Here is a 46,924-nt window from a genome sequence, read left to right on the forward strand (position 1 = left end):
TGGCACGGCTGGGACGGAAGTCGCTGTCGTTCTCAAAATCGGTGGAGCTGCATGACAAAGTCATCGGGCATTATCTGAACATAAAACACTATCAATAAGTTGGAGTCATTACCAGGGCTAAGTTATCCTTACTATGCCAGTCGGGTTGAATTCCCGAAAAATCACAGCGCCTGGTTCACCCGGCAGGATGCGTTAACGTTAAGTCCCGATTATTACGACTTCCTGCTACGTGTTGCTTACCTAGCAAAAACGTACAGTAAAGATTCCCATGACGGCTATCGTAACTTTGGCACTAGTCAGTTAATATGACGGCAGCTGAGAGGCCTTTAGAGCTTATGATGCAGACTTGCCGATAAAAGCGCAGGTTTGCATCTATTTCTTGATTCTATTTCCACCATCACCTGACAAGCTGGCGATAATCACATTCCATCTCATCGATGAAATCATCACCGATTGTCGGAAAGCCATAGCTCAAATGCTCTTTCCCTTTAATTTCAAATAAATTATAGAGATAGCTATCCTTTTGGTTAGCGACGTGAACAGGCATAAAGGGCCTGTTTCTTACGATATTTTCGTTTAGTTTACTGGCGTTGATGATGTTGTATTGATCTCCGGTGATATCAATAACGTAATTTTCCACTTCCAGCCAGAAGTGAGTTATTGCGCCATTTTTACCGGTGACTCCAGTGACCCCTTTCAATTCCAGTTCGGGCCATAATTGCAGAAAGTGGAAGGAAAGTAACATTGAGCAAAGCTTGCAACTCATTACCGGGAAGCCGTGAGGTACAAGGTAGGTTGTTGACGGATCACATGTTTCGAGTATCTTTCGAAACCTATTCGCCTCTTCACGTGCAGTCTCAATGGTAAACAATATTATCCCCTGATTTAGCATACGAGTGTTTGTAAGCATACGTACCAATGGCAGGCTCCTTAGGATTTATTCAGCGTAGTATGAGTCAATGCTGTCCGGTCGAATCATACGTGAAGCCTAGGGAGTTAGACTTTATATAACTGGATTGCGCCATTACCGCACACTCCTGTTTTTCGCTTGTGTGGATTAAGAATTGGTCTTATCCAGTTAGCTTTAATGTTGTTAATTCAACGTCAGTGAGTCTGCCACTATCTGCCTTTTTCACAAAGTAAGCCCACCACTGCATCATCGGACGACGTTGCTCAAGGTAATCACTGCGGTTGTAAGCGCGACGAACCTCATTTTTGTCCACATGAGCCAGTGCTGCTTCAATGACATCAGGCGGAAATCCTTTCTCATTGAGTGCTGTACTGGCGATAGAACGTAAGCCGTGTGAAACGAGTACGCCTCCTAAGCCAGCACGCTTCAGTGCGGCATTAACTGTTTGGCTGTTCATTGGCTGGGTTGGTTTGATGCGACTGGGAAAGATAAATTCACGGCCACCACTGAGTGACTTCATCATTTCCAGAATAGAGAGAGCCTCATTGGATAGTGGAACCGTATGGTCCCGGTTCATCTTCATTCGAGCTGCAGGAATTTTCCATTCGCTAGCATTGAAATCGATCTCATCCCATCGAGCCTCAGCAGCTTCGGCAGGGCGGGTAATGGTGAGAAGCTGCCACATGAACAAGCACCGCGTTGACACACTGATACTTGCTGTACGCATTGTTTGCATTAACTGTGGAAGCTGATCCGGACGGATACTCGGCATGTTTTTCTTTTGCGGTTTCTCGAACGCTTTTCCGATATTTACACTGGGAACTGCATCAATCAGGCCTGTGTTCTGCGCATAAATCATGACTTCGTTAATACGCTGACAAAGGCGTCGGACTGTCTCTAATGCACCTCTGGCCTGGACCGGCTGCACTGCTTTAACCAGAGTATGGGCCTTAATCTCAGTGACACTGATATCACCGATTGCTGGAAAAATATCTCTCTCAAGTGAGCGCCAGATATCGTCGGCATAGCCTTCTGTTACGCTGGCTTTCTTCACATTCCACCAACGCTGGGCAACTAGCAAGAAAGTGTTGGTTTTAGCCTCTTGAGAATTTCTTACCTGTTCTTTCTGATGTTCCTGAGGATCAATGTCTTTCGCCAACAAAACTCGAGATTCAGCTCTGAGTTTACGCGCATCAGAAAGGGATATGGCAGGGTATGCACCGAAGCTCTGTTTGGTTCGCTGCTTGGTCAGAGGCCGATAGTAACGGAACTGCCAGAGCTTACTACCACTGGACTTGATTAATAGAGTAAGCCCGTCACCATCATACAGCTGGTAATCGGTAGCTTTAGGTTTGGCGGCTTTGATTTCCGTATCGGTTAACGGCTTGGTTTTTCTTGCCATGGGGGAGTCTCCATGCGTTTAGGCCCAACGAAAACAATAGAGCTTTTCGTTGGGCCTATCAATGGGCCTAAAAGGTTCGGATTTAATTAGTTCTCTTCGGACTTCGCGGGACAAATTGAAGGCACAAAAAAGCCCGCAGGGCTTGTGCCGTGCGGGCTCTTAGGACTTCATCGGATGACTCTGGTAATCACCGATGGAGAATTTTGGTGGAGCTGGCGGGAGTTGAACCCGCGTCCGAAATTCCTACATCCTCGGCACTACATGCTTAGTCAGTCTTTACATTCGCCTGGCACCTGCGGACAGACACGCCACTACCAGACTAGCCTGATTAGTTTTAACGCTTCAACCCCAGGCAGGGCTTCCACGCGATCTCTTTTGGGTTTGACCTCTCTTTGATCCCCGTCTTAAGAGCGGAAGCTAGGGAGAGAGGGCTCAGAGCAGGTTATTAAGCTGCTAAAGCGTAGTTTTCGTCGTTTGCGACTATTTTTTGCGGCTTTTTACGAGGCCAACCGCCCCTCGGCATGCACCTTGGGTTTCGCAAATCCCGTCGAATCCAGAATCAGCCCCAATAGTGTGGCAGAAAGTATAACAGATTTGTTATGCGGCATACCAGCCCAGATTGTGGTGGGGTGTTGATATGGAAGATGCGGCTAAAATATGAACAGGCACCGTGCAGAGTCTACGGTCTCTGTTTTTGCGTTTATGGTTATAGAAACGTATCGATCAAAGAATATTAAAATAAAAACATGATATATCATATATATTCAAAATATTCTTTTTAACGTGTTGATTATTTAAATTTTAATTAATTCTCTTCTATCACTGATTTAGTCAGGCTTAACTTATTTTTTGATAATTGAGAGATATATTGTACATCGTGAAAAATAACAATGTTTTGTTACCTTTGCATTTGCCTATACATAGAACCTTGTATATATGTGTTTATATTGCTGTTTTTTAATTTCAATGCTATTTGATTGTTTTTCCTTTAAAAACAATTGGATGAGCTTTAAGTAAGAGTGTGTAGCAGAAGTCATAAATTTCACAAATTTAATACTGTGCGTTAGCTCTCGTATAGACGAGGGTTGATGACCATATTCGAAATTTTTTCGAGGTGAATCTATGCCCCCGTCAAATAGCCTGCCAGGCGCCGTCGATGTATTAAACCGGAAAACCGGTAATCTCGTGATGGAATATACAAAAGAAAGCGATCGGGTTGTCAACCTGACGCAGTCGAGTGTCGTTCGCGTTCATGCTTCTCCTGACGTTGTGGGTTCTTATGAACGCCAGGGAAATGACTTGATTATCCATATGAAGGATGGCACGACGGTGCGCTACCAAAACTTCTTCCTGTTGGATGAAGAGGGGTTGCATAGCGAGCTTATCTTTGAAGATCAGTTGGGCGTTCATCATGCGGTATTCCCTGCGGCGGCGGAGGCGGGGCCTATTGCTGCCGAAGCGATCGTGCCTGTATTCAGCGATGTAGCGCTGGGTTCGCTGATTGGCGCGGGCGGCCTATCTGCGCTTGCCGTGCTGGGTGGGATTGCTGCCTTTGGCGGCGTAATTGGTGTGGCGGCAGCGGCGAGCAATAGCGGCGGCAGTAGTGACAATAAGCAGACAACAACGCCAACACCTACGATCACCATTGCACCCGTTGCGACCGATAATATTATTAATAAACAGGAAATTGGCTCGGCACAAACCGTTAGCGGTAGCGTTCAGTCTCAGTTTGCGGGCAGCACGCTGACGATTAGCCTGAACGGTCAGACCTGGAGCACGACGATTAATGCTGACGGTAGCTGGAGCTCTCAGTTGCCGCCTTCACTTCTGCAAACGCTGGCTGATGGTATCTATTCCCTCAAAGTCACCCTCACCACCTCTGGCGGTGCGACTTATTCTAAAGAGAGTGTGATCACGGTGGATACCGTACCTCCTCAGCTAACGGTGACGCCGTTTACAACTGGGGGAACGGTGACGCAGGCGCAGCATAGTGCCGATAAGATTGTGAGCGGCACTATTGATGTGAAAGATGCGGGATCAACAATCGTTGTCACGCTGAATGGCAAACAATACACCACGGTGCCTGACGCGAACGGGCAATGGAAGTTAACTATCCCTCAGGCGGACATGGCGCAATTGAGTGATGGTCGGGACTACACGATTACCTACAGCGCGACGGACCCTGCCGGTAACGTGACCACCAGCAGCGAAACCGTTCATACGCATTTTGTTATCTCAAGCATTACCATTGATCCCTTTACGAGCGATAACAGTATCAACAGTGCGGAAATACTGCTTAACCAGACGGTGAGCGGCCATTCCATAAATCTCCCCACTGGGACGATTTTGACCATCACCATTCTAGGGATTAATAAAGCCTATTACGCCCAGGTGTTAAGTGATGGCTCATGGAAAACGACCATCCCAGCGGGAGATTTAGGATCGTTGGCCGATGGGACTTCAACGATTACTGTATCGGGGAGCGGTACCAGTGCGACTGAAAATTTTGCCGTTGATACGTCTCACTCCGCCATCGCCATCGCCATCCTCTCGGTCGATGATTACCTGAATGCCAACGAAGCGTCGCAGCCGCTGGAAATACGCGGCGTGGTAACGGGATATGCGCCAGGCGTTACGGTTAGCGTAACGATAGATGGAAAACACTACCCTGTGAGCAATATTGACGCCGCCGGGAACTGGAGTGTGGCGATCCCGTCGGATGATCTCATCGCCTTGTCGGATGGACCTAAAACGATTACGGCGGAGGCCATTCTCAATACTGATACTGCAACGGATGAGCACACGCTGAACGTACAGATCCACAACCTGCCTAATCTGGAATTTGACCCGGTGTTTGGTGACGGTTATCTGAATGCGAGCGAGCAGAAATCTGATCAGACTCTGAGTGGTAGCACTCACGTAACGGGGGCGGGTCAATCGGTTACCGTTCAACTCGGCGGTAAAACCTATAATGCAACGGTCGATACCAACGGTACGTGGAAGGTCACGGTTCCTGCGGGTGATTTGCAAAAAATAGCCGATGGCGTGCTGACTGTAACGGCAAATGCTAGTGATGCCTCAGGCAATACCAGCAAAGCGTCGGCAACGGCCGTTGTGGATACCGTTCCGCCACCTCTGACCATCCTGCCGCTAACGGGAGACGGCAAGCTTAATGGCAGCGAGTTGTTGAGCGACCAGACGTTAAGGGGAATGAGTTCGGTGAGCGAAAGCGGGAAAACCGTGGTGGTGTCGCTCAATGGAAAGACCTACCCTGGCGTTCTCGTTGGAGAAGATGGTTCCTGGCAGATTTCATTGCCAACATCGGACCTCAGTAAACTGGTAGCCGGCAATAGCACTCTGATCGCTACGTTAACCGATGCGGCAGGAAATACCACCACGGTAACGCAAACGGTCAGCGTGAAAACGGCGGTGTTGAAGATCTCGGTGCAGGCTTTCACCGACGGCAACGTGCTTGATGCGGCGGAGGTCAAATCCGATCAAATCCTGCGCGGAGGGTCGAACGCAGAGGCCAATAGTTCGGTGACGGTGGTATTGAATGGCAAAAGCTACCAAACCGTCACCAACGCATCCGGTGATTGGCAGGTTACAATTCCGGCCGCTGAGTTGCAAAAATTAGAGGATGGTTCACAAAACCTAACGGTCAGCATAACGGATGGCTACGGGCAAAACACAACGCTTAACTCCAATTTTAGCGTCGATACCAACAGCGATGCGCTGTCCATTAACATTGTCGCTGGCGATGATTACCTGAATATCGCGGAAGCCAGTGGCGGCCTGATCATCCGGGGAACCAGCGCCGGTTTGCCGCAGGGAACCGTTGTTACCGTGATGTTCAACGGTGTGGCGTATACCGCCACCGTCTTAGCGGATGGCTCCTGGCAGACAAACCCTTTATCGTTAACCGGCCTGGCGGATGGGCCGATTACGCTCACGGCGAGCGCCACAAGCAACGGGGTCACCGTGATTGATAGCCATAGCTTTACGGTGGCTATCCATACAAAATTTGCATTTTCCGTCGATCCGCTTTTTGGTGGCGATAATATTGTTAACCTCAGTGAATCGTCTAAAGACCAAACAATTGCCGGGAAAACGGGAATTTCCGGAAGTGGTCAAAAAATAGTTGCGATGCTGAATGGCCAGCAATACGTTGGCGTTGTACAGGCTGACGGTTCATGGTCAATCACGCTGCCGAAGGGGGCGATGGGGAGCCTGGCCGATGGTGCCAATTCGATAACCTTTAACTACTCCGACGTGGCGGGTAACCCCGGTTCCACCTCTGCCTCCTTCACCGTAGATAAAACACCGCCGGTATTAACGGTCGCACCGGTTAACGCGAACGATCTGTTGGGCAGTATTAATATTGCTCAGGGCGTTACCCTGACGGCCAGCGCGTCAGCCGATGCACAATCGGTCGTGGTGACGATTAATAATAAATCCTATCCGATGACGCTTCTCAACGGCAGTTGGTCAGTTGCGCTCGACACCGTTGCGCTGTCCGTCTTACCCAACGGCGTCACGACCATTACGGTAACCGCGACGGATGCCGCAGGTAATAGCACAACGGTGAACCATAACGTCACCGTCGACACCATTGCGCCGAACGTGGTGATTGATCCCGTGACCAAAGACAATATCGTTGATATTGCGGAGCTAAATGCGGGTATTACGCTAACAGGGAAAGTGGTACCGATGGAGGCTGGTGCTAAAGTCACGGTGATTTTTAATGGTAGCGCATTGTCTGATGTCATCGTGGGTTCAGACGGCAGTTGGTCGGTATTTGTCCCTTCCTCAACGCTCTCCGGGATGTCCAAAGGAACCTATAGCGTGACGGCTACCGTCACAGATACGGCTGGCAACACCTCGCCATCGGTCAGCGAAGATTTCCGCGTTGATACCGATATCAGTGCGCTTACCGTGGGCCCCGTCGAGGGAACGGATAAAATCAACGCGGCGGGCATCGATGATGGGTTGACCATCAGCGGTACCTCTGCGCGGATCCCTGAAAATAGCGTTGTGACGATCACCATTAACGGCGTGCAGTATGCCGCCACCGTTTCCGCAAGCGGAACCTGGACTACGACGGTGCCGAAGCAGAATGCCGCTGCGATTGCAGATGGAACCGCGACGATCACCGTTTCAGCGCTGGATGTGGATGGCAAAGTCGTCTCCAGCGAGCATCAGTTTACGATTATTACCCAGACGCTGCCGCAGCCCGCGATTCATTTGCCATTTGGCGATGGCGTAATTAATGCCGCCGAAGCGCTGGTTGGCGGAAGCCTGAGCGGCACTACCGGCATCAAGGGGGCAGGGCAGCTTGTTACTATCACCCTGGATAATGGTACTCCGCTGAACGCCGTCGTTGATGCAAACGGCAACTGGACGCTGGCGCTGACGCCGGGGCAGTTGGCGGTATTAGGCAATGGCGATCATACGGTGAACGTTAGCGTTATTGATGCCGTCGGTAATCAGAATTCGACAACGGCTCCGTTGGTGGTGGATAAGATTGCGCCAACGTTTAGCGTTGACTCGGTCACCGTCGATAACATTGTCAACAGCATTGAAGCCGCGGGCCCGCTGACGATTAGCGGAACGGGGACGTATGACTCTAAGCACGTGCTGACGCTCGTCGTACTGGTAAACGGGCAAAGTTATGATGCAATACTCCAGTCGAATGGCACCTGGGGTATTATGCTGCCTGCTGGCGCGCTCTCTGGCGTGTCAGATGGCCCGGTCACGGTGAAGGTGACGGCCACAGACTATGCGGGTAACAGCACGACGACATCGACAAGCTTCACGCTGGATGCGTCACCGCTCAATGCGCCGAAGATTCAGATAGACAAAATCTCGACCGATGATTACGTCAATAAAGTTGAAGCCGGTAGCGATCTCATCATCAGCGGTACCACGCTGAACGTTGAGGTTGGCCGGGATGTGAAGGTTATTTTTGGCGGTCAGACCTACACCACGAAGGTGCAGGCTGGCGGCACGTGGTCACTCACCGTTCCTCAAACTGATGTTGCCAATATCCTTGACGGCGCGCAGGTGATTAGCGTGACGGTCAGCGATCTTGCCGGGAATATTGCATCAGGCGAACATTCTGTCACCTTTATCGCCCAGCCAGCTTCACAGCCGACGCTCGCTATCACCGTGATCGCGCAGGATGATGTGATTAACGCCCTTGAACATCAGACTTCGCTACTGATTAACGGTACATCGACAGGGTTGGCTACCGGGACGGTGGTGTCGGTAGTACTGAATACGAAGTCCTACACCGCGACCGTAGACAAAAACGGTAACTGGAGTTTCACCGTACCGAAGGGCGATGTCCAGGCACTGACGGATACCTCTTACACCATCAAGGCGGACGCCGCTGATGCAGCGCAAAACCCTGCCAGCACCACGCATAACATCACTGTAGATACGGCTGCGCCAACGCTTGTGGTGGACGTGGTGAATTCGGTCTTCAGCGACGGCTATCTCAATATTGCTGAAGCGGCGGTCGATCGCATCGTTAGTGGTAAGGGGAGCGTGGGTGAAACCGTGTCGCTCAACATCAATAACAGAACTATCTCGGCGGTCGTCGACGGTCAGGGCAATTGGCAGATGACGCTGCTGGCAGCCGACCTGCAATCGCTCCCGCCGTCGGCATCGCTTGTTTTTACCAGCACCGATGCGGCAGGAAATACCGCGAAAAATACCGTGAATGTGAGCGTCAACACGACCAGTGGGCCAAGCATCACGCTGGGGTCAATGTTTGTCGATAATATCGTCAGCATCGCTGAGGCGAAGGCAGGTGCTACGCTGAGCGGAACGGTCACCGGTTTGGTAAATGGCACTTCGGTTACGGTAACGATTGGCAATGATAAGTTTTACGGTACCGTTTCAGGCAATACCTGGACTGTGGCCGTCACGCCAGGGGCGTTGAAAACCAGCGGTCAGTTGGACGTTACGGTTACCGCGAATGATGCCTGGGGAAATCCGGCCACGGCGCACGGAAATCTGGATGTGATGCTGGGTGTGGCTCAGGCAACGCTACCGGCCAATGTGTTTGGTACCGACAATATTTTAAGCCAGGCAGAAGCTAATGCCGGGATTACACTGACTGGTAGTACCGGGCAATCGGGAGTGGGGCAAACCGTAAAAGTTACCTTAGATGGTTCCCTGGAGTTCACCGGTACGGTTGATATTAACGGCAACTGGTCGGTGGTACTGACGCCATCTCAGCTGAACGCCATCCAGGATGGTGGCCATAAGCTAGCGCTGGTGGTGGGAGATAGAGCGGGTAATCAGGTAGTGTCCGATGCGCTTGATGTGAAGGTCTATACCGACCCGTTGACCCCTCCGACTCTGGCTAAACCGTTCATCGATGGGATATTAAACGCAGTTGAAGCATCCGGTCCAGGTGCTCTGACCGGCGCACTTAATATCGATTCTACGCTGGTGAAATCGGTAATGGTCAGCATCAATAACGGACCGGCGGTTGCCGCTCAGGTATTGAGTAATGGCACCTGGTCATTGCCAATGTCGAGTGCGGATCTTAAGGCGCTGACGGACGGTGTGCTGCAGGTTAACGTGACCGTGACCGATATTGCCGGTAACCAGATTTCCGGGCAGGGCAGTTTTGAGGTGCTAACCCATACGCTGCCGGTGGCAACTTACCTCACGCCGTTTGGTGATAGCGTTATTAACTACGCCGAAACCCAGACGGATCAAATTATCAAAGGGAATACCGGTGTTATCGGTACCGGTCAGAGCGTCGTGTTGACGTTAGGCGGCACGGTTTATACGACAGGCACGGTAGATGCTAATGGCAACTGGTCGGTCACCATCCCGCAATTGAATCTGGCGGCGCTGAAAAATCTGGACTCCCTGGGCTTTACCGTGACGGTGACTGACCGCGCGGGCAACAGCAATACCTCCACCCCTATCAATGTCACAGTACATTCTGTGCGGCCTTCTCCAGAGGTGATTAACCCATTCGGCGATGGCTTCCTCAATATCAAAGAGGCGGCGGGCGCGGCGACGTTGACCGGCAAAACCGGGGTTACTGGGGCGAACCAGTATGTGACGGTGAAGGTTGACGTTAACGGCGTGCTTTACACGGCAACGGTTGATGCGACTGGAAACTGGACGGTTAACTTGCCTGCCGGGTCTTTACAATCGCTCTCTGCTGGGCAGCATCAGATAGTCATCTATGCGCAGGATCAGTACGGCAACAGCACGACCAGTACGACAAATTATCAGGTTGCGCTGACGCCACCTTCGGTGACCGTCACCGCGCCAACGTTTGTTAACGCGGTGGATGCGTCAACGGGCAGCGTGACGTTCAACGGCACGCTTTCGTCACCGTATGCGTCTGGATCGACGGTGAAAGTGACGATCGGCACACATACGTTTGATGCCCAGGTAACGGGAACCTTGTGGACGCTGAAGCTGACCGCCGATCAGTGGTCGGACGTTAGCGAACGCGGTTTGCAGAATATCACCGTGTCACTTGATGATGGTGTCCATAACACCAATACCGCCAGCACGACGGTTACGTTGCTGCTGGACAAGCCGACCGTTACCGTCACTACACCGTTTGCTGGCGATAACACGCTGACTTACATCGAAAGTTTGACCAATCAGGTGATTAGCGGTACCTCCAGCCATCTGCAGAAGGGCGATACGATTACCGTCACCTTTACTGGCATCGTCACTAACACCTTCACCACCACGGTGCAGGCCGACGGCAGTTGGTCGCTTCAGTTAACGCCTACGCAGATGAAATTGCTCACCGCCGGGGATATTTCGGTTACGGCGCAAGATCAGGCGGGGAACACGGCAACAGCAGGCAATGTCGGGGCGCTGGTTATTAACCTCACCAATGCGGCGCCTTTGCTCAGCGTTGATGCGGTGGCTAGTGATAACTATATCAACGCCACTGAGCTTTCAAGTGGAAATGTGTCGATCTCTGGCCACGCGCTTAACCTCCCAATTGGCTCGCTTGTGGATGTTACGATCCTGAATACACAGTCAGGTTTCTCTACGTTAATCCCTGATCTCCTTGTGAACAATGATGGAACCTGGAGTGTAACGTTTCCGACCTCGGGGTTCCCAACTGACGGCAACTATACGATCACCGTAACCAGCTCTGCCGCGCAAGGGGTGAGCGGTACTCAAACGGTGATTGTTGACCGTGTTGCCCCAACGTTAGGTCTGAATACGTTTGCTACGGATGGCTATGTGAATATCAGTGAAAAAGGGATGGTGCAGGTTATCAGCGGAACGTCCGACATGAATGGCGGCTGGGTGACCATTACGCTGAACAGTAAAACGTATTATGCGCAGGTTTCAGGGGGAGTCTGGTCGGCGAACGTGCCGATAAGCGATATGACTGCGCTAAGTAATGGAACTTACGAAATTAAAGCAGTCATCAGCGATGCGGCGGGTAATACCAATGATGAAACGCAGGACATTACTGTCTATGGCACCGCTCCAACGCTGAGCGTGACGGCAGGTTTGCCGGCCGTATTGACGACGCTTAATATTGATACCGGCCCTTTGCTAAAAGGGGTGGTGGCGCCGGGCAACACCGTTACGGTTGATTTTATGTCCACGCATTTGAGCGCTACGGTCGATGGGGCCGGAAACTGGAGCGTGAAGCTTGATGCTGCGGATTTAGCAAAATTAAGTGATGGCCCGCTGTCGCTGACGGTTACCACCACCGATACGGCAGGCAACACCACCACTCAAAACCTGTCGACGAACATCGCACTTAACCCACTGCTGGACGTGCAGTTCAATAAGGTCACCGCTGATAACGTGGTCAACCTTGCTGAATCGCTGGTGACGCAACTGCTGACCGGTAAGATTACGGGGAACGCGCAGGGAGCAAAAGTCTCACTGATCATTGCGGGTATTACTATCGCCAAAGACATCCCTGTCGCAGCGGATGGAAGCTATTCCATCGAACTTTCGCCTTCTATCTGGCTGGGTCTGACGGCAGGTTCGCTCACGATGAACGTCGAGGTGGTCGATAGCTATGGTAATAAGGCCAGTGAGTCCACGGCGGTGGGTCTGGCGCTAACGAACCTTCCCGCGATAACTAACGTGCTGGTGACGGCGGATAACGTCATTAACCTGGTGGAAAGCGGCTCGAATCAGGTCATTTCCGGGGTGGTCAGCCAGGCTGCGAACGTCAAAACGTTGGTGCTTACCCTTGGTGGTCAGACGATACAGGCGACGGTGGATGCGCTCGGGAACTGGACGGCTTCGCTGCCAACCAACGTACTCAAAGCCCTTCCGGATGGGATGGCGACGGTCGGCGTGACGATTACCGATACGTCGGGCAACGTGATTAACACCAGCGCCAGCTTTAATGTGGTCACCCATAATCTGCCGGCAATCTCTCTCGACACGCTATTTAGCAACGGCATCTTGAGCATTCCTGAACTGGCGGGCGCGCTCCTCAGCGGGACGGCGACCAATCTTGCGGGCAAAACCCTGACCATCCAGGTTGGTTCTACCACGGCGTTTACGACCAACGTAGACGGTACTGGACATTGGTCGGTGAATATACCGGATACGGTAAAAACGGCTTTGCAGGGGCTGGGGACAGGGAATGTGGGCATTACGATTACGGCGGCCGATCAGTACGGTAATACCGCGAGTCAGACCGGGTCGATTAAGCTGGATCTGGTTGCTCCGGTCCTGCAAAACATGACGCTGTTTGGTGACAATCTGCTGAATCTTCTTGAGTCGCAGTCGAACCAGACGATCGTCGGTACGATTGGCAATGCGCCGATAGGTTCAACGGTCCAAGTGTCCTTTGGAACGAAAATCTTTAACGGCGTCGTCAGCACCAGTTCGGGTGGGTTTACGATCAACCTGTCGCCGAGCGTTCTTGCCAGCCTGTCGGATGGGCTATTTGTTACCAGCATCACCGTGACTACGCCGGATGGTAATAGCTTAACCACGTTGGGGCCTAACATTACCATTGGGCTGAAAAACCTGCCGGTCGTCGCGATCACCTCGCTGTTCGGCAACGACGGCTATCTTAACCATGCAGAAGCCATTGCGGCGCAGACTATCTCCGGAACGGTGACCGGTCTGGCGGATGGCGTGAATAAGGTCAAGGTAACGGTAAACGGTACCGATTATCTGGCCGATCTCAGTGGCGGCAACTGGACGTTATCGCTGCCAGCGGGAACGCTTTCGCAGATTAAAGACGGCGTATTCAACGTTACCGCATCGGTGGTTGATGCCGTGAACAATACGGTGACCGGCAGTAAAACGGTGAACGCGATCGTACAGGCGGTGCCGTCGCTGCACCTGAACACGCTGTTTGGCGATGGGACGTTGGATCTTATCGATCTGCTGACCAACCCTGTTTTATCCGGCACCAGCAGCAATGTGGCCGTGGGCACGCAAATTATGGTCAGTGTCGGGGCGCTGAATATTCCGGCGACCATCGGCGCCAACGGACTGTGGCAAATAACGCTAACGGCTGCCTCATTGCAGAATCTGCAGGATAGCTCAGGCCTGAAGGTCAGCGTGACGATGACCGATGCAGCAGGCAACGTCGCCTCGGACTCTCAGCAGGTTACCGTTGCGATTCAGGCGACGCCTTCCGTCACGATCACCTCGCTGTTCGGCGATAACCTGGTGGGGGGCGTGCTGAATGGCGGGTTGAACAGCGCGGAATCGAAGGTTGCACAGACCATTTCGGGTATCAGCCAGAATGCCATCGGTTCGCAGGTAAAAGTGCTGGTGGCCGGTGTTAGCTATTTTGCCACCGTGGCGGCGGACGGTACCTGGGCAGTATCGGTTCCGTCCAGCGCGCTGACGGGCCTGAGCGATGGTCAGCAAAGCGTTAGCGTGTCGGTCACTAACTCCGCAGGTAAAGTGGCCAGCGATACGAGTGCGTTGAATGTTATTCTCCATACGCCAACTATCTCGGTATCCACGCTGTTTGGTGATGGCAAACTGAATATCAACGAAGCGAATGGCGGGCAGCTCATTAGCGGAACGATTACGAATGCCACTGCTGGTTCGGTGGTGACGGTGACCGTAGGAGGAGCCTCGTTTAACGGGACGGTGAACAGCAACGGCACATGGACGGCCTCCATCAGCAATACCGTGCTAAAAGCGTTGCAGGGGAATACCGCCACCATTACCTATTCCGTCACCGACCGGGTAGGTAATACCGACACGAAATCAACCGACGTTGCCGTGAAGTTGACCCAGCCAGATCTGGGCCTGACGCCAGTGCTATCTGGGGTAATCAATGGCCTTCTTGGGCTTGTCGGTGGGCTATTGGGTTCGTTAGGGTTAACCAAACCGGCCATTCTGACCCTCAGCGGCACATCGCATAACCTTGAGGCAGGATCGCTCGTTAACATTAACCTGGCGAATTTGGCTTTCGGAAGCGCGACGGTTAAAGCCGACGGAACATGGAGTACCGATCTTAATCTCGGTTTGGATCTGGTGAAAATCCTCTCGCTGAGCACGATTGTTTACCTTTCTGCGGCAGATTCGGCGGGCAATATGGCCTATCTGAATGTTGGTCTTGGCGGCGGAAACCCAACCATCACACCACCACCGGGTACTTCAACGTTGATGACGGAAGCGGCCAGCTTCTCCGTGCTTGCCGCCAGTGCCAACGAAGGTTCGGACAACAGTTCGCAGACAAGTTCGGACAGTTCGAACACCACGACCACCACCGCCGCCACTCATGAGACGGCCACCACCACAGATACCACAACCACGGAGACCACCTACACCATTGGCGGCCTGAGCGTCGACCTTGCCGACGGCACCACGCAGACCGGCGATACGGTACATGGCGGCACCGGTAACGACACCATCCATCTCTCATCGCTGGGCTTTACCGAAATCGACGGCGGCGCGGGGACGGACACCTTGGTGCTGGATGGCTCCAATATCATCCTGAACCTCATCGAACTGGCGGGGAAAGTTCACAACATTGAAGTTATCGATCTGGGCAAATCCGGGAATAACAGCATCACGCTGGATGTTAACGAAGCGCTGACGATCACCGATAAACCGGAAGACGACCTGCTGATCAAAGGCAGCGACGGCGACCAGATCAACCTGAAACACGGCGCGACGGATACCTGGGCGATTACCGAACAGCGTGAAGTGAACGGCGTGATGTTCGACGTTTATCACAACAGTTCGCAATCCAATACGCTTAGCGATGTCCTTATTCAGCATGGACTGCATGTCAACATGGTCTAACGGGAATTAACACCTCAGGGACGAGGCGGGCAATCAACAATATCACCACGGGCAATCCTAAGGTGGAAAAATGAAACGTGCCGTATCTCTACTGTTAATGATGTTACCGATGGCTAATCTGTTGGCGGCTCCCGGTAACGAAGGACAATATCGGTGGCAATCGGCCCCAAGCGAACAGCTTCAGGCTCAGCTGACCATTAAGGAAGCGATACTGCGGGCGTTTGCCCGCAACCCAAAAATCGCCCAGGCCTCCGCGCAGATCCGCGTAGGCCGGGCGAATCTTGATGAAGCGAAAAGCGCCTGGTTCCCGCAGATCTCCTTGCAGGGCAACATGGGGCGATCGCACCGTACTGACTCCGCCGGATCGTTGAATAACAACGGTTCTGGCGGCGTTTCGCTAAAACAGCTGCTGTACGATTTTGGTAAAACCGGCGGCAGCATTGATGAGCAGTACAACCTCTCCGACGCATGGCGTTTCGAGCTATACAGCGCCCTCAACGATGTTGGCACGCAAACGCTGCAAACCTATCTGCAGGTCAAGCGCTATCAGGCGCTGGCGCAGGTCGCACGCAATAATATCCAGTCGCTTCAGGCGATTCAGGAGATGGCGAAACTGCGGGCCCAGGCTGGCCTGAGCTCGCAGTCCGACGTGCTACAGGCGGAGTCGCGTATCGCCGGCATGAACGCCACGGTTGCCCAGTTTGAGGCGCAGAAACGCACCGCACAGGCGGCGCTAAGCGTGCTGACGGGGGTAGTGTCTGACAACCTGCCGGATCTCCCTGAAGATCTGATGAAGCAAAAATTCTCCGTTAACTCCCTTCCGTATGAACGCAGCAATGCGGTGCGTAGCGCCCAGTCTAAGCAGTTGGCGGCGGAGCAGCGTATTCGTCAGGCGCAGGCCCAGCATTGGCCGACCATCTCGGTGCAGGCCGGGCGGACGCGCTATGAAAACGATCAAAGCAACTACTGGGACGATCAGGTGCAGTTGGTGGTGGATGCGCCGCTCTACCAGGGCGGCGCGGTCAGCGCTCGCGTAGATGCCGCAGAAGGGGACCGAGCAAGCGCTCAGGCTCAGGTTGAAGCGAGCAAGCTGGACATGAACCAGCGCGCCGCGACCGCCTGGGCCGATCTCACCGGAGCTCAGATTCGCCAGCAGGCTGGGGAAGCGCAGTCGGCCACCGCCGAACTGGCTCGCCGGGTTTATCGCGATGAATATCGCCTCAGCAAGCGCAGCCTGAACGATTTGCTGAGCATTGAACAGGACGTTTTTCAGGCCGATAGCGCCACCATAACCGCACGCTATGACGCGTGGGATGCTGCCGTACGCTACGCGGGGGCCGCCGATAACCTACTTGATATGTTAGGCATCGAGCGCAGCCGCACCGTTGGTGATGACTTACCCGCACTATAGACAACACGGATGCAGGAGTGGTTATGCAACAGCCGGATACCGAAAGCTGGATCAATGTGATGGTGCGCGCGGCAGGCCGCTTTGGCCTGCCAGCGGATGCGCCTGCCGTGCGTCAACAGATGCGCTGGTTTGAAAATTTACCGATCGACGTGCGCCTGCAAAGGCTGAGTGGGCTGATGGGACTACAGGTGCACCGTGTCCCGGTGGCGAAAATGCGCTGGAGCGCGCAGAACCTGCCCGCCATCGTGCAGATGGAAAGTGGCGAAATTATGCTGCTGGAGTCGCTCAACGCCGAGGGACTGGTGACCTACTGGCTCAGCAACGGCGGCGATCTGGTGCGGGAAGAGGCGCTGGAGACGCTGCTTGAGCGCATCACTTCCGATGTGGTGATGTTGGGTATTGCGGTACGCGGGCGCGACTCGCGTATTGATGATTTTACCCGCCCGTGGGAAGCGCACTGGTTCTGGCGCCATTTCCGCCATACTGGGCGCAAGCTCTCTGAAATCGCGCTGGCCTCTATCGTCGGCAACGTGATGGCGCTGGGGGGGATTCTGTTTTCGATGCAGGTCTATGACCGGGTTATTCCTGCCCAGTCGTTCCCTACGCTGTGGGTACTGTTTTTTGGCGTGCTGCTGGCGGCGGCGCTGGAGTTCTTTATCCGTCTGGCGCGAACCTACATCTCGGACATCATGGGTAAACATATTGACCTGAATTTATCGTCGATGTTTTTTGCCAGGGCGATGTCGATTAAAAACGATGCCAGGCCGAAGTCCACCGGATCGTTTATCTCGCAGCTGCGCGAGCTGGATCAGGTGCGCGAACTGCTGACCTCCACGACGGTGGGTGCGGCGATGGATATGCCCTTCGTGCTGCTGTTTATCGTGATCATCGCGATGGTCGGCGGCCCGTTGGTGGTGATCCCGCTGATCGCGATCCCGTTAATTGTGATCCCCGGCCTGCTGGTGCAGTGGCCAATGGCCAAGCTTGCTAAAGAGGGGATGCGTGAGAGCGCCATTCGTAACGCCGTGCTGGTGGAATCGATTGAAGGGGTAGAGGACATTAAGGCGCTGCAGGCGGAGCCTTACTTCCAGCGTCAGTGGGAAACGACGCACGCCGTCGGGGCCAGCATCGGCATGAAGCAGCGAATCTGGGGAGCGCGGCTTAGCGGCTGGGCATCCACCGTTCAGCAGATCACCTACGCCGGCATGTTAGTGTTTGGTTGTTTTCTGGTGATTGATGGCAGCATCACCACCGGTACGCTGGTGGCGTGCAGCATGCTGTCGTCACGCACCATTGCGCCGCTGATGCAGCTGACGATGGTCTTCTCGCGCTGGCAACACGCGAAATCGGCGATGACCGGGCTGAACGAACTGCTGAAAAAACCGCTGGATAAAGAGTCGGATAAGAAGATGGCGCACTGCCCGGTGCTGGCGGGGCACTATCAGATGCAGCAGATGCAGTACAGCTATGACGTGGAAAAGGGCGAGCAGGCGTTGAGTATTGACGGGCTGGAGATTATGCCCGGTGAACGGGTCGCCATTCTGGGGAAAACCGGGGCCGGGAAATCCACGCTGCTGCGGCTTTTTTCAGGGCAGGTTCAGGCCACCAAAGGAAAAACTATCATCGACGGCGTTGATATGGCGCACATCGACCCAACCGATGTCCGGCGGCAGGTTGGGTATCTCTCGCAGGACTCCAGGCTCTTTTTCGGCACGCTGCGGCAGAACCTGATGCTGGGTCATCCCCATGCGACCGAAGCGGAGCTGATTCAGGCGCTGCGGATTAGCGGAGCAATTACGCTGGTGCAGCAGGATGCCGCGAGCCTCGACCGCATGATTAACGAAGGCGGGCGCGGTTTATCGGGCGGGCAGCGGCAGATGGTGCTGCTGAGCCGCCTGATTGTGCGTAACCCGCAAATTGTGCTGCTGGATGAACCGACGGCTTCAATGGACGAACAGCTGGAAGAGTGGGTGATTCGCCAGCTTCAACAGTGGCTGACCGGGCGCACGCTGGTGCTGGTTACCCATCGCCCGGCCCTGCTCAAGCTGGTCGACCGCATTGTGGTGCTGGAAAATGGGAAGGTGGTGGCTGACGGTCCGCGCGATACGTTACTGAATCAGGCGAGGAAGAACAGCAACGTCGCCTCGATTGTTCCCGGAGGTGCGCAATGATTGAAGCGAAAATGCAGGATGAGCTGAATCGCCAGAGCCGTCTCTCGTCGTCGGTGGTGTGGTTAAGCTTTCTGGGTCTTGTCATCTTTGTGCTGTGGGCCCGTTGGGCGATTCTTGATGAGGTGACCGTGGGGACCGGCAAGGTCACGCCCTCTACCCATGCGCAGGTGATTGAGAGCCTGGACGGCGGTATCGTCAGCCAGTTGCTGGTGAAAGAGGGCGATATCGTCAATCGTGGGCAGATGCTGGCGCGCCTAGACCAGACGCGCTTTCAATCGAACTTCGGCGAAGCGGCGGTACGCGTCCGCTCGCTTCGGGCATCGAGCGAGCGTTTAAGCGCGGAGCTAAGCGGGCTGCCGCTGAAGTTTAGCGCCGAATCACTGCAGGAGCCCGCGCTGGTCGCCCGTGAGAAGCAGCTGTACGAGTCCCGGCGCAGAACGCTGAATGAAACCCTCAGCAATCTGCAAAAAACGCTGCAGCTGGTGGATGCGGAAATCCGAATGACGAAGCCGCTGATTGCCCGAGGGGCAGCCGGTGAGGTAGAAGTTATTCGCCTTGAACGTCAGGCCGCTGAGCTACGCGGCAAGATGGATGAAGCGCGCAACCAGTATGCGGTGCGGGCGCGGGAAGAGCAGGTGAAGAATGATGCTGACCTGGATGCGCAGTTGCAGGTGATGGCGGGCAAAGCTGACCAGGTTCAGCGAGCATCGCTTTTTTCACCGGTGCGTGGGGTGGTGAAAGATATTCAGGTGAATACCGTCGGGGGCGTACTGCAGCCCGGCGGCAAGCTGATGGAGATTGTCCCGCTGGAAGATCAGCTGCTTATCGAATCGCGGATTAACCCTCGCGATATTGCCTATATCCGCCCTGGCCTACCGGCGACCGTCAAAATTACCGCCTATGACACCTCTATCTATGGCGATTTAAAAGGCACCGTCGAGGTGGTTTCGCCTGACACCTTGCAAGATGAGGTGCGCCGCGATCAATTTTACTACCGGGTTTACGTACGCACGCAACAGGCGGAGCTGGTGAATAAACAGGGTAAGCGTTTCCCGATCATGCCGGGGATGATTGCTAACGTGGAAATTAAGACCGGGCAGAAATCGGTGCTGGATTACCTGATTAAGCCGCTGAACAAGATGAAGGAAGCGCTGAGGGAACGGTGATGGAAACGACGCTTGCCTGCGGGTGCAGGCAAGCGTTGCCAGAACTAGCGGCCAGCATGTTTCATAATGCGGGCTTTATCGAGCTGCCATTCGCGATCTTTCAGATCGGAACGTTTGTCGTGCTGTTTCTTCCCTTTCGCCACGCCGATTTTTACCTTACACCAGGCGTTTTTCCAGTACAGCGACAGCGCCACCACGGTGTAACCTTCGCGGTTGATACGCCCGAACAACGAGTCCAGTTCGCGCTGGTTAAGCAGCAGTTTACGGGTACGTGTAGGATCGCAAACGTAGTGCGTTGATGCTACGGCCATCGGGGTGAAGTTCGCGCCAAACAGGAAGGCTTCGCCGTCTTTCAGGATGACGTAGCTGTCGCCAATGTTGGCTTTACCTGCGCGCAGGGATTTCACTTCCCAACCCTGGAGGGCAAGGCCCGCTTCAAATTCTTCTTCGATAAAGTATTCGTGGCGGGCGCGTTTATTCAGCGCAATCGTGGCTGATCCAGGTTTGTGTGCTTTTTTCTTTGTCATAATGTCCTGAACTTATCGCTTATCTCAATAACACTGCCTCAAGCTCCCGCGAGGCGCAATGGGTTATCTTAGCACGATATAGTCCGCCTCCGTTTTTTTTAGCAGTAGATAAATGATACTATTTACGCCGTGTTCGTGAATGGAAATTGCTATGCCTCAGATTAGCCGTACTGCGCTGGTTCCCTACAGCGCGGAGCAAATGTATCAACTGGTGAACGATGTGAATGCCTACCCAGATTTTATCCCCGGTTGTACAGGCAGCCGTGTTCTGGAGTCCGGCCCGACGCAAATGACGGCGGCGGTGGATGTCTCTAAGGCAGGCATCAGTAAGACCTTTACCACGCGCAATACGTTAACCAGCAACCAGAGCATCCTGATGCATCTGGTCGATGGGCCGTTTAAGAAATTGATTGGTGGCTGGAAGTTTACGCCACTGAGCCAGGACGCCTGCAAGATTGAGTTTCAGCTTGATTTTGAGTTTACCAATAAGCTTATTGAGCTGGCGTTCGGCCGCATCTTTAAAGAGCTGGCGCTGAATATGGTGCAGGCGTTCACGATGCGCGCTCGCGAGGTTTACAGTGCCGGGTAAAATTGCCGTCGAAGTCGCATATGCGCTGCCGCAAAAGCAGTATCTGCAGCGGGTGACGCTGGATGAAGGCGCGACGGTGGAGCAGGCCATTCAGGCCAGCGGCCTGCTGACCCTGCGTGATGATATTGACCTGACAAAAAATAAAGTCGGTATTTATAGTCGCCCAGTAAAGCTTGACGATGTGGTTCACGACGGTGACAGGGTCGAGATTTATCGCCCGCTGATTGCCGACCCGAAAGAACTGCGTCGCCAGCGCGCTCAGCAAAAAAGCTGACCACCCTGTAGCCCGGACGAGGTGCGAGAGCAGCGACTCCGGGAGTTCCCCGGCGTCACTGCGTTCGGCCGGGCTACGCCGATTGCAGATGCAAAAAAAGCGCTCATTGAGCGCTTTTTTTGCATCTGCTACACACCGCCGCTGATTTATTTGGTCAGCGCTGGTTTGTTGTCGATGTTCGTCAGTACGCCGCTGCTGTTGAAAGTCAGGGTCAGCGTCTGCTGAGTGACGGATTCATGGCCTGGCTGCTGGCGGAAAACGTAGAACCAGGTGTTGGTGCCGAACGGGTCGGTCATCATCGGGGTACCTAAGGTATAGGCGACCTGTTGTTGCGTCATGCCAACACGGATTTTGGCAACATCATTAGGTACCAGATAGTTCCCCTGACTAATATCAGGACGGTAAACCACTCGCTCCAGAGTGGAACAGCCTGCAGTCATCATCAGAAGAACCGCTGCGGCAGCAGTCAGCGTTTTACAGCGCATAGTGATTTGATTCCTTTTCGGGCCCGAGCAGTACGCGGCTCATATGTAATGTGCCGATGATAATAGACCTGAGGTAAGTTGGAAACCTTTGATATCAGGTCTTACGGCGTTTTTATTGTGAACTCAGACTCTAAGAAACCAAAAAAGTTTATGCGGCCAGCAACTCTTTCGCGTTCGCCAACGTATTCCGTGTGACTTCGCTACCGCCGAGAAGGCGCGCCAGCTCCTGCAGACGAGCACGTTTGTCCAGCGGCTGCATGTGCGTTTCGGTCATCGCGCCGTCGGTCTCTTTGCTGACGTAGAAGTGGTGGTGGCCACAGCCTGCAACCTGCGGCAGGTGCGTTACGCACATCACCTGAGTGGATTCCCCCAGCTGGCGCAGCAGCTTGCCAACGACTGCCGCCGTCGGGCCGCTGATACCTACGTCTACTTCATCGAAGATCAGCGCCGGGGTTTCCATTTTGCGCGCGGTAATCACCTGAATGGCTAGCGCAATACGCGACAGCTCACCGCCGGACGCTACTTTGGCAATCGCCTGCAGCGGCTGGCCGGGGTTGGTGGTCACGCGGAACTCAATGCGGTCTGCGCCTTCGGCGGTCAGGTGCTGCTCTTCAAAGCGGACGTCGATATCGAACAGGCCGTGCGGCATGGAGAGCATGTGCATGCTGTCGGTAATCAGCTGTGAAAGCTCCTGAGCGCTTGCCTGACGCTGCGCATGCAGCTGGTGGGCCGTTTCCATTGCCAGCTGATGATGACGAGACACCGCGTGTTTCAGCGTCTCCAGCGAGTCGCTCTGGTCGTCGAGCAGTTGCTGTTCGTCGAGCAGGGATTGGTAGTACTCCGGAAGCGCTTCCGGCGAAATCTGGTGCTTACGTGCCAGTGAAATCTGTTTTGACAGACGCTGTTCCAGCTCGTACAGGCGGTTTGGGTCGAGATCCAGACGGTCGCAGTAGTGGCGCAGTTCGTCGCTGGCTTCACTCAGTTGAATGGCCGCTTCTTCCAGCATATCCAGCACGCCGGCGAGTTTGCCGTCCATGCTCGCCAGTTCACCTGCCAGCTGGCGGGCGGTGTAGAGCTGGCTTTGCAGGTTGACGTCCTCGCCGTCGGCGAGGATGGCCAGCGCATGCTGGCTGGTGGCGATAAGCTGCCCGCTGTTGGCGAGACGCTTGTACTCTTCGTCAATTTGTTCGTATTCGCCCGGCAACGGGTGGAACTCGATAAGCTCTTTCAACTGATACTGCAGCAGCTCTGCGCGAGCGGCGCGTTCCTGACTTTGCTGCTGATGGGTTGCCAGATCGCGACAGCTTTGGTTCCACAGACGGTAATGTTCGGCCATTTGTTGTGCGAGCGCTGACTCACCGACGTAGGCATCAAGCAGGGTTTTCTGATGTTCAGGCTTCACCAGCTGCTGGTGCGCGTGCTGGCCGTGGATCTGGATAAGCAGTTGACCCAGTTCACGCAGCTGCGACAGCGGCACGGCGGTGCCGTTGATAAAGCCGCGTGAGCGGCCGTCGCTGCTGATGACGCGGCGCAGCAGGCACTCGCGGCCATCTTCCAGCTGGTTATCTTCAAGCCAGCGCAGAGCGGCAGGGGTGTCTTTGAGCGCGAAGCGGGCGCAGAGGTCGGCGCGGCTGGCGCCAGCACGAACCATGTCAGCTTCGGCGCGGCCACCCAGGCATAAACCGAGGGCATCGATTGCAATTGATTTACCGGCCCCGGTTTCGCCAGTGATGGCCGTCATGCCGCTGTTGAAGTCGATTTCAAGTTCACGAACGATGGCAAAATTGCTGATGGTCAGTTGTGCTAACATAGCCGCTTCCTGTATGAAAACCCATAACTGTGTTTTCATACAGTATAAACTGGTTTTTTATCCAGTAAAGAGGCGGCGGTAAAATTAGAACAATTTTTTTGACCAGCCGAGCTTGGTGCTTAATGTGTTGAAATAGCTGTAGTCTTTCGGATGGATCAGGTTGAGGTGGTAATCGCTACGGCGAATCAGCACATCTTCCCCTTCCTGAATCGGCAGGGCTATCTGGCTGTCGCAGCTGATCTCAAGGTCACTGCGGCGGTGCGAGAAGCGCAGACGAATGGTGCTGTTGCTGTTAATTACCAGCGGACGCGCCGACAGCGTGTGAGGGAACATCGGCACCAGGGTGATGGCATCCAGAGAAGGCGTCAGAATCGGGCCGCCCGCCGAGAGCGAGTAGGCCGTGGAACCGGTTGGCGTAGAGATAATCAAGCCGTCGGAGCGCTGGGAGAAGGCAAAGGTTTCGTCGATATAGACTTCAAACTCAATCATATGGGCAACTTTGCCGGGATGCAGCACCACTTCGTTGATGGCGGTGCTGATGCGCTTCTGACAGTTTTGCTGGCAAACCTGCGCTTCCAGCAGGAAGCGTTTTTCGGCAATAAAGTTACCGTCCAGCACGTCGGCTAATTGCTGATGGGCGTTGTCCGGGTCAAGGTCGGTGAGAAAGCCGAGGTTGCCGCGGTTAATGCCAATCACGCTGATGTCGTAGCGGGCTAGGGTGCGGGCCGCGCCAAGCATATTGCCGTCGCCGCCGACCACCACCGCCAGATCCGCTTTCTGGCCAATTTCCGCCAGCGTGCCGGTCTGGACGTTATCCAGCTTGAGTTCTTTGGCTATCTGGCGTTCAACAATCACCTCGTAGCCTTTGGTGCACAGCCAACGATAGAGCATTTCATGTGTCGTCAGCGCCGTCGGGTGACGTGGGTGTCCTACAATACCGATACACTTGAAATGATTGTTCATTTTCTGAATGTCCTTGTGCCGAAGATGGGTGACAATGTGATGGCTTCCCTTGAAACCCGGAATCTGATCCCCATAATAAGCGAAGTTAGCGAGATGATTGCGAAAAAACGCGGAGAAATTCATGAGTAGTAAAGAACAGAAAACGCCTGAGGGGCAATCCCCGGAAGAAATTATCATGGAACAGCACGAAGAAGTTGAGGCGGTTGAACCAAACGCTTCTGCTGACCAGGTGGATCCGCGCGACGAAAAAATTGCGAACCTCGAATCGCAGTTAGCGGAAGCTGAAACCCGCGAACGCGAAAGCGTCCTGCGCGTGAAGGCAGAAATGGAAAACCTGCGTCGCCGTACCGAAATCGACGTTGAGAAGGCGCACAAGTTCGCGCTGGAAAAATTCGTCAACGAACTGCTGCCGGTGCTGGATAGCCTGGACCGCGCGCTGGAAGTGGCGAACAAAGACAACGAAGATATGGCACCGATGATCGAAGGTATCGAGCTGACCCGTAAGTCGATGCTGGACGTGGTGGCGAAGTTTGGTGTACAGGTTGTGGCGGATATCAACGTGCCAATGGACCCGAACGTACACCAGGCCATTGCGATGGTTGAGTCCGAAGAGGTCGCTGCTGGCAACGTGCTGATGGTGATGCAGAAGGGTTACACCCTGAACGGTCGTACCATTCGCGCGGCGATGGTCTCCGTCGCGAAAGCGAAGGCGTAATCTTCGCTTAACCCTCTCCCCTGGCGGGGAGAGGGGCTATTCTTTAGTCCTTCACGCTTTCCCGAAGCGGCTTCACCGGATTTACCTGCACCTGCTTAATCACGTTATCCTGTACGTCGAGAATATCGATATCGTACTGGGCGATGCGCACGCGCGTACCCGCAGCCGGGATCTCTTCTAACGCTTCCACAATGATGCCGTTAATAGTGCGCGCTTCGTCTTCCGGCAGATGCCAGTTGAAGGCCTTATTCAGCTCGCGCACGTTGGCGCCGCCGTCGATAATCACCGAGCCATCATTCTGCGGGTTAACCTCTTCGGCCAGCGATGGCGACATTGAAGTGGTGAAGTCGCCGACGATCTCTTCCAGAATATCTTCAACCGTCACCAGCCCCTGAATATCACCGTACTCGTCGACCACCAGGCCCACTTTCTTCTTGTTGCGCTGGAACTTCACCAACTGCGTGCTGAGCGGTGTGCCTTCCGGAACGAAGTAGATTTCATCGGCGGCGCGCAGCATCACCTCTTTGGTGAACTCTTTTTTCTCGGTCATCAGGCGATAGGCTTCGCGTACGCGCAGCATGCTAATGGCATCGTCCAGCGAGTCGCGGTACAGCACGATGCGGCCGTGCGGCGAGTGGGTGAGTTGGCGAACAATCGATTTCCAGTCGTCGTTGATGTTGATGCCGACGATTTCGTTGCGCGGCACCATGATGTCATCAACGCTGACTTTTTCGAGATCCAGCACCGACAGCAGCATGTCCTGGTTACGACGCGAGATTTGCGAGCGGGACTCGTTCACGATGGTGCGCAGTTCGTCTTTGCTGAGCGCACTGCTGATGGTGATGTCGGTTTTTATGCCCATCATGCGCATCAGAATTCGGGTAATCAGGTTCAGGAACCAGACCAGTGGCATCATCAGAATTTGCAGCGGTGCCAGCAGGAAGCTGCTTGGATAGGCCACTTTTTCCGGGTAGAGGGCGGCGATGGTTTTTGGCAGAACTTCAGCGAATACCAGCACTACGAAGGTCAGCACCCCGGTGGCGATGGCGACGCCCAGGTCGCCATACAGGCGCATGCCGACGATGGTGCCCAGCGCAGAGGCCAGAATGTTGACGAGGTTGTTGCCAATCAGCACCAGGCTGATAAGACGGTCAGGCTTTTGCAGCAGCTTTTCGACGCGACGCGCCGGTTTATTGCCCTGTTTTGCCAGATGACGGAGCCGATAGCGGTTCAGCGTCATCATGCCGGTTTCGGAACCTGAGAAATAGGCAGAGATGACCACCATGATGATCAGCGTCACGATCAGCGTGGTGGTTGAGATATGTTCCAAGTGGATTCCTTAGTACTTAGCCCACGAATTGTTGAATGACACGGCTACCGAAGTAGGCGAGCGTCAGGATGCCAGCGCCGGCAACGTTAAACCAGACGACTCGGCGACCGCGCCACCCTTCATGATAGTGGCCCCATAACAAGACGATATAGACGAACCAGGCGATGATGGAAAGGACGGCCTTGTCGATATTTTCCATGCTGAAGAGGTTATGCATGTAAAACAGGCCGGTACAGAGCGTCAGCGTGAGCAGCACGACGCCAACCTGGGTGATGTGAAACATTTTACGTTCAATGACCATCAGCGGCGGCATTTCATGGCTGAACGCCAGCTTCTTGTTCTTAAGCTGATAGTCAATCCACGCCAGCTGCAGCGCATACAGCGCGGCAATAATCAGCGTGGCGTAGGAGAACAGCGACAGACCGATATGCACCATCATTCCCGGCGTGGCTTCCAGGTGAGTAATAAACTCGTTGGGCATAAAGGTGGCGAAGGCGAGGTTGATCAGCGCAAAAGCATAGACAATAGGCAACAGCAGCCAGCCGCGGTTTCGCGAGGCGACGATGGTCATCACCGTACAGATCATCAGGCTCACCAGCGAGCCGACGTTCAACAGGCTGAGGTTCTGCCCGCTTTCACCGCCCGGTAGAATACGGGCTTCCAGCGCAAACGCGTGGCACACCAGGGCAACGGTGGCAGAAAGAATCGCCATACGCCGCCAGCCGCTGTTTTTTTGCAGCAGACCGGGAATGATCAGCGCCAAGCTGATGGAGTAGGCAACAAGCGCGAGCAGGGCAAAAACAGGCATAAAGTGTCGGCAGTCGTCAAATAGAAGAAAGAGAAGCAGTATATACGCAAAATCATTCGAGTTGTATCAAGGCGCATAGCCTAGGTGAAGGATGATGTGAATGGCGTAACGTGATGCAGCGCTAACCGCAGCATCACAACTCCTCCGCTGTCGTGTTATACTCCGGCAAATTTCCGTATTTTTGGTCGCGTTAGCGACTCACGTTTCCACCCCAGGCGAGAGACAATGTTTGATAATTTAACCGATCGTTTGTCGCGCACGCTGCGCAATATCAGTGGCCGTGGACGCCTTACTGAAGACAACGTAAAAGAGACGCTGCGCGAAGTGCGCATGGCGCTGCTGGAGGCTGACGTTGCGCTGCCGGTAGTGCGTGATTTTATCAATCGCGTAAAAGAAAAAGCGGTTGGTCACGAAGTTAATAAGAGCCTGACCCCAGGTCAGGAGTTCGTCAAAATCGTTCGTAGCGAACTGGTTTCGGCGATGGGCGAAGAGAACGAGACGCTAAACCTGGCGGCGCAGCCACCGGCCGTAGTACTGATGGCGGGCCTGCAGGGTGCGGGTAAAACCACGAGCGTCGGTAAGCTCGGTAAGTTCCTGCGCGAGAAGCACAAGAAGAAAGTGCTGGTCGTCTCTGCCGACGTTTATCGCCCGGCGGCGATCAAACAGCTGGAAACCCTGGCTGAACAGGTTGGCGTAGACTTCTTCCCATCCGACGTGGGCCAGAAGCCTATCGACATCGTTAACGCGGCGCTGAAAGAAGCGAAGCTGAAATTCTACGACGTGCTGCTGGTGGATACCGCCGGTCGTCTGCACGTTGACGAAGCGATGATGGACGAAATCAAGCAGGTTCACGCGGCGATCAAGCCGGTTGAAACCCTGTTTGTCGTTGACGCAATGACCGGCCAGGATGCGGCGAATACCGCCAAGGCCTTCAACGAAGCGCTGCCGCTGACCGGCGTGGTGCTGACCAAGGTTGACGGTGATGCGCGCGGCGGTGCGGCGCTCTCTATTCGCCACATTACCGGTAAGCCAATCAAGTTCCTCGGCGTCGGCGAGAAAACCGAAGCGCTGGAGCCGTTCCACCCGGATCGTATCGCCTCCCGTATCCTCGGCATGGGCGACGTGCTGTCGCTTATCGAAGATATTGAGAGCAAAGTTGACCGCGCACAGGCTGAGAAGCTGGCGACTAAGCTTAAGAAGGGCGACGGTTTCGACCTGAACGACTTCTTAGACCAGCTTAAGCAGATGAAAAACATGGGCGGCATGGCAAGCCTGATGGGCAAACTGCCTGGCATGGGTCAGCTCCCGGACAACGTCAAATCCCAGATGGATGACAAAGTGCTGGTGCGTATGGAAGCGATCATCAACTCGATGACGCTGAAAGAGCGCGCGAAGCCGGAAATCATCAAAGGTTCCCGCAAACGTCGTATCGCCCAGGGCTGTGGCCTGCAGGTGCAGGACGTGAACCGTCTGCTGAAGCAGTTCGACGACATGCAGCGCATGATGAAGAAGATGAAGTCGAAGGGCGGCATGATGAAAATGATGCGCGGAATGAAAGGGATGATGCCACCAGGATTCCCTGGCCGTTAATCCCTCCGTTGAAGTGTGCTGGCTTCGGTTAGCGCACTTCGACAATGACAAACACGCCGACTTTGCTCTGCCTATGACGGTAACGCCCTGGTTATCGTGCGGTAAAAGGCAGATGTTGATTGCAATTCCCCCAGAAATGAGTAAAATTTTCGGGCTTTTAATATGACACCGGGCCCCTTCCCTCGATGGGGCCCGGTTGTTCTATTCACACAAGAGGATGTTATGGTAACTATTCGTTTAGCTCGTCACGGCGCTAAAAAGCGTCCGTTCTACCAGGTTGTTGTTACTGACAGCCGTAACGCACGCAACGGTCGCTTCATCGAGCGCGTTGGCTTCTTCAACCCAATCGCTTCTGCGACTGAAGAAGGCACCCGTCTGGACCTGGATCGTATCGCACACTGGGTTGGCCAGGGCGCAACTATCTCTGATCGCGTATCTGCGCTGATCAAAGAAGCTAAGAAAGCAGCTTAATCTGTCACGGTGGTCATGATGAGCAAGCAACACACCGCACAAGCACCTGTTGATCCGATCGTATTGGGGAAAATGGGTTCTTCCTACGGTATCCGTGGTTGGCTCAGAGTGTTTTCCTCCACCGAAGACGCCGAAAGCATTTTTGACTATCAGCCCTGGTTAATCCAGAAGGCGGGTCAGTGGCAGACCGTTGAGCTGGAAAGCTGGCGCTACCACAATCAGGATATCGTCATTAAGCTGAAAGGCGTTGACGATCGCGATGCCGCGAATCTGCTGACGAACTGCGAAATTATCGTGGATTCCTCGCAGCTGCCGGCGCTGGAAGATGGAAGCTATTACTGGAAAGACCTGATGGGCTGCCAGGTAGTGACCACTGAAGGCTACGGTCTCGGTAAAGTCATCGATATGATGGAAACCGGGTCAAATGACGTTCTCGTCATTAAGGCAAACCTGAAAGATGCATTTGGCATCAAGGAGCGGTTGGTTCCGTTCCTCGATGGGCAGGTTATCAAGAAAGTCGATCTCGCTACTCGTACTATCGAAGTAGATTGGGATCCTGGTTTTTAAACCACCGGATAAACGGTAAAAGACGGCGCTATGTGGATTGGCATAATTAGCCTGTTTCCTGAAATGTTCCGCGCAATTACCGATTACGGGGTAACTGGCCGGGCAGTTAAAAATGGCCTGCTGAACATCCAGAGCTGGAGTCCTCGTGACTTCACGCATGACCGGCACCGTACCGTGGACGATCGTCCTTACGGCGGCGGACCGGGGATGTTAATGATGGTGCAACCTTTACGGGACGCCATTCATGCAGCAAAAGCCGCGGCAGGTGAAGGCGCGAAGGTGATTTATCTGTCACCTCAGGGACGCAAGCTTGATCAAGCGGGCGTCAGCGAACTGGCCACGAATCAAAAGCTGATTCTGGTATGTGGTCGCTACGAAGGCATAGATGAGCGCGTGATTCAGACCGAGATTGACGAAGAATGGTCTATCGGTGATTACGTTCTCAGCGGTGGTGAGTTACCGGCAATGACGCTGATCGACTCCGTTTCCCGGTTTATTCCGGGTGTACTGGGCCATGAAGCTTCGGCATTCGAAGATTCGTTTGCTGATGGATTGCTGGACTGTCCACACTATACTCGCCCTGAAGTGTTGGAAGGGATGGAGGTACCGCCGGTTCTGCTGTCGGGAAACCATGCTGAGATACGTCGCTGGCGTTTGAAGCAGTCGCTGGGCCGCTCCTGGCTTAGAAGACCTGAACTTCTGGAAAACCTGGCTCTGACTGAAGAGCAAGCAAGGTTGCTGGCGGAGTTCAAACAGGAACACGCACAACAGCAACATAAACATGATGGGCTGGTCTGAGACCCCCAAATATCAGTTTACCCAGGATAAGAGATTAAATTATGAGCAACATTATTAAGCAACTTGAACAAGAACAGATGAAGCAGGACGTACCTTCCTTCCGTCCGGGTGATACCGTGGAAGTGAAAGTATGGGTTGTTGAAGGTTCCAAAAAACGTCTGCAGGCATTTGAGGGCGTGGTTATCGCTATTCGTAGCCGCGGTCTGCACTCTGCATTCACTGTTCGTAAAATTTCCAACGGCGAAGGCGTTGAGCGTGTCTTCCAGACTCACTCTCCAGTTGTTGACAGCATTGCTGTTAAACGTCGTGGTGCTGTACGTAAAGCTAAACTGTACTACCTGCGTGAGCGCACTGGTAAGTCTGCTCGTATCAAAGAGCGTCTTAACTAAGATTCGCGCAAGCGACATCCTGTTAAAAAGGGCTGGCCGAAAGGCTGGCCCTTTTTTATGCCTGCATTTTGTGGATCGTGTAGATATAAAAAAACCTGCCGAGGCAGGTTTTCTCATATGAGATTTCTGGTTGCATTACCAACCGTAGGCCACACCCCCGCCAACAACGAAGTCCCGCTGTGAATCATCAGAGACCGACGCTTTTACCACTACATGTTCAGTTGCTCGTGTTGAGAAACCTACAGCCAGGGCCGATTCACCGTCAGTAGTACCTACACCAGCCCCTACTGCGAACGTTTGGGAGTTCAGTACCTGTGGGATATTTGCCATAGCCGCTACGCCAGCAATGCCTGCGGAGGCTCGTTTGCGGTTTTCGTCGATCTTTTTATCCAGGTTCTCAAAGTTACTATTACCGTTTTCTAATGCCTCAATACGTTGTTCATGATCCGCAATACTTGCTGAGTTTCTGGAAACCGCAACGTCAGTTTTTTGTTGGGCAGCCCTGGTTGATTGAAGGCCACCAGATACTTGCGCAATGTTAGTTTTATTCTGGTCGATCTGATCGGTGTCTATCTTAATTGCATTTCTTGTAGCCTGCAGGCCGCCGGAGATCTGAGCGATATTGGTTTTGTTCTCGTCAATCTGGGTTGTGTTAGCCTTGATAGCATCGTTAGCTGATTGCAGGCCGCCGGAGACCTGAGCGATATTGGTTTTGTTCTCGTCAATCTGGGTTGTGTTAGCCTTGATCGCATCGTTGGCTGATTGCAGACCACCGGAAACCTGAGCGATGTTGGTTTTGTTCTCATTAATCTGGGTTGTGTTAGCCTTGATCGCATCGTTGGCCGATTGCAGGCCACCGGAGACCTGAGCGATATTGGTTTTGTTCTCGTCAATCTGGGTTGTGTTAGCCTTGATCGCATCGTTGGCTGATTGCAGACCACCGGAAACCTGAGCGATGTTGGTTTTGTTCTCGTCAATCTGGGTTGTGTTAGCCTTGATCGCATCGTTGGCCGATTTCAGGCCACCGGAGACCTGAGCGATATTGGTTTTGTTCTCGTCAATCTGGGTTGTGTTAGCCTTGATCGCATCGTTGGCCGATTGCAGGCCACCGGAGACCTGAGCGATGTTGGTCTTGTTCTCGTCAATCTGGGTTGTGTTAGCCTTGATTGCGCTGTTGGCCTTTAGCAAGTCGCTGGATTGTTGGGTGATGTTAGCAGCATTATTGGCCGTTTCGTTGTTAAACGCTTCCAGGTCGTAGCTGCTGCCAGCCTCGCCAACGATATTAAAAGTACCACTTGAGTAGTTTTCCTGTACCGCGTGAGCCGCGATAGGGGATGTAATAATCGCGGCGATAAGAATATTAAGGATAGTCTTTTGCATTTGTCTGTTCATCATTATCTTACTAAATTGGATGGCAATAGCTGTACCGTTTTAGTGCAGCTAATTCTTTTTTTTGTGATGTTGCGTTATTGATTGTTATTCTCTACAGGATTCGCACAGAGCGAACCCTCATGATGTAATATCACAAGTGGCGGTATTTTATTTTTAGTGAAAAATACAGGTTCAATATTATTTATTCAAATTAAATAAAGGTTCATAAATAATGGTTTAATTGTTAAATAATAAGCGAAAGTCGCGCGGATAGCGGTCTGTGAGGAATTTTTCTCTCAAACTGATGATTGTATACATTCAAATTACTTTGATTTTTATCAATGTTTTTTAGTCGGGAAATAGTATTAATTTCATTCGAAAGCCATGTTTTTTGATGTAATTGATAATGACTTTGATGTTTGTTGTCGCGGAGTGGTTTTTTTATCGATATAGAATGGTTATTAGTTTTTTGCCGTGATAGATCATTTTTATACCATGTGATTTTTTACTCAAGTACATTTAACTTTAATTAAATAACTATAAAATATATATCGATCATTTATCATACAAATGATGTTGGTTTTAATTTCGCAGGAAACTGATGCCTGTGAAATAGATAACAAGCTAAGATAATTACTGGGCAGTGGGTAGGGGTTATAAAGATGTATTATAAAGATATAATATATTTTCTATAAACTCATCTTAGTGCAGGAATGGAAATATTAATCGCAATGGGTGTTTCTTAATTAAGAGAAGGGAACGATCCCTCTCCATAAATAACCACATTCTTTTTGTTTCGAAAACACTATTCCTTAACATATCGAGGTTAAATCATTTACAATGCTCGCTCGCAGCAGGAGAGCAGTGTGGGCAGACGAGTCTTCAACATCACAGCACTAAAACAGCGAGCCGCCTGGCTTGCGCTGTTTGCTATGGCGTTGATTATTGTTGCCCCGCTCATCTCGATGTCGCTGCAGCAATCGCCAATGAGCGCCATGCCGGGCATGCATCATGACATGAGCATGTCGATGCCAATGTCGGCTCATCATTCTGCCCCTGAAAGCATGCCTATCGATCACGGTGAGGCCTGCGGCTACTGCGTGCTTCTCACCCATGTCCCGGGCCTGATTCTGGCCCTGTGCGTTTTGCTAAGTGCACTGATGCTTCGGGTGACGACCGCGCCTTTCCCGTCGTTGGTTTTACACTGGCGTGACTTCCCCTGGCTTTTCCCCGATACCCGTGCGCCACCGGCGCCGTCTGCTTTGCCTGCTTAATAAAGATAACTGACGCTTTAGCGTCTCATCGCTCTCGTTTGCATAAAGGAAGAGTATGACAACCTGCACCTCGCGGGCGGCATGGGTGCACCTACTGCGCCGCCTGCATTTTTTTATTGGCCTGTTTGTCGGGCCTTTTATTTTCGTCGCAGCCCTGACCGGCACGCTGTATGTGGCCACGCCTCAGCTGGAGAACCTGATGTATCGTCAGGCGCTGCAAGGGGAGATGAGTGGTGAACGGCATTCGCTCGCTGAACAAATTGCCGTGGCTGAACGTTCGTTGGGTACACCGCTGCGTCTGAGCGCGGTGCGGCCTGCGCTGGAAGCAGGGGAGACGACGCGGGTGATGTTCGACGACCCCGCGCTTGCGCCCTCTGAGAATCGCGCGATCTTTATCGACCCGATAACCCTCGCGATAAAGGGCGATATGACAGTCTACGGCACCAGCGGCATCTTACCGTTGCGCCAGTGGATTGATTATGCCCATCGCTCGTTGCTGTTGGGGGATATCGGGCGTTTGTATAGTGAGCTGGCGGCATCATGGATGTGGATTGCTGCGCTGGGTGGGGTTGCACTGTGGGCCTTTACCCGGCCAAAACGCCGTATTAAAAACCGCCTGCAGAATACCCGCCGCGTTCACGTTACGCTTGGCTGGTGCCTGCTTGCTGGCATGCTGCTGTTTTCGGCGACCGGCTTAACCTGGTCCCAATGGGCGGGCGGCAACGTTGATAAGCTTCGTGCCACCTTTGGCTGGTTGACGCCGCAGGTGAATACTCAGCTACACGGTAGTGAGGCGATGGTGATGGACCCGCATGCGGAGCATCATGCTCATCATCAGGGTATGGTGATGAGTGAGCCGCCGATCGCCGTGGATCGGATTGATGCGATCCTCCAGGTGGCACAACGAGGCGGTATTGATGCAACACATCTCGAAATCCGGCCACCGCGCAGTGTGGATCGCGCCTGGACGGTGACAGAAATCGATCGCCGCTGGCCGACGCAGGTTGATGCGGTGGCTATCGATCCCGGCTCGCTGGCTATTCTCGACTATACCCAGTTTGCCGATTTCCCGCTGATGGCAAAACTCACCCGTTGGGGCGTGGATTTCCACATGGGCGTACTGTTCGGCCTGCCTAACCAACTGCTGCTGATGGCGTTTGGCCTGGCGCTCTGCGTCGCGATTTTCATGGGCTATCGTCTCTGGTGGATCAAACGCCCGGCGCAGTCATCGGTGAGCCCTGTCCAGACGTTGGCGCAAAGCTGGCTGGCGCTGGCTCTCCCTGGCAGGGTTCTCACACTACTGCTGGCGATAGCGTTCGGCCTGGCGTTGCCGGTGATGGGGGCGAGCCTGCTACTGTTTGTGATTATCGACTGGCTACGCTGGCGTAATACGGTGGTTCAGCGGGTGTCGCAGACGGCTGAGTAGCGGCCTCAGTGCCGTTGTGGATCGTAGGGCGAGCACGCAGGTGCTCGCCTTTTTTATCTGTGTAATTTTTTATTTACATTTATTGGGCGATTATTTTGCGATTAAATGGCATCTGTAAACAATAATTTACGGATTTTGGATTGAAATCTTTACTCGTTATGATATTGTGGCTGCACCTCATTGAGGAAACCACTATCGCAAACGAGCCATAACAGGTAATGCCAACATGCAAAAAGACGCGCTGAATAACGTAAATATCGCCGATGAACAGATTCTGATCACCCCGGATCAGTTGAAAGCTGAATTCCCGCTCACCGTTGAGCAGGAAGCGCAAATCGCCCAGTCACGTAAAACGATTTCTGACATTATCGCCGGCCGCGATCCGCGCCTGCTGGTAGTGTGTGGGCCTTGCTCTATTCACGATCCTGAAGCTGCCATCGAATACGCGCGTCGATTTAAAACCCTTGCGGAAGAGGTCAGCGATAGCCTCTACCTGGTTATGCGCGTCTATTTTGAAAAGCCTCGTACTACCGTTGGCTGGAAAGGGCTTATCAACGATCCGCACATGGATGGCTCGTTTGATGTGGAAGGTGGTCTGAAAATTGCGCGTAATTTGTTGGTAGAACTGGTCAGCATGGGGCTGCCGCTGGCAACCGAAGCGCTGGACCCGAACAGCCCACAATACCTGGGCGACCTGTTTAGCTGGTCTGCGATTGGTGCGCGTACTACCGAATCTCAAACCCACCGTGAAATGGCGTCTGGTCTGTCGATGCCGGTTGGTTTCAAAAACGGTACCGATGGTTCACTGGCGACCGCTATCAACGCCATGCGTGCGGCGGCGATGCCACACCGCTTTGTCGGTATCAACCAGGCCGGTCAGGTCTGCCTGCTGCGTACTCAGGGTAACCCGGATGGCCATGTGATCCTGCGCGGCGGTAAAAAACCGAACTACGGCCCGGAAGATGTAGCGCAGTGTGAAAAAGAGATGGAACAAGCAGGACTGCGCGCATCGCTGATGGTAGATTGCAGTCATGGTAATTCCAATAAAGACTACCGCCGTCAGCCTGCGGTGGCGGAATCCGTTGTCGCACAGATCAAGGATGGTAACCGTTCCATTATTGGTCTGATGATTGAGAGCAATATTCACGAAGGTAACCAGTCTTCCGAGCAGCCGCGCTGTGAGATGAAATACGGCGTATCGGTCACCGATGCTTGCATCAGCTGGGAAGCGACGGATGCGCTGCTGCGTGAGCTCGACAAGGATTTGCGTGGCCATCTGGCGGCTCGTCTGGCGTAAGAGGATTGTATGGTTGCTGAACTGACCGCGCTGCGCGATCAAATTGATGAAGTAGATAAAGCGCTGCTGAGCCTGCTGGCTAAGCGCCTGGAACTGGTGGCGGAAGTCGGGGAAGTCAAAAGCAAATATGGCTTACCGATTTATGTCCCGGAGCGTGAAGCTTCTATGCTGGCTTCACGCCGCAAAGAAGCGGCCGCGTTGGGCGTGCCGCCCGATTTGATTGAAGATGTGCTGCGTCGCGTAATGCGTGAATCTTACTCCAGCGAAAACGACAAAGGCTTTAAAACCCTGTGTCCGTCGCTGCGCCCGGTGGTGATCGTGGGTGGCGGTGGCCAGATGGGTCGGCTGTTTGAAAAGATGCTGACGCTGTCAGGCTATCAGGTACGGACGCTGGAGAAAGATGACTGGGCACGCGCGCCAGAGTTGGTCGCTGACGCCGGAATGGTGATTGTCAGCGTCCCTATCCACGTGACCGAGCAAATCATTGAGAAGCTGCCGCCGCTGCCAGCGGATTGTATTCTTGTCGATCTGGCGTCGGTGAAAGCGGGCCCGTTACAGGCCATGCTTTCCGCGCACCAGGGCCCCGTTTTAGGGCTGCACCCGATGTTTGGCCCGGACAGCGGCAGCCTGGCAAAACAGGTGGTGGTGTACTGCGATGGCCGTCAGCCGGAAGCGTACCAGTGGTTCCTCGAACAGATTCAGGTCTGGGGCGCGCGTCTGCATCGCATCAGCGCAGTAGAGCACGACCAGAACATGGCCTTTATCCAGGCGCTGCGCCACTTTGCGACCTTCGCTTACGGACTGCATCTGGCGGAAGAGAACGTCCAGCTAGAGCAACTGCTGGCGCTCTCGTCACCGATTTACCGCCTCGAACTGGCGATGGTTGGGCGACTGTTCGCTCAGGACCCGCAGCTGTATGCTGACATCATTATGTCGTCCGGTAACAACCTGGCGCTGATTAAACGCTACTACCAGCGCTTTGGTGAGGCTATCGGCCTGCTGGAGCAGGGGAACAAGCAGGCGTTTATCGACAGCTTCCGCAAAGTTGAACACTGGTTCGGTGACTACGCGCAGCGCTTCCAGAGTGAGAGCCGCGTCCTGTTACGGCAGGCGAACGACAGTCGACAATAACGAAACTGTATATACTTGAAAGCCAGGGGAAATCCTCTGGCTTTTTTTATGGGATGAACAGAATGGCTGACGCAAACCTGCTGTTTGATTACACCGGCCACCTGCCGGAATGCCCGACCTGGAGCGAAGCGGAACAAGCGCTTTACTGGGCCGATATCATGGAGTGTGAAATTCACCGCTATGCGCTGGCGACCGGTGAGCACCGGGTTTTACAGTTCCCGGAAGAGGTGGGCTGTTTTTCCCTGCGGGAAAACGGTGGCTTTATTGTCGCTCTACGCAGCGCCATCTGGCTTGCCGACAGCCGTGGACTGCTGCAGCATAAAGTTTGCGATAACCCGAGTAACCCTCAGCTGGCACGCTTTAACGACGGCGGTACTGACCGTGATGGGCGCTTTTACGCCGGCACCTTCTGGGGACCGGGTGACTATAACGGCGCGCTGCTGGTGCGGATTGATAATCAGCTGACGCCGAAAGTGGTGCAGTGCGATATTCACGGCGCCAACGGGCTGGCCTTTAGCGAAGATAAACGCTGGATGTATACCTCGGATACGCCAAACGGCGTGATTTATCGTACGCCGCTGGATGAGCATGGCGAGCCGCAAAAGCGTGAGGTGTTTCGTCAGTTTAAAGCGGGAGAAGGCATTCCTGACGGGGCGGCTATCGACGAAGAAGGATGCTACTGGAGCGCGATGTTTGACGGCTGGCGGATTGCACGCTTCTCACCAACGGGTGAACAGCTCGCCGAGTATCGTTTGCCGGTGCGCTGCCCGACGATGGTGTGCTTTGGTGGCGCGGATAGGCGCACGCTGTTTATCACCACCACCCGCGAGAATATGTCGGCGGAGGAGGTGGCGCAGTATCCGCTTTCCGGCGCCATCTTCACCCTGCCGGTAGAGGTAGCAGGGATGAAGAAGCTGCCGTTTATTGAACGTTAAACCGGGTCGACGGGGACCACGTTTTCGCTTGGGTAGCAGCCCAGCACTTTCATGGAACGGGTGATCCCAGAGAGTTCTTTCAGCGCCTTTTGCATCGGCAGGGATTCCAGGTTGGCCTGGATGTCGAGATAAAACATCTCTTCCCACGGGTTGCCATGAATAGGACGTGATTCGAGCTTGGTCATGATCAGGTTGTGGTTGCGCAGGACCAGCAGCGCTTCAACCAGCGCACCGGCCTGTTGTCCGGTCGCGATAAGCAGGGTCGTTTTCGCTGGAACCTGATCGGAGACGTTCACCGATTTGCGTGCCAGCACCAGGAAGCGGGTAATGTTCTGCGTCTGGTTAGCCTGGCAATGCTCCAGTACCTGCAGGCCGTACAGCTTGCCACCGGCTTCACTGCCCAGCGCGGCAACGGTCGGGGAGTTGGCCTGCGCCACTTTTTCCATCGCCGCCGAGGTGCTCTCGGTGTACACAATTTTCCACTGCGGGTAGTGGCTCAGGAACTGGCTGCACTGCTGGAACGGCTGTGGGTGGCTGTAGACCGTCTCGATGGTTTCAAGCGTCGTCGTACCGTTCACCAGCACGCAGTGGTCGATAGGCACCGTCATCTCGCCCACAATCGACAGGCTGGTGTGCTGCAACAGATCGTAGACATCGTTAATCCCGCCGGAGCTGGTATTTTCAATCGGCACGACGGCGTAGTCGGCCTGACCGGTCTCGACCTGATTAAAGATATCGGCGAACTTCAGGCAGCCGCTTTCGATGAACTGTTCAAAGTGGCGAGCGGCGTACTGACGTGCCGCCAGATGGGAGTACGACCCTTTTGGTCCCAGAAACGCGATGCGCGCTGAGTGCGGGTTAATCTGGTTTAAATGCTGTTGCAGCAGGGTTTGCTGGGTGAGTACCGAATCTTCAATGATGAGCTGGAACAGTCGCGTGATGTAGTGCGCATCAAGCTGGTGGGTTTTGCCGATGGTGATAAGACGCTCCAGCAGGTCACGCTCGCGGTCGATGTCGCGCACCGGGCGATGGGAGGCCAGCTTGGCTTTGCCAACTTCCACGGCGAGGCCGCGGCGTTCTGCCAGCAGGCTGACCAGTTTTTCATCGAGGGCGCTTATCTTATCGCGTATTGCCAGTAACGGGTTTTCCGAAGTCATCATGTTTGCCTTTCTTGTTATCAATAAAAAAGGCCTCCCGGGTGGGAGGCCTTATTGTTCGTCTTCGCATTCTTTATCACACGACGAAACGCCTCCCAATCAGGGGAAGGTAAAAAAGAATGCGAAGAAAAGCGGTAGTCGTATCACAGCAGGTTAATTCCTTAGTGTGGTGAGGTTTTACAGTACCCGCTCTGTTTTCGTTCTGTCAATAAAAAACGCGCCCGAAGGCGCGTTGGCGATACACATTAAAGTACAAAGTTCAGTTTACTCTTCTTCAACTTCTTCTACGAAGCTTGCGTCTTTCACCGATGTGGTGGCGCGACGGGCTTCCCCTTTGTGTTGCACCTTATTGAGCTGCCGTTCCAGCTTGTTGATCAATTCGTTAATGGCGGTGTACATATCTTCATGTTTAGCGCTGGCGACCAGATGCCCGTTCGGGGTATTCATCGTGGCGTCCGCTACAAATCCCTGTGGCTCTTTGGACAGGATGATATGTGGGTTGATTAAGTGGGTTTGCCATTTTTCCAATTTTGAGAGACGGTCTGCGACATGCTGGCGAATAGCCGGAGTAATTTCCATTTGTTTACTGGTAATGTTCATTGTCATAAATTTTACCTCTTGTCTTTCCGTCTTGGTGATTCCAGCATACCTCGGATTTGGTTAAAATGTGTGATTAAGATCACATTATTTTGTCACTTTTTGTCAGTGCATTCATTTTGTGAGTCAGGACAGGAAGAAGTGATTTTTTACTTGTCGGTTCGGGAAAATGCAGCCATATTTGATAGGATGACCTGGAGCTAAACCGCTTCAGCAATGACGTAAAACGAATAAAAAAACGGCAGCCTCAGGGCTGCCGTTTTGCTTGATAGGATTGTCCGAATCAGGACTGAGTGTTTTTGCTGTTGGCCGCAATGATTTTTGCGACTTTGTCAGCCTGCGCGGTCATCTGCATTTCACGATAGGCGTTTTCCATCTTCGGAAGCGCATCGCGGGTGGCCTGAGTGTCCGGGTAGTTACGCATCATGTTTTCAGTGCGGTTAACCACGGCTACCCATGCACCACGTGCAGTGTAGTAATCAACAACGGAAAGTTCATATTTCGCCAGACGATCTTTCAGGAAGACCAGACGCTTGTTGGCATCGGTGACGTACTGACTGTTCGGGTAGCCGCGCACCAGCTTCGAGAAGTCATTGAATGCGTCACGCGCGTGCTGCGGATCGCGGTCGGAACGATCGACGCCGAAGAAGCCCTGCAGCGCGCTATCATCCAGCGCCATATTCGTCAGACCACGCATGTACATCACGTAGTCGATGTTCGGATGGGTTGGATTCAGACGGATGAAACGGTCAATTGCGGCCTGGGCCAGCGGCAGATCGGCATTTTTATAGTATGCGTAGATCAGATCCAGCTGAACCTGCTGAGAATATGGTCCAAACGGATAGCGGTTATCCAACGCTTCCAGTTGCGTTATTGCCTGTTTCCAGTTACCGTCCTGCAGCTTTTGCTGAGCAGTTGCGTAGATTTCATTAGGCGGATTATCAGGAACTTCGTCCTTTGAACCAGAGCACCCCGCCAAAGCCAGGCTCAACGTGGCCGCTGCCACCAGATATTTCATGCGCGTCATGACGTTTTGACTTTCCTCAAAATGTTTATACGGGATATTCATAGTTCCTGTTCCCGATTAAGACCAGCTACAATAGCACACTATATTAAACGGCGAAGCCGTAAAAACCCAACGTTAACGAAGAAGCTGTATATGGCACAACGAGTACAACTCACCGCAACGGTGTCCGAGTCACAACTTGGACAACGCTTAGATCAGGCTTTGGCCGAAATGTTCCCTGATTATTCGCGTTCGCGCATAAAAGAATGGATCCTCGACCAACGCGTACAGGTAAATGGCAAAGTTTCAGACAAGCCAAAAGAGAAAGTCATGGGCGGCGAAACCGTCTCTATTGACGCCGAAATTGACGAAGAGATCCGCTTTGAAGCGCAGGATATCCCACTCGATATCGTTTATGAAGATGACGACATCATGGTCATCAACAAACCACGTGACCTCGTGGTGCACCCTGGCGCTGGTAACCCGGACGGCACGGTACTGAACGCGCTGCTGCACTACTATCCGCCGATTGCCGATGTACCGCGTGCGGGCATCGTACACCGTCTGGATAAAGACACGACCGGTTTGATGGTGGTGGCGAAAACCGTTCCGGCGCAAACGCGTCTGGTGGAATCGCTGCAGCTGCGTGAGATCACCCGCGAGTACGAAGCGGTCGCGATTGGCCACATGACCGCAGGCGGTAGCGTTGAAGAACCGATCAGCCGTCACCCGACCAAGCGTACGCACATGGCGGTACACCCGATGGGTAAACCGGCGGTAACGCACTATCGCATTATGGAACACTTCCGTGTGCACACGCGTCTGCGGCTACGTCTGGAAACCGGACGTACGCACCAGATCCGCGTGCACATGGCGCATATCACCCATCCGCTGGTGGGCGATCAGGTCTATGGTGGACGCCCGCGTCCGCCGAAAGGCGCATCGGATGAGTTCATTTCCGTACTGCGTAAGTTTGACCGTCAGGCGCTTCACGCGACCATGCTGCGTCTCTATCACCCGATTTCGGGGATTGAAATGGAATGGCATGCGCCAATCCCGCAGGATATGGTTGATCTGATTGCGGTGATGCGCGACGACTTTGAAGAACATAAGGATGACGTAGACTGGCTATGACCAAAATCATTGTCCCGGAGTGGCCGCTGCCAGCAAGCGTAGCGGCCTGCAGTTCAACGCGCGTGGGCGGGGTTAGCGAAGGGGCGTGGGATTCTCTGAATCTCGGCGCCCACTGTGGCGATAACCTGGAGCACGTAGAAGAGAACCGTAAGCGTATGTTCGCGGCAGGTAAACTGCCGTCGAAACCGGTGTGGCTTGAGCAGGTGCACGGTAAAGAGGTTCTGCATCTGACCGGTGAACCTTATGCCTCTAAGCGCGCCGATGCTTCCTATAGCAATACGCCCGGGACCGTGTGTGCGGTGATGACAGCCGATTGTCTGCCGGTGCTTTTCTGTAATAAAGCTGGAACCGAAGTCGCCGCAGCGCATGCCGGATGGCGCGGGCTGTGCGACGGCGTGCTGGAAGAGACCGTTGCCTGCTTCAAAGATAGCCCAGAGAACATTATTGCCTGGCTTGGCCCGGCGATTGGGCCGCTGGCTTTCGAAGTCGGCCCGGAAGTGCGTGAAGCGTTTATGGCGAAAGATGCCAATGCGGTTAGCGCCTTCCGTCCTGCCGGCGAAAAATACTATGCTGATATCTACCAGCTGGCGCGTCAGCGCTTGGGGAATATCGGCGTAACCGCACTCTTTGGCGGTGACCGCTGTACCTTCAGCGAAAAAGATGATTTCTTCTCTTACCGCCGTGACCGTACTACGGGTCGTATGGCAAGTTTCATCTGGCTGATATAACCTATAGAATCAAGACGATCCAGAAGGCAGACATTTTTTTCTCATTGACCAGGTCATTTAACCTTGAATAATTGAGGGATGACCTCATTTAATCTCCTGTAGCAAATTTGACCTAGTATGGGAGGAGTCATGCGTCTGGATCGTCTTACCAATAAATTCCAGCTTGCTCTTGCCGATGCCCAGTCGCTCGCACTGGGGCACGACAACCAATTTATCGAACCTCTTCATTTAATGAGCGCCTTGCTGAATCAGGAAGGGGGCTCGGTACGTCCTTTATTAACCTCTGCTGGCATTAATGCTGGCCAGTTGCGTACCGCTATCGATCAGGCATTGAGCCGTTTACCTCAGGTGGAAGGCACCGGTGGAGACGTGCAGCCGTCTCAGGATCTGATGCGCGTGTTGAATCTTTGCGACAAGCTGGCGCAAAAACGTAACGACAACTTTATTTCGTCAGAGCTGTTCGTTCTGGCGGCGCTTGAGTCACGTGGCACTCTGACCGACCTGCTGAAATCAGCGGGGGCGACAACGGCCAATATTACTCAGGCTATTGAACAGATGCGCGGGGGTGAAAGCGTGAATGACCAGGGTGCCGAAGACCAACGTCAGGCATTGAAAAAATACACGGTCGATCTGACCGAGCGCGCCGAGCAGGGCAAACTTGACCCGGTTATCGGCCGTGATGAAGAAATTCGCCGTACCATCCAGGTACTGCAGCGTCGTACGAAAAACAACCCGGTGTTAATCGGTGAACCGGGCGTCGGTAAAACGGCCATTGTTGAAGGGCTGGCACAGCGCATTATTAACGGTGAAGTTCCGGAAGGCTTAAAAGGCCGCCGTGTACTGGCGCTGGATATGGGCGCGCTGGTGGCCGGGGCGAAATACCGCGGTGAGTTTGAAGAGCGTCTGAAAGGCGTACTGAACGACCTGGCGAAACAGGAAGGCAATGTCATCCTGTTTATCGATGAGCTGCATACCATGGTCGGGGCGGGTAAAGCCGACGGCGCGATGGATGCTGGCAACATGCTAAAACCGGCGCTGGCGCGTGGGGAACTCCACTGCGTAGGCGCAACGACGCTGGATGAATATCGCCAGTACATCGAAAAAGATGCGGCGCTGGAACGTCGATTCCAGAAAGTGTTTGTCGCTGAGCCTTCGGTGGAAGACACCATCGCGATTCTGCGTGGTTTGAAAGAACGTTATGAACTGCACCACCACGTGCAGATTACTGACCCAGCAATTGTGGCGGCAGCAACGCTGTCTCACCGCTATATCGCCGACCGTCAGTTGCCGGATAAAGCTATCGACCTTATCGATGAAGCGGCGTCCAGTATTCGTATGCAGATTGACTCGAAGCCGGAAGAGCTCGACCGACTCGACCGCCGTATCATTCAGCTGAAGCTGGAACAGCAGGCACTAATGAAAGAGTCTGATGAGGCGAGTAAGAAACGTCTCGACATGCTGAACGATGAGCTGAGCGATAAAGAGCGTCAGTACTCTGAGTTAGAAGAAGAGTGGAAAGCGGAAAAAGCCTCCCTCTCCGGTACGCAGACGATTAAGGCTGAACTGGAGCAGGCGAAAATTGCCATCGAGCAGGCGCGTCGCGTCGGCGATCTGGCGCGGATGTCCGAGCTGCAGTACGGCAAAATTCCAGAGCTGGAAAAACAGCTGGAAGCGGCAACGCAGTCTGAGGGTAAAACCATGCGCCTGTTACGTAATAAAGTGACGGATGCAGAGATTGCCGAAGTGCTGGCACGCTGGACTGGTATCCCGGTTGCCCGCATGCTGGAAGGCGAACGTGAGAAACTGCTGCGTATGGAGCAGGATCTGCACAGCCGCGTGATTGGGCAGAACGAAGCGGTTGAAGCGGTATCGAATGCGATTCGCCGTAGCCGTGCCGGGCTGTCCGATCCTAACCGTCCGATTGGTTCATTCCTGTTCCTGGGGCCAACCGGGGTAGGTAAAACCGAACTGTGTAAAGCGCTGGCTAACTTTATGTTCGACAGCGACGACGCCATGGTGCGTATCGACATGTCCGAGTTTATGGAGAAACACTCCGTGTCTCGTCTGGTCGGTGCGCCTCCGGGATATGTTGGTTATGAAGAGGGCGGTTATCTGACGGAAGCGGTTCGTCGTCGTCCTTATTCTGTCATCCTGCTGGATGAAGTCGAGAAGGCGCATCCGGATGTGTTCAACATTCTGCTGCAGGTTCTGGACGACGGTCGTCTGACCGACGGGCAGGGGAGAACGGTCGACTTCCGTAACACGGTGGTCATCATGACCTCTAACCTCGGTTCCGACCTGATTCAGGAACGTTTCGGCGAACTGGACTACGGGCATATGAAAGATCTGGTACTGGGCGTGGTCAGCCACAGCTTCCGTCCAGAGTTCATCAACCGTATAGATGAAGTGGTTGTCTTCCATCCGTTGGGTGAAAAACATATTGCGTCGATTGCCCAGATTCAGCTGCAGCGTCTGTACCAGCGTCTGGAAGAGCGTGGCTACGAAACGCAGATGTCTGATGAAGCGCTGCAGTTGCTGAGTCAGAATGGTTACGATCCGGTATATGGTGCACGTCCGTTGAAACGAGCTATCCAGCAGCAGATCGAAAACCCGCTGGCCCAGCAGATTCTGTCCGGCGAGCTGATTCCTGGCAAAGTTATCCGCCTGGAAGTCAAAGACGATCAGATTGTGGCAGTGCAGTAAGTCACAAAAAGAAGAAAACGAGCCCTTCGGGGCTCGTTTTTGTTTAAAAACCAGGCAAAAATAAGAGGGTTGAATGAAAAATAAGCGAACGATAAGTTTTTTATAATTTATGCTTGCGACTTCTCAGTATCTCCCTATAATGCGCCTCCACTGACACGGAACAACGGCAAACAAGCCGCCGGGTTAGCGAGGTTCTCCTGAGAATCTCGAGAGACGAAAGCGAAAATAAACGCTTGACTCTCAAGCGGGAAAGCGTAATATGAACATCCCGCGCCGCTGACAAAGCGAAGCGGCACTGCTCTTTAACAATTTATCAGACAATCTGTGTGGGCACTCGAAGATACGGATTCTTAACGTCGCAAGACGATAAATGAATACTCAAGTCTCTGAGTGAACACGTAATTCATTACAAAGTTTAATTCACGAGCATCAAACTTAAATTGAAGAGTTTGATCATGGCTCAGATTGAACGCTGGCGGCAGGCCTAACACATGCAAGTCGAACGGTAGCACAGAGAGCTTGCTCT

At 53.5% G+C, this 46,924-nt stretch carries 34 protein-coding genes, 1 rRNA gene, 1 other RNA gene and 1 other annotated feature; of the genes, 23 read left to right on the top strand and 13 right to left on the bottom strand.

All coding sequences use genetic code 11. The features are described from left to right. The coding region (locus FHC49_RS10180; RefSeq protein ID WP_000851394.1) for an IS1 family transposase at positions 1 to 98 on the top strand (98 nt) is incomplete at its 5' end. 1 nt (position 99) lies between these two features. Further along, complete coding sequence (locus FHC49_RS10185; protein WP_255581325.1) at positions 100 to 309, top strand: inovirus-type Gp2 protein; 210 nt, start codon at positions 100 to 102, stop codon at positions 307 to 309. An 88-nt stretch (positions 310 to 397) separates the two neighbouring features. Here the strand turns inward: FHC49_RS10185 and FHC49_RS10190 are convergent, their stop codons facing one another. The 3 genes from FHC49_RS10190 to ssrA all read right to left on the bottom strand — a co-directional run bounded on the left by FHC49_RS10190 (position 398) and on the right by ssrA (position 2,879). Further along, positions 398 to 871, bottom strand: coding sequence for a hypothetical protein (locus tag FHC49_RS10190; RefSeq protein ID WP_032724395.1), 474 nt, complete (start codon positions 869 to 871; stop codon positions 398 to 400). Positions 872 to 1,070: 199 nt separating this feature from the next. Beyond that, positions 1,071 to 2,312, bottom strand: coding sequence for an integrase (locus FHC49_RS10195; RefSeq protein ID WP_047358992.1), 1,242 nt, complete (start codon positions 2,310 to 2,312; stop codon positions 1,071 to 1,073). Between the two features lie 204 nt (positions 2,313 to 2,516). Beyond that, positions 2,517 to 2,879, bottom strand: a transfer-messenger RNA (tmRNA) gene (gene ssrA, locus FHC49_RS10200). Between the two features lie 555 nt (positions 2,880 to 3,434). Here ssrA and FHC49_RS10205 point away from each other — a divergent pair. The 4 genes from FHC49_RS10205 to FHC49_RS10220 all read left to right on the top strand — a co-directional run bounded on the left by FHC49_RS10205 (position 3,435) and on the right by FHC49_RS10220 (position 20,323). Then, on the top strand, positions 3,435 to 15,575 hold the full coding sequence (locus FHC49_RS10205) for an Ig-like domain-containing protein (protein WP_255581326.1): 12,141 nt from the start codon (positions 3,435 to 3,437) through the stop codon (positions 15,573 to 15,575). Positions 15,576 to 15,672: 97 nt separating this feature from the next. Next, positions 15,673 to 16,986: a TolC family outer membrane protein gene (locus FHC49_RS10210; RefSeq protein ID WP_255581327.1), complete on the top strand. Its 1,314-nt coding sequence runs from the start codon at positions 15,673 to 15,675 to the stop codon at positions 16,984 to 16,986. Positions 16,987 to 17,009: 23 nt separating this feature from the next. Next, complete coding sequence (locus FHC49_RS10215) at positions 17,010 to 19,157, top strand: type I secretion system permease/ATPase (RefSeq protein WP_220439693.1); 2,148 nt, start codon at positions 17,010 to 17,012, stop codon at positions 19,155 to 19,157. After that, positions 19,154 to 20,323 (top strand): HlyD family efflux transporter periplasmic adaptor subunit, encoded by a 1,170-nt coding sequence (locus FHC49_RS10220; RefSeq protein ID WP_220439694.1) that lies wholly within the window; start codon positions 19,154 to 19,156, stop codon positions 20,321 to 20,323. The genes FHC49_RS10215 and FHC49_RS10220 overlap by 4 nt, the downstream gene beginning before the upstream one ends. 44 nt (positions 20,324 to 20,367) lie before the next feature. On the opposite strand, the gene smpB is transcribed toward FHC49_RS10220, so the two are convergent. Further along, positions 20,368 to 20,850 carry an SsrA-binding protein SmpB gene (gene smpB / locus FHC49_RS10225; RefSeq protein ID WP_035894933.1) on the bottom strand — a complete coding sequence of 161 codons (483 nt, stop codon included), beginning with the start codon at positions 20,848 to 20,850 and terminating at the stop codon, positions 20,368 to 20,370. A gap of 151 nt (positions 20,851 to 21,001) precedes the next feature. Here smpB and FHC49_RS10230 point away from each other — a divergent pair, with 151 nt between their 5' ends. Further along, a complete protein-coding gene (locus tag FHC49_RS10230) occupies positions 21,002 to 21,439 on the top strand; it encodes a type II toxin-antitoxin system RatA family toxin (RefSeq protein WP_220439695.1) in 438 nt (145 codons plus the stop codon). Next, positions 21,429 to 21,713 carry an RnfH family protein gene (locus FHC49_RS10235; RefSeq protein WP_185668759.1) on the top strand — a complete coding sequence of 95 codons (285 nt, stop codon included), beginning with the start codon at positions 21,429 to 21,431 and terminating at the stop codon, positions 21,711 to 21,713. The genes FHC49_RS10230 and FHC49_RS10235 overlap by 11 nt, the downstream gene beginning before the upstream one ends. Positions 21,714 to 21,859: 146 nt before the next feature. Here FHC49_RS10235 and bamE read toward each other — a convergent pair whose 3' ends face one another. The 3 genes from bamE to nadK all read right to left on the bottom strand — a co-directional run bounded on the left by bamE (position 21,860) and on the right by nadK (position 24,971). After that, positions 21,860 to 22,198 carry an outer membrane protein assembly factor BamE gene (gene bamE / locus FHC49_RS10240; RefSeq protein WP_035894936.1) on the bottom strand — a complete coding sequence of 113 codons (339 nt, stop codon included), beginning with the start codon at positions 22,196 to 22,198 and terminating at the stop codon, positions 21,860 to 21,862. Positions 22,199 to 22,346: 148 nt separating this feature from the next. Further along, positions 22,347 to 24,008, bottom strand: coding sequence for a DNA repair protein RecN (gene recN, locus FHC49_RS10245; RefSeq protein ID WP_220439696.1), 1,662 nt, complete (start codon positions 24,006 to 24,008; stop codon positions 22,347 to 22,349). 84 nt (positions 24,009 to 24,092) lie between these two features. Further along, on the bottom strand, positions 24,093 to 24,971 hold the full coding sequence (nadK, locus tag FHC49_RS10250) for an NAD(+) kinase (RefSeq protein WP_185668761.1): 879 nt from the start codon (positions 24,969 to 24,971) through the stop codon (positions 24,093 to 24,095). 121 nt (positions 24,972 to 25,092) lie between these two features. Here nadK and grpE point away from each other — a divergent pair, with 121 nt between their 5' ends. Continuing rightward, on the top strand, positions 25,093 to 25,686 hold the full coding sequence (gene grpE, locus FHC49_RS10255; protein ID WP_185668762.1) for a nucleotide exchange factor GrpE: 594 nt from the start codon (positions 25,093 to 25,095) through the stop codon (positions 25,684 to 25,686). A gap of 43 nt (positions 25,687 to 25,729) precedes the next feature. On the opposite strand, the gene FHC49_RS10260 is transcribed toward grpE, so the two are convergent. Then, a complete protein-coding gene (locus tag FHC49_RS10260; RefSeq protein ID WP_185668763.1) occupies positions 25,730 to 27,016 on the bottom strand; it encodes an HlyC/CorC family transporter in 1,287 nt (428 codons plus the stop codon). 16 nt (positions 27,017 to 27,032) lie between these two features. Next, the gene (locus tag FHC49_RS10265; protein ID WP_185668764.1) at positions 27,033 to 27,824 is read right to left on the bottom strand and encodes an inner membrane protein YpjD; all 792 of its coding nucleotides are present in this window, start codon (positions 27,822 to 27,824) and stop codon (positions 27,033 to 27,035) included. Positions 27,825 to 28,049: 225 nt separating this feature from the next. On the opposite strand from FHC49_RS10265, the gene ffh reads away from it, so the two are divergent. From ffh to rplS, 5 genes are all read left to right on the top strand, one after another. Continuing rightward, the gene (ffh, locus tag FHC49_RS10270) at positions 28,050 to 29,414 is read left to right on the top strand and encodes a signal recognition particle protein (RefSeq protein ID WP_185668765.1); all 1,365 of its coding nucleotides are present in this window, start codon (positions 28,050 to 28,052) and stop codon (positions 29,412 to 29,414) included. Positions 29,415 to 29,636: 222 nt separating this feature from the next. Further along, positions 29,637 to 29,885: a 30S ribosomal protein S16 gene (gene rpsP / locus FHC49_RS10275; protein WP_185064520.1), complete on the top strand. Its 249-nt coding sequence runs from the start codon at positions 29,637 to 29,639 to the stop codon at positions 29,883 to 29,885. A gap of 18 nt (positions 29,886 to 29,903) precedes the next feature. After that, complete coding sequence (gene rimM, locus FHC49_RS10280) at positions 29,904 to 30,452, top strand: ribosome maturation factor RimM (RefSeq protein WP_035894946.1); 549 nt, start codon at positions 29,904 to 29,906, stop codon at positions 30,450 to 30,452. Between the two features lie 30 nt (positions 30,453 to 30,482). Next, entirely contained in the window at positions 30,483 to 31,250 is a 768-nt protein-coding gene (trmD, locus tag FHC49_RS10285) for a tRNA (guanosine(37)-N1)-methyltransferase TrmD (RefSeq protein ID WP_035894947.1), read from the top strand. A 41-nt stretch (positions 31,251 to 31,291) separates the two neighbouring features. Beyond that, on the top strand, positions 31,292 to 31,639 hold the full coding sequence (rplS, locus tag FHC49_RS10290) for a 50S ribosomal protein L19 (protein WP_006687325.1): 348 nt from the start codon (positions 31,292 to 31,294) through the stop codon (positions 31,637 to 31,639). A gap of 135 nt (positions 31,640 to 31,774) precedes the next feature. On the opposite strand, the gene FHC49_RS10295 is transcribed toward rplS, so the two are convergent. Further along, positions 31,775 to 33,019, bottom strand: coding sequence for a YadA-like family protein (locus FHC49_RS10295; protein WP_220439697.1), 1,245 nt, complete (start codon positions 33,017 to 33,019; stop codon positions 31,775 to 31,777). A gap of 857 nt (positions 33,020 to 33,876) precedes the next feature. Here FHC49_RS10295 and FHC49_RS10300 point away from each other — a divergent pair. From FHC49_RS10300 to FHC49_RS10320, 5 genes are all read left to right on the top strand, one after another. Next, entirely contained in the window at positions 33,877 to 34,284 is a 408-nt protein-coding gene (locus FHC49_RS10300; protein ID WP_317983857.1) for a DUF2946 domain-containing protein, read from the top strand. 55 nt (positions 34,285 to 34,339) lie between these two features. Beyond that, a complete protein-coding gene (locus tag FHC49_RS10305) occupies positions 34,340 to 35,710 on the top strand; it encodes a PepSY domain-containing protein (protein WP_220439698.1) in 1,371 nt (456 codons plus the stop codon). A 226-nt stretch (positions 35,711 to 35,936) separates the two neighbouring features. After that, complete coding sequence (gene aroF / locus FHC49_RS10310) at positions 35,937 to 37,007, top strand: 3-deoxy-7-phosphoheptulonate synthase AroF (RefSeq protein ID WP_185668768.1); 1,071 nt, start codon at positions 35,937 to 35,939, stop codon at positions 37,005 to 37,007. Between the two features lie 9 nt (positions 37,008 to 37,016). Then, positions 37,017 to 38,138 carry a bifunctional chorismate mutase/prephenate dehydrogenase gene (gene tyrA, locus FHC49_RS10315; protein WP_035894955.1) on the top strand — a complete coding sequence of 374 codons (1,122 nt, stop codon included), beginning with the start codon at positions 37,017 to 37,019 and terminating at the stop codon, positions 38,136 to 38,138. Between the two features lie 62 nt (positions 38,139 to 38,200). Then, a complete protein-coding gene (locus FHC49_RS10320) occupies positions 38,201 to 39,073 on the top strand; it encodes an SMP-30/gluconolactonase/LRE family protein (protein WP_185668770.1) in 873 nt (290 codons plus the stop codon). Here FHC49_RS10320 and pheA read toward each other — a convergent pair. The 3 genes from pheA to bamD form a co-directional block, all read right to left on the bottom strand. After that, on the bottom strand, positions 39,070 to 40,230 hold the full coding sequence (gene pheA, locus FHC49_RS10325) for a bifunctional chorismate mutase/prephenate dehydratase (protein ID WP_185668780.1): 1,161 nt from the start codon (positions 40,228 to 40,230) through the stop codon (positions 39,070 to 39,072). The two genes, FHC49_RS10320 and pheA, sit on opposite strands and share 4 nt — an antisense overlap. A 23-nt stretch (positions 40,231 to 40,253) precedes the next feature. Then, positions 40,254 to 40,378 (bottom strand) — a sequence feature (Phe leader region). A gap of 116 nt (positions 40,379 to 40,494) precedes the next feature. Further along, complete coding sequence (raiA, locus tag FHC49_RS10330) at positions 40,495 to 40,836, bottom strand: ribosome-associated translation inhibitor RaiA (protein WP_185668771.1); 342 nt, start codon at positions 40,834 to 40,836, stop codon at positions 40,495 to 40,497. Between the two features lie 274 nt (positions 40,837 to 41,110). Next, positions 41,111 to 41,854 carry an outer membrane protein assembly factor BamD gene (bamD, locus tag FHC49_RS10335; protein WP_062779280.1) on the bottom strand — a complete coding sequence of 248 codons (744 nt, stop codon included), beginning with the start codon at positions 41,852 to 41,854 and terminating at the stop codon, positions 41,111 to 41,113. 132 nt (positions 41,855 to 41,986) lie between these two features. Between bamD and rluD the strand changes: the two genes are divergently transcribed. From rluD to FHC49_RS10355, 4 genes are all read left to right on the top strand, one after another. Next, positions 41,987 to 42,967 (top strand): 23S rRNA pseudouridine(1911/1915/1917) synthase RluD, encoded by a 981-nt coding sequence (gene rluD, locus FHC49_RS10340; protein ID WP_035894959.1) that lies wholly within the window; start codon positions 41,987 to 41,989, stop codon positions 42,965 to 42,967. Continuing rightward, positions 42,964 to 43,695: a purine nucleoside phosphorylase YfiH gene (yfiH, locus tag FHC49_RS10345; protein WP_220439699.1), complete on the top strand. Its 732-nt coding sequence runs from the start codon at positions 42,964 to 42,966 to the stop codon at positions 43,693 to 43,695. Before rluD ends, yfiH begins: the two co-directional genes overlap by 4 nt. 129 nt (positions 43,696 to 43,824) lie before the next feature. After that, a complete protein-coding gene (gene clpB / locus FHC49_RS10350) occupies positions 43,825 to 46,398 on the top strand; it encodes an ATP-dependent chaperone ClpB (protein ID WP_185668773.1) in 2,574 nt (857 codons plus the stop codon). A gap of 437 nt (positions 46,399 to 46,835) precedes the next feature. Beyond that, positions 46,836 to 46,924 (top strand): 16S ribosomal RNA (locus tag FHC49_RS10355); the annotation flags it as partial.

Source organism: Kluyvera sp. EC_51 (genome assembly GCF_019584505.1).
Taxonomy (GTDB): Bacteria; Pseudomonadota; Gammaproteobacteria; order Enterobacterales; family Enterobacteriaceae; genus Kluyvera; species Kluyvera sichuanensis.

Excerpts from the sequence above, each read along its gene's own strand:
- FHC49_RS10320 (WP_185668770.1), top strand. The coding sequence starts at position 38,201 with ATGGCTGACGCAAACCTGCTGTTTGATTACACCGGCCACCTGCCGGAA.
- raiA (WP_185668771.1), bottom strand. The coding sequence starts at position 40,836 with ATGACAATGAACATTACCAGTAAACAAATGGAAATTACTCCGGCTATT.
- smpB (WP_035894933.1), bottom strand. The coding sequence starts at position 20,850 with ATGACAAAGAAAAAAGCACACAAACCTGGATCAGCCACGATTGCGCTG.
- FHC49_RS10220 (WP_220439694.1), top strand. The coding sequence starts at position 19,154 with ATGATTGAAGCGAAAATGCAGGATGAGCTGAATCGCCAGAGCCGTCTC.
- FHC49_RS10215 (WP_220439693.1), top strand. The coding sequence starts at position 17,010 with ATGCAACAGCCGGATACCGAAAGCTGGATCAATGTGATGGTGCGCGCG.
- tyrA (WP_035894955.1), top strand. The coding sequence starts at position 37,017 with ATGGTTGCTGAACTGACCGCGCTGCGCGATCAAATTGATGAAGTAGAT.
- bamD (WP_062779280.1), bottom strand. The coding sequence starts at position 41,854 with ATGACGCGCATGAAATATCTGGTGGCAGCGGCCACGTTGAGCCTGGCT.
- bamE (WP_035894936.1), bottom strand. The coding sequence starts at position 22,198 with ATGCGCTGTAAAACGCTGACTGCTGCCGCAGCGGTTCTTCTGATGATG.
- rimM (WP_035894946.1), top strand. The coding sequence starts at position 29,904 with ATGAGCAAGCAACACACCGCACAAGCACCTGTTGATCCGATCGTATTG.
- nadK (WP_185668761.1), bottom strand. The coding sequence starts at position 24,971 with ATGAACAATCATTTCAAGTGTATCGGTATTGTAGGACACCCACGTCAC.
- rluD (WP_035894959.1), top strand. The coding sequence starts at position 41,987 with ATGGCACAACGAGTACAACTCACCGCAACGGTGTCCGAGTCACAACTT.
- FHC49_RS10195 (WP_047358992.1), bottom strand. The coding sequence starts at position 2,312 with ATGGCAAGAAAAACCAAGCCGTTAACCGATACGGAAATCAAAGCCGCC.
- FHC49_RS10295 (WP_220439697.1), bottom strand. The coding sequence starts at position 33,019 with ATGCAAAAGACTATCCTTAATATTCTTATCGCCGCGATTATTACATCC.
- trmD (WP_035894947.1), top strand. The coding sequence starts at position 30,483 with ATGTGGATTGGCATAATTAGCCTGTTTCCTGAAATGTTCCGCGCAATT.
- grpE (WP_185668762.1), top strand. The coding sequence starts at position 25,093 with ATGAGTAGTAAAGAACAGAAAACGCCTGAGGGGCAATCCCCGGAAGAA.
- recN (WP_220439696.1), bottom strand. The coding sequence starts at position 24,008 with ATGTTAGCACAACTGACCATCAGCAATTTTGCCATCGTTCGTGAACTT.
- FHC49_RS10210 (WP_255581327.1), top strand. The coding sequence starts at position 15,673 with ATGATGTTACCGATGGCTAATCTGTTGGCGGCTCCCGGTAACGAAGGA.
- pheA (WP_185668780.1), bottom strand. The coding sequence starts at position 40,230 with ATGACTTCGGAAAACCCGTTACTGGCAATACGCGATAAGATAAGCGCC.
- ffh (WP_185668765.1), top strand. The coding sequence starts at position 28,050 with ATGTTTGATAATTTAACCGATCGTTTGTCGCGCACGCTGCGCAATATC.
- aroF (WP_185668768.1), top strand. The coding sequence starts at position 35,937 with ATGCAAAAAGACGCGCTGAATAACGTAAATATCGCCGATGAACAGATT.
- FHC49_RS10230 (WP_220439695.1), top strand. The coding sequence starts at position 21,002 with ATGCCTCAGATTAGCCGTACTGCGCTGGTTCCCTACAGCGCGGAGCAA.
- rplS (WP_006687325.1), top strand. The coding sequence starts at position 31,292 with ATGAGCAACATTATTAAGCAACTTGAACAAGAACAGATGAAGCAGGAC.
- FHC49_RS10305 (WP_220439698.1), top strand. The coding sequence starts at position 34,340 with ATGACAACCTGCACCTCGCGGGCGGCATGGGTGCACCTACTGCGCCGC.
- rpsP (WP_185064520.1), top strand. The coding sequence starts at position 29,637 with ATGGTAACTATTCGTTTAGCTCGTCACGGCGCTAAAAAGCGTCCGTTC.
- yfiH (WP_220439699.1), top strand. The coding sequence starts at position 42,964 with ATGACCAAAATCATTGTCCCGGAGTGGCCGCTGCCAGCAAGCGTAGCG.
- FHC49_RS10265 (WP_185668764.1), bottom strand. The coding sequence starts at position 27,824 with ATGCCTGTTTTTGCCCTGCTCGCGCTTGTTGCCTACTCCATCAGCTTG.
- clpB (WP_185668773.1), top strand. The coding sequence starts at position 43,825 with ATGCGTCTGGATCGTCTTACCAATAAATTCCAGCTTGCTCTTGCCGAT.
- FHC49_RS10205 (WP_255581326.1), top strand. The coding sequence starts at position 3,435 with ATGCCCCCGTCAAATAGCCTGCCAGGCGCCGTCGATGTATTAAACCGG.